51 protein-coding genes (2 of these 51 only partly in view) are annotated in these 56,383 nt (G+C 65.9%); 11 read left to right on the top strand and 40 right to left on the bottom strand.

The window, feature by feature from the left end; all coding sequences use genetic code 11:
- From J2W23_RS22195 to J2W23_RS22150, 10 genes are all read right to left on the bottom strand, one after another.
- Window positions 1–218 carry the beginning of an ABC transporter ATP-binding protein gene (locus J2W23_RS22195; protein WP_307650272.1) on the bottom strand. It extends 730 nt beyond the left edge of the window, so only the first 218 of its 948 coding nucleotides appear in the window; its start codon is at window positions 216–218; its stop codon lies beyond the left edge, outside the window.
- 33 nt (window positions 219–251) lie between these two features.
- A complete protein-coding gene (locus J2W23_RS22190) occupies window positions 252–527 on the bottom strand; it encodes an STAS domain-containing protein (RefSeq protein WP_013539706.1) in 276 nt (91 codons plus the stop codon).
- A 19-nt stretch (window positions 528–546) separates the two neighbouring features.
- Window positions 547–1,206 carry an MlaC/ttg2D family ABC transporter substrate-binding protein gene (locus J2W23_RS22185; RefSeq protein ID WP_176660391.1) on the bottom strand — a complete coding sequence of 220 codons (660 nt, stop codon included), beginning with the start codon at window positions 1,204–1,206 and terminating at the stop codon, window positions 547–549.
- 178 nt (window positions 1,207–1,384) lie between these two features.
- Window positions 1,385–2,128: an MlaA family lipoprotein gene (locus J2W23_RS22180; protein WP_176660390.1), complete on the bottom strand. Its 744-nt coding sequence runs from the start codon at window positions 2,126–2,128 to the stop codon at window positions 1,385–1,387.
- A 26-nt stretch (window positions 2,129–2,154) separates the two neighbouring features.
- Window positions 2,155–2,649 carry an outer membrane lipid asymmetry maintenance protein MlaD gene (mlaD, locus tag J2W23_RS22175; protein WP_307650271.1) on the bottom strand — a complete coding sequence of 165 codons (495 nt, stop codon included), beginning with the start codon at window positions 2,647–2,649 and terminating at the stop codon, window positions 2,155–2,157.
- 37 nt (window positions 2,650–2,686) lie between these two features.
- A complete protein-coding gene (mlaE, locus tag J2W23_RS22170) occupies window positions 2,687–3,469 on the bottom strand; it encodes a lipid asymmetry maintenance ABC transporter permease subunit MlaE (protein ID WP_307650270.1) in 783 nt (260 codons plus the stop codon).
- An 82-nt stretch (window positions 3,470–3,551) separates the two neighbouring features.
- On the bottom strand, window positions 3,552–4,412 hold the full coding sequence (locus J2W23_RS22165) for an ABC transporter ATP-binding protein (protein WP_307650269.1): 861 nt from the start codon (window positions 4,410–4,412) through the stop codon (window positions 3,552–3,554).
- A 65-nt stretch (window positions 4,413–4,477) separates the two neighbouring features.
- On the bottom strand, window positions 4,478–5,956 hold the full coding sequence (locus J2W23_RS22160) for a glutamate synthase subunit beta (protein ID WP_176660386.1): 1,479 nt from the start codon (window positions 5,954–5,956) through the stop codon (window positions 4,478–4,480).
- 34 nt (window positions 5,957–5,990) lie between these two features.
- Window positions 5,991–10,739, bottom strand: a complete 4,749-nt coding sequence (locus J2W23_RS22155) for a glutamate synthase-related protein (RefSeq protein WP_176660385.1) — start codon at window positions 10,737–10,739, stop codon at window positions 5,991–5,993.
- Window positions 10,740–10,923: 184 nt separating this feature from the next.
- Window positions 10,924–11,619, bottom strand: coding sequence for a transposase (locus J2W23_RS22150; RefSeq protein WP_176660384.1), 696 nt, complete (start codon window positions 11,617–11,619; stop codon window positions 10,924–10,926).
- A gap of 68 nt (window positions 11,620–11,687) precedes the next feature.
- On the opposite strand from J2W23_RS22150, the gene J2W23_RS22145 reads away from it, so the two are divergent.
- Window positions 11,688–12,407, top strand: a complete 720-nt coding sequence (locus tag J2W23_RS22145; RefSeq protein ID WP_307650268.1) for a DUF1266 domain-containing protein — start codon at window positions 11,688–11,690, stop codon at window positions 12,405–12,407.
- A gap of 21 nt (window positions 12,408–12,428) precedes the next feature.
- On the opposite strand, the gene J2W23_RS22140 is transcribed toward J2W23_RS22145, so the two are convergent.
- The 11 genes from J2W23_RS22140 to J2W23_RS22090 are packed head-to-tail and all read right to left on the bottom strand — an operon-like array spanning window position 12,429 to window position 23,133.
- Window positions 12,429–13,313, bottom strand: coding sequence for a class I SAM-dependent methyltransferase (locus J2W23_RS22140; RefSeq protein ID WP_307650267.1), 885 nt, complete (start codon window positions 13,311–13,313; stop codon window positions 12,429–12,431).
- Complete coding sequence (locus tag J2W23_RS22135; protein ID WP_307650266.1) at window positions 13,310–13,885, bottom strand: DUF1415 domain-containing protein; 576 nt, start codon at window positions 13,883–13,885, stop codon at window positions 13,310–13,312. Before J2W23_RS22135 ends, J2W23_RS22140 begins: the two co-directional genes overlap by 4 nt.
- Window positions 13,882–15,138 carry an MFS transporter gene (locus J2W23_RS22130; protein ID WP_307650265.1) on the bottom strand — a complete coding sequence of 419 codons (1,257 nt, stop codon included), beginning with the start codon at window positions 15,136–15,138 and terminating at the stop codon, window positions 13,882–13,884. Before J2W23_RS22130 ends, J2W23_RS22135 begins: the two co-directional genes overlap by 4 nt.
- Window positions 15,135–16,265, bottom strand: a complete 1,131-nt coding sequence (locus tag J2W23_RS22125; RefSeq protein WP_176660379.1) for a deoxyguanosinetriphosphate triphosphohydrolase — start codon at window positions 16,263–16,265, stop codon at window positions 15,135–15,137. The genes J2W23_RS22130 and J2W23_RS22125 overlap by 4 nt, the downstream gene beginning before the upstream one ends.
- A 55-nt stretch (window positions 16,266–16,320) precedes the next feature.
- Complete coding sequence (gene aroB / locus J2W23_RS22120; protein ID WP_307650264.1) at window positions 16,321–17,430, bottom strand: 3-dehydroquinate synthase; 1,110 nt, start codon at window positions 17,428–17,430, stop codon at window positions 16,321–16,323.
- 52 nt (window positions 17,431–17,482) lie between these two features.
- Window positions 17,483–18,031 carry a shikimate kinase gene (locus tag J2W23_RS22115; protein WP_307650263.1) on the bottom strand — a complete coding sequence of 183 codons (549 nt, stop codon included), beginning with the start codon at window positions 18,029–18,031 and terminating at the stop codon, window positions 17,483–17,485.
- Between the two features lie 23 nt (window positions 18,032–18,054).
- On the bottom strand, window positions 18,055–20,217 hold the full coding sequence (pilQ, locus tag J2W23_RS22110; RefSeq protein WP_307650262.1) for a type IV pilus secretin PilQ: 2,163 nt from the start codon (window positions 20,215–20,217) through the stop codon (window positions 18,055–18,057).
- Complete coding sequence (locus J2W23_RS22105; protein WP_176660375.1) at window positions 20,214–20,756, bottom strand: pilus assembly protein PilP; 543 nt, start codon at window positions 20,754–20,756, stop codon at window positions 20,214–20,216. Before J2W23_RS22105 ends, pilQ begins: the two co-directional genes overlap by 4 nt.
- Window positions 20,753–21,430, bottom strand: a complete 678-nt coding sequence (locus tag J2W23_RS22100) for a type 4a pilus biogenesis protein PilO (RefSeq protein ID WP_307650261.1) — start codon at window positions 21,428–21,430, stop codon at window positions 20,753–20,755. Before J2W23_RS22100 ends, J2W23_RS22105 begins: the two co-directional genes overlap by 4 nt.
- 6 nt (window positions 21,431–21,436) lie before the next feature.
- A complete protein-coding gene (locus J2W23_RS22095) occupies window positions 21,437–22,057 on the bottom strand; it encodes a PilN domain-containing protein (RefSeq protein ID WP_176660373.1) in 621 nt (206 codons plus the stop codon).
- On the bottom strand, window positions 22,054–23,133 hold the full coding sequence (locus tag J2W23_RS22090; protein WP_013539687.1) for a pilus assembly protein PilM: 1,080 nt from the start codon (window positions 23,131–23,133) through the stop codon (window positions 22,054–22,056). The genes J2W23_RS22095 and J2W23_RS22090 overlap by 4 nt, the downstream gene beginning before the upstream one ends.
- A gap of 238 nt (window positions 23,134–23,371) precedes the next feature.
- On the opposite strand from J2W23_RS22090, the gene J2W23_RS22085 reads away from it, so the two are divergent.
- On the top strand, window positions 23,372–25,786 hold the full coding sequence (locus tag J2W23_RS22085; RefSeq protein ID WP_176660372.1) for a penicillin-binding protein 1A: 2,415 nt from the start codon (window positions 23,372–23,374) through the stop codon (window positions 25,784–25,786).
- 13 nt (window positions 25,787–25,799) lie between these two features.
- Here the strand turns inward: J2W23_RS22085 and cyaY are convergent, their stop codons facing one another.
- Complete coding sequence (gene cyaY / locus J2W23_RS22080; protein ID WP_176660371.1) at window positions 25,800–26,132, bottom strand: iron donor protein CyaY; 333 nt, start codon at window positions 26,130–26,132, stop codon at window positions 25,800–25,802.
- Between the two features lie 63 nt (window positions 26,133–26,195).
- Between cyaY and lptM the strand changes: the two genes are divergently transcribed.
- Complete coding sequence (gene lptM, locus J2W23_RS22075; RefSeq protein ID WP_307650260.1) at window positions 26,196–26,414, top strand: LPS translocon maturation chaperone LptM; 219 nt, start codon at window positions 26,196–26,198, stop codon at window positions 26,412–26,414.
- Window positions 26,414–27,682, top strand: a complete 1,269-nt coding sequence (gene lysA / locus J2W23_RS22070) for a diaminopimelate decarboxylase (RefSeq protein WP_176660369.1) — start codon at window positions 26,414–26,416, stop codon at window positions 27,680–27,682. Before lptM ends, lysA begins: the two co-directional genes overlap by 1 nt.
- Here the strand turns inward: lysA and J2W23_RS22065 are convergent, their stop codons facing one another.
- From J2W23_RS22065 to J2W23_RS22045, 5 genes are all read right to left on the bottom strand, one after another.
- The gene (locus tag J2W23_RS22065) at window positions 27,683–28,345 is read right to left on the bottom strand and encodes a sulfite oxidase heme-binding subunit YedZ (RefSeq protein ID WP_307650259.1); all 663 of its coding nucleotides are present in this window, start codon (window positions 28,343–28,345) and stop codon (window positions 27,683–27,685) included.
- Between the two features lie 28 nt (window positions 28,346–28,373).
- A complete protein-coding gene (msrP, locus tag J2W23_RS22060) occupies window positions 28,374–29,387 on the bottom strand; it encodes a protein-methionine-sulfoxide reductase catalytic subunit MsrP (protein ID WP_307650258.1) in 1,014 nt (337 codons plus the stop codon).
- A gap of 116 nt (window positions 29,388–29,503) precedes the next feature.
- Window positions 29,504–30,820 (bottom strand): c-type cytochrome biogenesis protein CcsB, encoded by a 1,317-nt coding sequence (gene ccsB, locus J2W23_RS22055; RefSeq protein ID WP_176660366.1) that lies wholly within the window; start codon window positions 30,818–30,820, stop codon window positions 29,504–29,506.
- Entirely contained in the window at window positions 30,817–32,988 is a 2,172-nt protein-coding gene (locus tag J2W23_RS22050) for a cytochrome c biogenesis protein ResB (protein ID WP_307650257.1), read from the bottom strand. Before J2W23_RS22050 ends, ccsB begins: the two co-directional genes overlap by 4 nt.
- A 277-nt stretch (window positions 32,989–33,265) precedes the next feature.
- The gene (locus tag J2W23_RS22045) at window positions 33,266–33,937 is read right to left on the bottom strand and encodes a c-type cytochrome (protein WP_307650256.1); all 672 of its coding nucleotides are present in this window, start codon (window positions 33,935–33,937) and stop codon (window positions 33,266–33,268) included.
- A gap of 70 nt (window positions 33,938–34,007) precedes the next feature.
- Between J2W23_RS22045 and yihA the strand changes: the two genes are divergently transcribed.
- Entirely contained in the window at window positions 34,008–34,751 is a 744-nt protein-coding gene (gene yihA / locus J2W23_RS22040) for a ribosome biogenesis GTP-binding protein YihA/YsxC (RefSeq protein ID WP_307650255.1), read from the top strand.
- Between the two features lie 83 nt (window positions 34,752–34,834).
- Window positions 34,835–35,749: an alpha/beta fold hydrolase gene (locus J2W23_RS22035; protein ID WP_307650254.1), complete on the top strand. Its 915-nt coding sequence runs from the start codon at window positions 34,835–34,837 to the stop codon at window positions 35,747–35,749.
- On the opposite strand, the gene J2W23_RS22030 is transcribed toward J2W23_RS22035, so the two are convergent.
- Window positions 35,750–36,634, bottom strand: coding sequence for an LpxL/LpxP family acyltransferase (locus J2W23_RS22030; RefSeq protein WP_307650253.1), 885 nt, complete (start codon window positions 36,632–36,634; stop codon window positions 35,750–35,752). It abuts the gene before it with no gap.
- Window positions 36,631–37,527, bottom strand: a complete 897-nt coding sequence (locus tag J2W23_RS22025; protein WP_307650252.1) for a lysophospholipid acyltransferase family protein — start codon at window positions 37,525–37,527, stop codon at window positions 36,631–36,633. Before J2W23_RS22025 ends, J2W23_RS22030 begins: the two co-directional genes overlap by 4 nt.
- Window positions 37,528–37,744: 217 nt before the next feature.
- Between J2W23_RS22025 and metK the strand changes: the two genes are divergently transcribed.
- Window positions 37,745–38,929 (top strand): methionine adenosyltransferase, encoded by a 1,185-nt coding sequence (gene metK, locus J2W23_RS22020; RefSeq protein ID WP_176660359.1) that lies wholly within the window; start codon window positions 37,745–37,747, stop codon window positions 38,927–38,929.
- A gap of 24 nt (window positions 38,930–38,953) precedes the next feature.
- Here metK and J2W23_RS22015 read toward each other — a convergent pair whose 3' ends face one another.
- From J2W23_RS22015 to J2W23_RS22000, 4 genes are all read right to left on the bottom strand, one after another.
- Entirely contained in the window at window positions 38,954–41,086 is a 2,133-nt protein-coding gene (locus tag J2W23_RS22015) for a TonB-dependent receptor (protein ID WP_307650251.1), read from the bottom strand.
- Between the two features lie 71 nt (window positions 41,087–41,157).
- The gene (locus J2W23_RS22010) at window positions 41,158–41,364 is read right to left on the bottom strand and encodes a hypothetical protein (protein WP_176660357.1); all 207 of its coding nucleotides are present in this window, start codon (window positions 41,362–41,364) and stop codon (window positions 41,158–41,160) included.
- Window positions 41,361–42,560: a PepSY-associated TM helix domain-containing protein gene (locus tag J2W23_RS22005; protein ID WP_307650250.1), complete on the bottom strand. Its 1,200-nt coding sequence runs from the start codon at window positions 42,558–42,560 to the stop codon at window positions 41,361–41,363. The genes J2W23_RS22010 and J2W23_RS22005 overlap by 4 nt, the downstream gene beginning before the upstream one ends.
- A 32-nt stretch (window positions 42,561–42,592) precedes the next feature.
- Window positions 42,593–44,689 (bottom strand): TonB-dependent siderophore receptor, encoded by a 2,097-nt coding sequence (locus J2W23_RS22000; protein ID WP_373423973.1) that lies wholly within the window; start codon window positions 44,687–44,689, stop codon window positions 42,593–42,595.
- 174 nt (window positions 44,690–44,863) lie between these two features.
- On the opposite strand from J2W23_RS22000, the gene J2W23_RS21995 reads away from it, so the two are divergent.
- On the top strand, window positions 44,864–46,453 hold the full coding sequence (locus J2W23_RS21995) for a phospholipase D family protein (RefSeq protein WP_307650248.1): 1,590 nt from the start codon (window positions 44,864–44,866) through the stop codon (window positions 46,451–46,453).
- Window positions 46,454–46,486: 33 nt separating this feature from the next.
- Here J2W23_RS21995 and J2W23_RS21990 read toward each other — a convergent pair whose 3' ends face one another.
- Window positions 46,487–47,242, bottom strand: coding sequence for a sulfite exporter TauE/SafE family protein (locus J2W23_RS21990; RefSeq protein WP_307650247.1), 756 nt, complete (start codon window positions 47,240–47,242; stop codon window positions 46,487–46,489).
- A complete protein-coding gene (gene pyrB, locus J2W23_RS21985) occupies window positions 47,236–48,189 on the bottom strand; it encodes an aspartate carbamoyltransferase (RefSeq protein ID WP_307650246.1) in 954 nt (317 codons plus the stop codon). Before pyrB ends, J2W23_RS21990 begins: the two co-directional genes overlap by 7 nt.
- Window positions 48,190–48,363: 174 nt before the next feature.
- On the opposite strand from pyrB, the gene J2W23_RS21980 reads away from it, so the two are divergent.
- A complete protein-coding gene (locus J2W23_RS21980) occupies window positions 48,364–49,314 on the top strand; it encodes a LysR family transcriptional regulator (protein WP_307650245.1) in 951 nt (316 codons plus the stop codon).
- Here the strand turns inward: J2W23_RS21980 and J2W23_RS21975 are convergent.
- Window positions 49,292–50,542, bottom strand: coding sequence for a Zn-dependent hydrolase (locus J2W23_RS21975; protein ID WP_307650244.1), 1,251 nt, complete (start codon window positions 50,540–50,542; stop codon window positions 49,292–49,294). The two genes, J2W23_RS21980 and J2W23_RS21975, sit on opposite strands and share 23 nt — an antisense overlap.
- A gap of 263 nt (window positions 50,543–50,805) precedes the next feature.
- On the opposite strand from J2W23_RS21975, the gene J2W23_RS21970 reads away from it, so the two are divergent.
- Both J2W23_RS21970 and groL read left to right on the top strand, forming a co-directional pair.
- Window positions 50,806–51,096, top strand: a complete 291-nt coding sequence (locus J2W23_RS21970; RefSeq protein ID WP_176660349.1) for a co-chaperone GroES — start codon at window positions 50,806–50,808, stop codon at window positions 51,094–51,096.
- Window positions 51,097–51,125: 29 nt separating this feature from the next.
- A complete protein-coding gene (groL, locus tag J2W23_RS21965) occupies window positions 51,126–52,781 on the top strand; it encodes a chaperonin GroEL (protein WP_176660348.1) in 1,656 nt (551 codons plus the stop codon).
- 71 nt (window positions 52,782–52,852) lie between these two features.
- Here the strand turns inward: groL and xylB are convergent, their stop codons facing one another.
- The 4 genes in view from xylB to J2W23_RS21945 are tightly spaced (at most 24 nt apart) and all read right to left on the bottom strand, a layout consistent with a single transcriptional unit that may run on beyond the window.
- On the bottom strand, window positions 52,853–54,319 hold the full coding sequence (xylB, locus tag J2W23_RS21960) for a xylulokinase (RefSeq protein ID WP_307650243.1): 1,467 nt from the start codon (window positions 54,317–54,319) through the stop codon (window positions 52,853–52,855).
- Window positions 54,320–54,341: 22 nt separating this feature from the next.
- Window positions 54,342–55,301 (bottom strand): AraC family transcriptional regulator, encoded by a 960-nt coding sequence (locus J2W23_RS21955; RefSeq protein ID WP_307650242.1) that lies wholly within the window; start codon window positions 55,299–55,301, stop codon window positions 54,342–54,344.
- 24 nt (window positions 55,302–55,325) lie between these two features.
- On the bottom strand, window positions 55,326–56,279 hold the full coding sequence (locus J2W23_RS21950) for a carbohydrate kinase family protein (RefSeq protein ID WP_307650241.1): 954 nt from the start codon (window positions 56,277–56,279) through the stop codon (window positions 55,326–55,328).
- 19 nt (window positions 56,280–56,298) lie between these two features.
- Window positions 56,299–56,383: the 3' portion of a transaldolase family protein gene (locus J2W23_RS21945; protein WP_307650240.1), read on the bottom strand. The gene runs 587 nt beyond the window's last position; only the last 85 of its 672 coding nucleotides appear in the window; its start codon lies off the right edge, out of view — the gene reads right to left on this strand; the stop codon is at window positions 56,299–56,301.

Here is a 56,383-nt window from a genome sequence, read left to right as displayed (position 1 = left end):
ACGCTGATGGCGCCGGACGTGGGCCGCGAGAGGCCCGCGAGCATGCTGATGAGGGTGGTCTTGCCCGCGCCGTTGGGGCCGAGCAGGCCGAAGAACTCGCCCGGCTCGATCTGGAAGGAGACCTCGTCGACCGCGCGCAAGCCTTGTTTGCCTTGGGCTTTCTGCTGTCTGGAGGGGGGGTAGGTCTTGGAGACCGATTGGAATGAGATCGCGGGCATGGGAGCCCGCGATTTTAAGGTGCCGTTACTTTTTCAGGGCGCGGCCGGCAAAAGGCCCGCGATGCCGTACAGCGCGGCCAGTTCACGCAGGCGCGGCGAGAGGCCCTTGACCGAGAAGCCACGGCCCAGCGCGCTGGACTCGCGGCGGCACTCCAGCAGTACCGCCAGCGCCGACGAATCGAACTGGGCCAGCGCGGTGGCATCGACCACCGTGGACGACGAATCCGTCTGGCCCTTGAGCCCCTGCTGCAGCATGCGCATGCAGGCGGGGGCCTCGTCGTGGGTGAGCTTGGTGGGCAGAACCAGCATGTGTGTTGCCGTTGGCCGGTCAGCCCTTGGTGTTGCTCTTGTTGCGAGCGGCCAGCGCGGTGATCAGGCCGTCGATGCCGTTCTTGTTGATTTCCTGCGCGAACTGCGTGCGGTAGGTGTCGACCAGCCAGACGCCCAGCACATTGAGGTTGTAGACCTTCCAGCCCGCGCCTTGGCCCGGTGTCTTTTCCAGGCGGTAGTCGAGCTGCACGGGGTCGCCGCGACCCTGGATCTCGGTGCGGACCAGCACTTCCTTGTCGTCGGCCGAGCCGCGGAACGGGCGCACGGTGACGGTCTGGTCGACCACTTGGTCGAGCGCGCCCGCGTAGGTGCGGACCAAGAGGGCCTTGAATTCTTCCTGCAGGCGCTTTTGCTGCTCGGGGGTGGCCTGGCGCCAGGCCGGGCCGACCGCGGAGGCCGTCATGCGCTGGAAGTTGACGTTGGGCATGATCTTGCTGTCGACCAGCAACATGATCTTGTTGACGTCGCCGGCCTTGATCGACGAGTCGGCCTTGATCGTCTCGAGCACATCGGTCGACAGGCGCTTGACCAGCGCATCGGGCGCCTCATCGGCAGCGTAGGCCGGACGGACGAAGGCGGTGGCAGCGCCCAGCAGCAGGGCACCGGCCAGGACCAGTCGGCCCATATCGCGTCGTTGCAGCAAGATCTTGTTGTTCATGGAGAGTCCCTCAAAATTTGAAAAATCGACGAAGCACCGGGATCGCACAAGGCAACAGAGGTGCTGAGACAAGAACGGATTCGACAGACCCGAGGCCTACCGGGTTCCTGAAGCGCAGGTGAAGCCTTGCAACCGGATGCAAGCGGCTTCATCGCCCGCCCTCGCGCTTTTTGCTTACTTATTTCCCGGCGCCGTCGTCGGCCGGGCTGTTGCCGGCACCGTCGTCCGGCGGATTGCCGTCGTAGACCTGGCTGCGGCGGCGCTGCAGGAATGCATCGCGCGTGAACGAATACTTGTCGAGCGCCGCTTCGCCGAGCAGGCGGGTGGCACGCAGGTACTGCGAGCGCGTATCGACGACGTGCAGCACCGTGAGCGAATTGCGCCAGGCCACGTCGTTCATCTGCGAGACCGGGTCGCCCAGGCGGTCCACCGGCAGCGCCGCGGTATCGCGCAACGTCGACGGGCCGAGCACCGGCAGCACGATGTAGGGACCGGCGCCCACGCCCCAGTAGCCCAGCGTCTGCCCGAAGTCTTCTTCGTGGCGGGGAATGCCCGCCTCGGTGGCCACGTCGAGCAGGCCACCAAGCCCGAAGAACGTGTTGACGTTGAGCCGCATGAAGGTCTCGGCGCTGCCCTGCAGCTTGAGCTGTGCAACGTTGTTGGCAAGGTTCCAGAGATCGCCCACGTTGTCGAAGAAATTGGTCACGCCCGTGCGAACCATCGAGGGCAAAACGCGCTGGTAGGCGGTTGCCACCGGCACGAGGACGGCGTTGTCGACCGTGTCGTTGAAGCGCGTGACGCCGCGGTTGAATGGCTCGAACGGATCGACCGGATTGGCATTGGGCCCCGTGGCGCATCCGGCAACGATCGCCAGAGCGGCGGCAGTAACTGCCCAGCGGGCACTGTTAGCTATGCTTTTCATAGCATGCGATGCAAAGAATCGTGATGTCATTTTTTGTTGGCTGTTCCCGGCGCCGTATTCGAGCCCCCTTCGGCCGCCTTGCTGTAAAGGAACTGGCTGATCAGGTTCTCCAGCACCACGGCCGATTGGGTCGCGGTGATGGTGTCGCCGGCTTGCAAGTTCTTCTCCTCGGCGCCCGCTTCGATGCCGATGTACTGCTCGCCGAGCAGGCCACTGGTCAATATCTTGAGCGAGCTGTCCTTGGGAAAACTGTAACGGTTTTGAAGTGCCAGCGTCACGTCGGCCTGAAAGGCCTTGTCGTTGAACGCGATGGATTCCACGCGCCCGACAACTACACCAGCGCTCTTGACGGCAGTTTGTGGCTTCAAACCACCAATGTTGTCGAAGCGCGCGGTGACCGTGTAGGTTTTCTGGAAATTCAGGCTCAACAGATTGGCCGACTGCAGCGCGAGAAAAAGCAGTGCCGCCGCGCCGATGAGCACGAAAAGGCCGACCCAGATGTCGTTGTTGGAACGTTGCATGGTTTGCACTCTTTAGAACGATTGGAGCGGAGCCCCTTTAGATACTGAACATCATGGCGGTGAGCAGGAAGTCCAGCCCAAGGACTGCCAGCGATGCGGTGACCACCGTGCGCGTTGTCGCGCGCGACACGCCTTCGGGCGTGGGCTGGGCCTCGTAGCCCTGCAGCAGCGCAATGAAAGTCACGGTGAAGCCGAAGACGATGCTCTTGATCACGCCGTTGCCGACGTCGCGCCATACATCGACGCCGCCCTGCATCTGGCCCCAGAACGCGCCCGGATCGACCCCCAGCATCAGCACGCCCACCACGTAGCCGCCCATGATGCCGACCGCGCTGAACACGGCCGCCAGCAGCGGCATGGTGATGACGCCGGCCCAGAAGCGCGGCGCGAGGATGCGCTGCACCGGATCGACCGCCATCATCTCCATGGCGCTCAATTGCTCGTCGGCCTTCATGAGGCCGATCTCGGCGGTGAGCGATGTGCCCGCCCGCCCCGTGAAGAGCAGCGCCGCCACCACGGGGCCGAGTTCGCGCACAAGGCTCAGTGTGACCAGCAGGCCGAGCGCCTCGGACGAGCCATAGCGCTGCAGCGCGTAGTACATCTGCAGCCCCAGCACGAAGCCGACGAACAGCCCCGACACGCCAATGATCGCGAGCGAGTAGTTGCCCAGGAAATGGATCTGGTCGCGCACGAGGCCGAAGCGACGCATGATCTGCGCGCCGGGGCCGACGAGGCGCATGAAGAGCTTGGCGCCGTAGCCAAGATTCGCGAGATGGCTGCGCACGGAAAAACCGACATCGGCGGGCTTCCACCAGGTCATGTTTGCCCCCTTGCTCGGCACTTCGTGTCCACACTGCCCCCCAAGGGGGACTTCGCTTGCTCGGGGCGGCCCAGCGCGGCGCTCATGAACGCCCCCCTTCCACATTGCCGAAATCGTCTTCGATGCTGACGCCCGGGTAGTGAAAGCGCACCGGCCCATCGGGCAGCGCGTTCACGAACTGGTGCACCAGCGGATCGGTGCTCTCGCGCACCTCGGCCGGCGTGCCCTGCGCGGCGATGCTGCCGTTGGCCAGGATGATCACGTGATCGGCGATGCGGAAGGTTTCTTCCAGGTCGTGCGAGACGACGACGCTGGTCAACCCGAGCGTATCGTTGAGCTGGCGAATGAGACGCGCGGCGGTGCCGAGCGAAATCGGATCGAGGCCGGCAAAAGGTTCGTCGTACATCACGAGGTCGGGATCGAGCGCGATCGCGCGCGCCAGCGCCACCCGCCGCGCCATGCCGCCCGACACCTCGCTGGGCATCAGGTCGCGCGCGCCGCGCAGGCCCACCGCATCGAGCTTCATGAGCACCACATCGCGCACCAGCGCTTCGGACAATTGGGTGTGTTCGCGCAGCGGGAACGCCACGTTGTCGAACACGGTCATGTCGGTGAACAGGGCGCCGAACTGAAAGAGCATGCCCATGCGGCGCCGGGCCGCGTAGAGCGCCTGGTTGTCGAACTTGCCGACATCCTGGCCGTCGAAGTGCACTTCGCCGCGCTGTGCCCGCTGCTGTCCGCCGATCAGTCGCAGCACCGTGGTCTTGCCACCGCCGGAGGCGCCCATCAAGGCCGTGACCTTGCCACGGGGGACGGCGAACGAGACGCCGTCGAGGATCGCGCGCGCGCCGTAGCCGAACGTGACGTCGCGGAACTCTACAAATGGTTGTGGCGGTGTGGCTGGGTCCATCTCAATAAAAAAGCCGGGCGCCTTTTCAGGCATCCCGGCATGCGGTTTCCGCGAATGATAGCGGGGCCGCGAAGGGCCCCGCGAAATTGAAACAAAAATCAGCGCGGCAGATCGCTGAACCCCATCAGGAATTCATCCACCGAGCGCGCGGCCTGGCGGCCCTCGCGAATCGCCCACACCACCAGCGACTGGCCTCGGCGGATGTCGCCTGCGGCAAACACCTTCGGCACGTTGGTGGCATAGCCGCCGATGAAGTCGACGGTTGCACGCGCGTTGCCGCGTGCGTCCTTCTCCACGCCGAAAGCGTCGAGCACGGTGGCCACGGGGCTGATGAAGCCCATGGCCAGCAGCACGAGGTCGGCCTTGAGGATCTGCTCGCTGCCGGCGACTTCCTGCATCTTGCCGTCCTTCCACTCGACGCGAACGGTCTTCAGGCCCGTGACCTTGCCCTTTTCGCCGATGAACTCCTTGGTGGAGATCGCGAACTCGCGCTCGCAGCCCTCTTCGTGGCTGGAGCTGGTGCGCAGCTTGATCGGCCAGTAGGGCCAGGTCAGCGGGCGGTTTTCTTCCTCGGGCGGCTGGGGCATCAGCTCGAACTGCGTGACGCTCACGGCGCCGTGGCGGTTGCTGGTGCCCACGCAGTCGGAGCCGGTGTCGCCACCGCCGATGACGATGACGTGCTTGCCGTCGGCGCGCAGCTGGCCCTTGACCTTGTCGCCCGCATTGACGCGGTTCTGCTGCGGCAGGAACTCCATCGCGAAATGGATGCCGTCCAGGTCGCGGCCCGGCACCGGCAGGTCGCGCGATTGCTCGGCGCCGCCGGTGAGCACCACGGCATCGAAATCTTTCTGCAACTGCTCGGGCGTGATGGTTTCCTTGGCGAGGTTGGTCACCTTGGAGCCCTTGCCCAGCGGATCCTTCGCGGCACCGATCATCACGCCGGTACGGAAGACGACGCCCTCGGCCTTCATCTGCTCGACGCGGCGGTCGATGTGCGTCTTCTCCATCTTGAAGTCGGGGATGCCGTAGCGCAGCAGGCCGCCGATGCGGTCGTTCTTCTCGAACAGCGTCACGTCGTGGCCGGCGCGCGCCAACTGCTGCGCCGCCGCCATGCCGGCCGGGCCCGCGCCCACCACCGCCACCTTCTTGCCGGTCTTGTGCTTGGCCACGCGGGGCGCGACCCAGCCTTCGTCCCAGGCGCGGTCGATGATCGCGTGCTCGATCGACTTGATGCCGATCGCGTCGTCGTTCACGTTGAGCACGCAGGCCGCCTCACAAGGCGCGGGGCAGATGCGGCCGGTGAATTCGGGGAAGTTGTTGGTCGAGTCGAGCACCGCGAAGGCGTTTTGCCAGTCGTCGCGGTACACGAGGTCGTTGAAGTCCGGAATGATGTTGTTGACCGGGCAGCCGCTGTTGCAGAACGGCGTGCCGCAGTCCATGCAGCGCGCACCCTGCACCTTGGCCTGCTCTGGCGTCAGGCCGACGACGAATTCCTTGTAGTGCTTGACGCGCTCGGAGGCGGGGGCGTAGCCCTCCTCGATGCGCTCATGCTCCATGAAGCCGGTGATCTTTCCCATCGTGCTTTCCTCTGTTCTTCGTTTTCGTTGCCGCTCAGACCGCAGCCGTCGTGGTCGGTGCGACCAGTGCGTGCGGCTCCAGGCCCACGTGCGCGTTGTTGCCGCTGCTGGTCAGCTCGACCTTGCGGTCGTGCAGTTCGGCGAGGGCGCGCTTGTATTCGTTCGGGAACACCTTGACGAACTTGGTGCGCGACACGGCCCAGTTGTCCAGCAGTTCACGCGCGCGCTTGCTGCCGGTCCAGCGGTGGTGCTCTTCGAGCAGCTTCTTCAGTTGCGCTTCATCGGTCTCGCCGCCGTGCCAGATCTTGCGATGCACGCTGGCGGTCTGCTCGGCCGAAGTCAGTACCTTGTCGAGCGACACCATCGAGAGGTTGCAGCGCGTGGCGAACTGGCCGTCCTCGTCGTAGACGAAGGCCACGCCGCCGCTCATGCCGGCCGCGAAGTTGCGGCCCGTCTTGCCGAGCACCGCGACCGTGCCGCCGGTCATGTATTCGCAGCCGTGATCGCCGGTGCCTTCGATGACCGCCGTGGCACCCGAGAGGCGCACCGCGAAACGTTCGCCGGCCACGCCGCAAAGATACGCCTCGCCGGTCGTCGCGCCGTACAGCGCGGTGTTGCCGACGATGGTGTTGCGCACCGCTTCGCCGCGGAAGTCGAGGCTGGGTCGCACCACCACGCGGCCGCCCGAGAGGCCCTTGCCGGTGTAGTCGTTGGCGTCGCCGATCAGGTACAGCGTGATGCCGCGCGCGAGGAACGCGCCGAACGACTGGCCGCCCGTGCCTTCGAGCTGGATCCGGATCGAATCGTCGGGCAGGCCCTGCGGATGCACCTTGGTGAGCGCTCCCGAGAGCATGGCGCCCACCGAGCGATTGACGTTGCGCGCCACCTCGATGAACTGCACCTTCTCGCCCTTGTCGATGGCGGGACGCGACTTCTCGATGAGCCTCACGTCCAGCGCCTTGTCCAGGCCATGGTCCTGGTTCTCGACGTGGAAGCGTGGCACGTCGGCCGGCACATTCGGCAACGCGAACAGGCGGCTGAAGTCCAGGCCCGACGCCTTCCAGTGTTCGATGCCCTTGCGGGTGTCCAGCAGGTCGGCGCGGCCGATCAGGTCGTCGAACTTGCGGATGCCCAGCTGGGCCATGATCTGGCGCACTTCTTCGGCGACGAAGAAGAAGTAGTTGACGACGTGCTCGGGCTTGCCCGAGAACTTCTTGCGCAGGATCGGGTCTTGCGTGGCCACGCCCACCGGGCAGGTGTTCAGGTGGCACTTGCGCATCATGATGCAGCCCTCGACCACCAGCGGCGCGGTCGCAAAGCCGAATTCGTCCGCGCCCAGCAGCGCGCCGATGGCGACGTCGCGGCCGGTCTTCATCTGGCCGTCGGCCTGCACGCGGATGCGGCTGCGCAGGCGGTTGAGCACCAGCGTCTGCTGCGTCTCGGCCAGGCCGATTTCCCACGGGCTGCCCGCGTGCTTGATCGACGACCAGGGCGAAGCGCCCGTGCCGCCGTCATGGCCGGCGATCACGACGTGGTCGCTCTTGCACTTGGCCACGCCCGCCGCGATGGTGCCGACGCCGATCTCGCTCACCAGCTTCACGCTGATGCTCGCGTGCGGCGCGGTGTTCTTCAGGTCGTGGATGAGCTGCGCGAGGTCTTCGATCGAGTAGATGTCGTGGTGCGGCGGCGGCGAGATGAGGCCCACGCCCGGCACCGCATAGCGCTGCTTGCCGATGTACTCGGTGACCTTGCCGCCCGGGAGCTGGCCGCCCTCGCCCGGCTTGGCACCCTGCGCCATCTTGATCTGGATCTGGTCGGCCGAATGCAGGTACTCGGCGGTGACGCCGAAGCGGCCCGACGCGACCTGCTTGATGCGCGAACGCAGCGAATCGCCGTCGTTCAGCGGCAGGTCGACCTCGACGTTGGCCGCGCCGATCACGCTCTTGAGCGTATCGCCCTGCTTGATCGGGATGCCCTTGAGTTCGTTGCGATAACGCGCAGGGTCTTCGCCGCCTTCGCCCGTGTTGCTCTTGCCGCCGATGCGGTTCATGGCAATGGCGAGCGTGGCGTGCGCCTCGGTGCTGATCGAGCCGAGCGACATCGCGCCGGTGGCGAAGCGCTTGACGATTTCGGCGGCCGCTTCGACCTCGTCCACCGGAATGGCCTTGGCCGGATCGATCTTGAACTCGAACAGGCCGCGCAGCGTGAGGTGGCGACGGTTCTGGTCATTGATGAGCTGCGCGTATTCCTTGTACGTGTTCCAGTTGTTGGAGCGCGTGCTGTGCTGCAGCTTGGCGATGGCGTCGGGCGTCCACATGTGCTCTTCGCCTCGGGTGCGCCAAGCGTACTCGCCGCCGGCGTCCAGCATGTTGGCGAGCACCGGGTCGTCGCTGAACGCGGCCTTGTGCATGCGGATGGCTTCCTCGGCGATCTCGAAGACGCCGATGCCTTCCACACGGCTGGCCGTACCGGTGAAGTACTTGTTCACCGTCTCGGTGTTCAGGCCAATGGCTTCGAAGAGCTGCGCGCCGCAGTAGCTCATGTAGGTGCTGACACCCATCTTCGACATGATCTTCGACAGGCCCTTGCCGATGGCCTTGACGTAGTTGTAGACCGCCTTGTCGGCGCTCAGGTCGCCCGGCAGGTCGGCGTGCATGGCCGCCAGGGTTTCCATCGCGAGGTACGGGTGCACGGCTTCCGCGCCGTAGCCGGCGAGCACGCCGAAGTGATGCACTTCGCGCGCCGAGCCGGTTTCGACCACGAGGCCGGCGGTGGTGCGCAGTCCTTCACGGACCAGGTACTGATGGACAGCCGACAGTGCGAGCACCGCCGGAATCGCCACCTGCGTCGGGCTCACGCCGCGATCGCTCACGATCAGGATGTTGTGGCCGCCCTTGATGGCATCCACCGCTTCGGCGCACAGCGACGCGAGCTTGGCTTCGACGCCTTCGTCGCCCCAGGCGAGCGGGTAGGTGATGTCGAGCACGTAGCTCTTGAACTTGCCCTGCGTGTACTTGCCGATGTCGCGCAGCTTCGCCATGTCGGCGAAGTCCAGGATCGGCTGGCTCACTTCGAGCCGCATCGGCGGGTTGACCTGGTTGATGTCCAGCAGGTTGGGCTTGGGGCCGATGAAGGACACCAGCGACATCACGATCGCTTCACGGATCGGGTCGATCGGCGGGTTCGTCACCTGCGCGAACAGCTGCTTGAAGTAGTTGTAGAGCGGCTTGTTCTTGCTGGAGAGCACGGCCAGCGGGCTGTCGTTGCCCATGGAGCCGATGCCTTCTTCGCCGGCCTGCGCCATCGGGCTCATCAGGAACTTGATGTCTTCCTGGGTGTAGCCGAAGGCCTGCTGGCGGTCGAGCAGCGCGACCTGGCTCAGCGGCGCGGAGACCGGCTCGGCCTTGACGCTGTCCAGCTTGATGCGCAGGTTCTCGATCCACTGCTTGTAGGGCTTGCTGTTCGCGAGGGTGGCCTTGACCTCCTCGTCGTCGATCATGCGGCCCTGCTCCAGGTCAATGAGGAACATCTTGCCCGGCTGCAGGCGCCACTTGCGAACGATCTTCTGCTCGGGAACGGGCAGCACGCCCGATTCCGACGCCATGATGACCAGGTCGTCGTCGGTCACGCAGTAGCGCGAGGGACGCAGGCCGTTGCGGTCGAGCGTGGCGCCGATCTGGCGGCCGTCGGTGAACACGATGGAAGCGGGGCCGTCCCACGGCTCAAGCATTGCGGCGTGGTATTCATAGAACGCGCGGCGGCGCGGGTCCATGGTGGCGTGCTGCTCCCAGGGCTCGGGAATCATCATCATCACGGCCTGGCTGATGGGGTAGCCGGCCATCGTTAGCAACTCGAGGCAGTTGTCGAAGGTGGCGGTGTCGGACTGGCTGGCAAAGCTGATCGGGTAGAGCTTCTGCAGGTCGGCGCCGAGCACGGGCGACGACATGACGCCTTCGCGCGCCTTCATCCAGTTGTAGTTGCCCTTGACCGTGTTGATTTCGCCGTTGTGCGCGACATAGCGGTACGGGTGGGCCAGCGGCCACTCGGGGAAGGTGTTGGTCGAGAAGCGCTGGTGCACGAGGCCCAGGGCCGAGACGCAGCGCTTGTCCTGCAGGTCCAGGTAGTAGGTGCCGACCTGGTCGGCAAGCAGCAGGCCCTTGTAGACCACGGTGCGGCTGGACATGCTCGGAACGTAGTATTCCTTGCTGTGCTTGAGCTTCAGGCGCTGGATGTTGGCGCTGGCGGTCTTGCGGATCACGTAGAGCTTGCGCTCCAGCGCGTCCTGCACGATCACGTCGTTGCCGCGGCCGATGAAGACCTGGCGCAGCAGCGGTTCCTTTTCGCGCACGGTGGGCGACATGGGCATGTCGCGGTTGACCGGCACGTCGCGCCAGCCGAGCAGCACCTGGCCTTCGGCCTTGATGGCGCGTTCCATCTCCTGCTCGCAGGCTTCGCGGGAGGCATGTTCCTTCGGCAGAAAGATCATGCCGACGCCGTATTCGCCCGGCGGGGGCAGCGTGACGCCCTGCTTGGCCATCTCTTCGCGGTAGAGGTGATCGGGCAGTTGGATGAGGATGCCGGCGCCGTCGCCCATCAGCTTGTCAGCGCCCACTGCGCCGCGATGGTCGAGGTTTTCAAGAATCTTCAAGCCCTGCAGCACGATGGCGTGGCTCTTTTCGCCCTTGATGTGGGCCACGAAGCCGACGCCGCAGGCATCGTGCTCGTCGGCACCGGAATACAGACCGTGTTTTTGGAGATGTTCGATCTCGGCAGCCGTCGTCATGGCGCACTCCTTCAGTTTTCGCAGGGAAAGGGAGCATATTGCGATGCACAAAGAATGCCAAATACTTTAATAGGGGTCAGATTCTCATTAAAAGTCGAGTTTTCTGATCGGAATTAAATTAGGGACATATCAAAAAAGGTAGCAAAAAAGCCAGACGGCATGCCGGGCAGGCAGCGATATCGGCTCAGGAATTGGATGCGGATGGCGGCCGGCCGGCCTTCGCCTTGATCACTCGGCGCTCGGTCGATTTCTGCAAGGCGTCCAGAAATTCGCCATCACCCGCTGCCCAGCCGCGCAAGGTGGCCTCGGTCAGCGCGTCCTGGTCGGCCATCCGAACCCCGGCGCGCACCAACTCGACATACGCCGCCTCGCGCGCGAACGGCGTGTTGCCGAGTTCCCAGTACAGCGGATGCGGTGTCAGCAGCTTGTCGTGCCGCAGGCCTGCGTAGTGACCGTGGCTCGACCACGGATAGTCGCGGGCATCGGCCGCCATGCCGGCGCGCACGGGATTCAGGTCGATGTACGCCATGCAGGTCATGAGGTAGCGATCGGTCTGGATCAGCGTCGACCTGTAGCGCCCCTCCCACAAGGTGCCGCTGCGACCATGGCGATCGTTGAAGTAGCGCACATAGCTGCGTCCGACCGACTGCATGAACTGCGGCAGGCCCGTGGTGCTGTTGGGCGTGGCCAGCAAGTGGAAGTGGTTGTCCATCAGCACGTAGGCGTGCAGCGCGATGCCGAAGCGCGTGGCGTTGTCGGCCAAGAGGCCGAGCAGCTTTTCGTGGTCCGCACGATCGACAAAGATCGGCTGGCGGTTGTTGCCGCGCTGGATCACGTGGTGCGGCATGTCGGCCAGCGTGAGACGGGGGAGACGGGCCATGGAATGAAGTGACGCGCGAGGCTTGTATCCTAAGCGGCCCGTTTACCAACGCACCCGGGGAGGGATGAATGTTCAAGTTTTTCAAGGAACTGGTCGATTCGGTGAAAGAAGGCATGGCCGAAGGAAAGGCCGAGCTCGCGCAGGAAGCGGCTGATCGTGAGGCTGCGCAGCAGGAAAACAACGCCGCGCTGGCGGCACGGCTCGCGGCCTCCTCGCGCTTCGAAAACTTCGCCGTGGCGCTCGCGGCGGTGTACCGGCAGACCTTTGCTCCCGACCTGAAGGAAGCACACGAGGCGCAACGCAGCGCGGTGCACCTGCTGTGCATCGGCATTCCGCCCGACGAGGTCGAGGCCTGGAAGAAACTGCTGGCACGCGATTTTTCGGTGACGAATGGCGAAGAGGCGGAGACCGTGGTGACAGGGATCGTCGACGACCTCGCTTCGCAAGCCAGCAATGACGACCTTGCCCTGTGGGTCGGGCGCGCGGCCCATCTGGCGACCGGCGCGGCGGCGGTCGGCCATGCGACCGCAGAAGAAGCACTGGACTGGCTCGAGCCTGCGGCAGAACTCGCCATCGAACGCTTCAACGGCTGGGACCACTACGCGCAGAGCTTCCTCGCCGGCGAGCGCAACGCGCCGGGCAGCAACATCGTCGGGCGCAAGCTGCTGGCCTCGGTGGCGGAAAAACTTCTCGCCGACGAACTCAGCCCCTGGAAAACAGTGGCGTGGCCGGCGCGTGATTCGTTCGCCGACCTGGTGGCTTCGCGCGGAGCCGCCCGCCCAGCCTAGCGGTGCCCTGCCGCGGTTTCGTCAGGCCAGACGAAACCGCGTATCGCCCAGTGCGTCGAGCCCGAACTGCGACAGCAGCTCGCCCAGCCGCGTCGCCGCACTCGCCTTGCGCTGCCCGGTGTAGCGCGCCAGGATCAGCTCGTTCTTCATGCTGTGCTCCCAGCCGACCAGCTCGGTCACAGTGACGCTGTAGCCGTTGGCCTCGAGGTACAGGCAGCGCAGCACGTTGGTGAGCTGGCTGCCGATTTCGCGCGTGTGCAGCGGGTGGCGCCAGAGCTCCGCGAGCGGCGTGCGCGACAGGGCCAGCGCCTTGGTCTCGCGCAGGCACGCAGCGACTTCCGCCTGGCAGCACGGCACCAGCACCATGCAGCGCGCCTTCTTTGCCAAGCCGAAGGCGATGGCGTCGTCGGTCGCGGTGTCGCAGGCATGCAGCGCGGTGACCACGTCGATCTGGTCCGGCAGTTCGCTCGCCGTCGCCGATTCGGCCACCGTGAGGTTGAGGAACGACATGCGCCCGAAGCCCAGGTGCCCAGCCAGCTTGCGCGAACGCTCGACCAGTTCGGCGCGCGTCTCGATGCCGTAGACATGCCCGCCCTGGCGCGCCCGGAAGAACAGGTCGTAGATGATGAAACCGAGGTATGACTTGCCCGCGCCGTGGTCGGCCAGCGTGGCCTCGGCGCCCTCGCCCGGCAGTTCGCGCAGCAACTGCTCGATGAACTGGAACAGGTGATAGACCTGCTTGAGCTTGCGCCGCGAGTCCTGGTTGAGCCGGCCCTCGCGCGTGAGGATGTGCAGCTCCTTGAGCAGTTCGATGGACTGCCCGGGGCGCAAGACCTCCGTCAGTTCCGCATCGGCCTTGGTGGCCTTGTTCGTCTTCGTGGCCTTGTTGGCCGTGTGTGCATTCATGGTCGGGCGCTCCCTGGTCCCACGTCGAGTGCCGCCCAGCCTTCGGGACCCAGCGCCTCGAGCGTCTCGATGTTGCGTTCGAAGATGGCCTCGGCTTCCGGGAACGCCTCGACCGCGCGGTCCACGCTGTCTTCGCGCAGCAAATGCAGGGTGGGGTACGGCGCCCGGTTGGTCGCGTTCTCGATGTCGCCCGGCTCGGTGCCCGCGAACTGGAATTGCGGGTGAAAGCTCGCAAGCTGGAACACGCCGTCGAAGCCCGCCCGGGAGAGCTTGCGTTCGGCACGGCCCAGAAAATCGTTGAAGTCCAGAAAGTCCGCCAAGGTGTTGGGTGCGATCAGAAGGGTGGTGTCGCGCACGCCGGCGTCGACGGCTGCGAGTTCTTTGGCTTCCGCAAGAAGCGCTTCCATCAGGCCGGATTCGTCGGCGGGCAGGTGCACGGCGTAGTGGATCTGTGCCTTCACATGCACCGCCTTGGCGAACGGGCACAGGTTGAGGCCGATCACCGCACGCTCGAGCCAGCGCCGCGTATCGGCTTCGGCCTGAAAGGCGTCGATTGTCGCCGCGCCGCTCATGCCACCTCCGCGGAAGGGCGAATTCGCCCCAGGCGCCGGGCAATCGCCATGCCGGCCAGCGAGCAGGCCAGCGTGGCGGCCCAGGTCCAGTGCCAGCCGCCAACGCGGTGCGCCACCCATGCCACCGCCGGCGGCGCGAGGAACTGCCCGAGTGAGGAAGCTTGCTGCATCAGCCCCACCGTCGTGGAAACCGTGGTGGGACTGGGCGCCAGCCGGACGCCGAGCAGGAACAACGTGGCCGGCACCACGCCGCCGCCGAGCGAGAAGGCGCAGACAGCGACGTAGCGCAACACGGGCGGCAAGCCCAGCGCATCCGCGCCCTGCCCCACCTGCGCAAATGCGGCCACGCCGCCGAACGCCATCGCCAGGAAGCCCCATTGCAGCAATCGCTCGGGCGCCACGCCCCGCTGCAGCCAGCGGCCGCCCGCGACGTTGCCGACGATGTTCATGGCGGCAGCGACCGCGGTGAGCACCGCATTCCAGCCGGCCGGCACGCCCGCGCCGGCGTAGATGGCGGGCAGGAAGCCGATCACGGCCATCCATTGGGCGGAGTAGACAGCGAAGGTCAGCGCAGTCAGCCAGGGTGCGCGGGCGCCAACCGTGGCGCGCAGGCGCGATGCCCATCCACCGCTGGCACCGCCGGGCGCGGCCGCCCGCAGCCGGTCCGCTGGCACGGTGGACCACACCCAGAGCGCAGCGGCGGCGGAAACGATCGAAAGCGCCCACCACCAGTCGGCCCAGCCGCCCCAGGCGATCAACGCCGGTCCGAGCAGCAACGCCAGGGCCACGCCGAGCGGCATGTAGGCGCCCCAGAGACCGAGCGCAGCCTTGTCGGCGCCCGGCGGGGTCAGGGCGCGAATCAATCCTGGGCCCGGCATCACCGCCAGCAGGAAACCGATGCCTTCGACCGCACGCAGGGCCAGCAACCACTGGACAGCGTGCGCGCCGCTGGCGAGACCTGCACCGACCGCGCCACCGAGCAAGCTGGCCACCGTCAGCACCACAAGCCCCGTCAGCATGCTGCGGCGCAGGCCGATGCTGTCGGCCGCGAGTCCGGCCACGAGGCCCAGCGTCATGCTCGCTACCTGCACCAGCGACAGCAGGAACCCCGCCTCGACCAGCCCGATGCCGAGCGACGCCTGCAGCGCCGGAACGGCGGGCGGCAGCTTGCCCAGGTGCAAGGCGGCACTGACGCCGCCGAGCATGACGGCGAAGGCCGCAAGCGGGACGCGCGGCGCGGGGCTAGAACTCATGCGATGCCTCGCCGGCCGGTCAGCCGCTCGTGCTCGCGCATCGCAAAGCGATCGGTCATGCCGGCGATGTAGTCGGCCACGGCCCGGTGGCGGTCGCGGCGCTCGGCATAGGAGCCGGGCATCTCGGTGCCGCGCTCGAGGTAGGCATCGAACAGCTCGCGAACGACCTGCTGGGCCTGGTCGGTGGTCTGCGTCACCTGCGGGTGGCGATAGAGGTTGCGGAACAGGAAACGCTTGAGTTCGTCCGACTGGGACTGCATGGCTTCGCTGAAGGCGACGACAGGCGGCGCACGGCGCACGCCGTCCGCATCGGCGGGCGCCAGCGTCTGCAGCGCCGCGCGCGTGGCGTCGATCACGTCGTAGACCTGCGCGCTCAGCATGCGCCGGATGGTCTCGTAGAGCACGCGGCGGCCCTGCAGGTCGGGATACTCGGACAGCGCCTCGCGGCGATAGCGCTCGAAGAGCTCCACCTCCGCCAGTTGCTCGACGCCGATGAGGCCGGAGCGAACGCCGTCGTCGATGTCGTGGGCGTTGTAGGCGATGGCATCGGCCAGGTTGCACAGCTGCGCTTCGAGGCCAGGCTGCGTGCGGTCGAGGAAGCGGCGCGCCACGCCGTTCGGCTCGGCCAGTTCCAGGCGCTCGGCGTTCGCGCGCGAGCAGTGCTTGAGGATGCCCTCGCGGGTCTCGAAGCTGAGGTTCAGGCCGTCGTACTGCGGATAGCGGTGCTCCAGGGCGTCCACCACGCGCAGGCTCTGCAGGTTGTGCTCGAAGCCGCCGTGCTCGGCCATGCAGGCGTTGAGTGCGTCCTGGCCCGCATGGCCGAAGGGCGTGTGGCCCAGGTCGTGCGCGAGGGCAATCGCCTCGACCAGGTCTTCGTTCAGGCGCAGAGCGCGTGCGATCGAGCGGCCCAGCTGCGCGACTTCGAGCGAATGCGTGAGCCGCGTGCGGAACAGGTCGCCTTCGTGGTTCAGGAAGACCTGGGTCTTGTAGACCAGCCGGCGGAAGGCCGTGGAATGCACGATGCGGTCGCGGTCGCGCTGGAAGGCATCGCGCGTGGGCGCGGGCGGCTCGGCATGACGGCGACCGCGCGACTGCGCGGGGTGGCAGGCATAGGCCGCGAGGCTCATTGGCGCACCCTGGGCGCTGCGTTGCGCGATCGCGCGGAGCGGCCCGGCGCTGCGTTCATCCCGCGCAGCACTGCGCGAGCACTTCACGCACCAACGCATCGGGCGCGCTGGTGACCGCGGCGGAGCCGGGCTTGTCGATCACCACGAAACGGATCTCGCCGGCTTCGGATTTCTTGTCGACGCGCATCAGTTCCAGGTAGCGGTCGGCACCGAGCGCCGGACCGACGATCGGTAGGCCCGCACGCTCGATGAGGCGCGTGAGTCGCGCCACGAAAGCCGCATCGACGCCACCGAGCCGTTGCGACAGGTGCGCCGCCATGACCATGCCGCAGCCCACCGCTTCACCATGCAGCCATTCGCCATAGCCGAGGCCCGATTCGATCGCGTGGCCGAAGGTGTGGCCGAAATTGAGGATGGCCCGCAAGCCCGTCTCGCGCTCGTCCTGGCCGACCACCAACGCCTTGATTTCGCAACTGCGCTTGACGGCGTAGGCCAGCGCGGCCGGATCGCGCGCGACCAGCGCGTCGATGTTCGTCTCGATCCAGTCGAAGAAGGCCATGTCGTGGATCGGCCCGTACTTGATCACTTCGGCCAGACCCGCACTGAGTTCGCGCGGCGGCAGCGTCTGCAGCGTGCCGAGGTCGCAGACCACGAGCTGCGGCTGGTAGAACGCGCCGATCATGTTCTTGCCCAGCGGGTGATTGATGGCCGTCTTGCCGCCGACCGACGAATCGACCTGCGCCAGCAGCGTGGTCGGCACCTGGACGAAGGGCACGCCGCGCATGTAGCTGGCGGCGGCAAAGCCAGTCATGTCGCCCACCACGCCGCCGCCCAGGGCGAACAGCACGGTCTTGCGGTCGCTGCCATGGCCGAGCAGCGCATCGAAGATCAGGTTCAGGGTCTCGAGGTTCTTGTACACCTCGCCGTCGGGGAGCTCCAGCAGGTGCACGGTGCGAAAGCGGCTCGCCAGCGCCGCCCGAAGGGCCTTGGCGTAGAGCGGAGCGACCGTGGTGTTGCTGACGATCAGCGCGCTGGCCGCCGCGGGCGTGGCCGCGAAGCTCGCCGGATCGTCCAGCAGGCCGGCGCCGATCAGGATGGGGTAGCTGCGCTCGCCAAGCTGGATGTCGACGCGTTCTGGCGGTGCGGAAAGTACGGGCAATGGCATGGCAGCGAGTTTAGGCGCTGCGGCCGGGCCCGGCTCAGAGGCTATCAGCCTCTCAGGCGGAGGGTTCTTCCGGATGGGCACCCGGCGCGACGATGCCGGCCAGTTCGAGCTGCATCACGATGATGTTGACCAGCATCGCGATCGAGGGGCGGCCAGTGTCGACCACATCATGCGCCGTCTCGCGATAGAGCGGGTCGCGTGCATCGTGCAGTTCGCGAAGGCGGCCGAGCGGGTCCGCCACCTGCAGCAGGGGCCGCTTGACATCGTGGCGCAGTCGCCGGAACAGGTCTTCGGGGGAGGAGCGCAGGTAGATCACGTGGAAGTGATCGCGCAACTGGCTCCGATTGGCCTCACGCAGTACAGCACCGCCGCCGGTGGCCAGCACGCCCTGGGCGTTAGCGGCGAGATCCGCGATGACGGTCTGCTCGAGATCACGGAAGACAGTCTCGCCTTCGCGGTCGAAGAAATCACGGATCGAGCAGCCGATACGCTGCTCGATCACGTGATCGGTGTCGATGAATGGAGTGTTCAGCCGCGCCCCCAGGCGCCGGCCCACAGCGGATTTTCCGGCGCCGGGCAAGCCGACGAGTGCGACCGCCACGCGGTGGCTGCTACGCCCGCGCGTCAGCGCGCGGCGTTGCGGTCGGTAATCATCTTTGGAGTGATAAAGACGAGCATTTCGGTCTTGTTGGCAATGCGTTCACGCTTGCGGAACAATGCCCCCATGTAGGGGATTTCACCCAGCACCGGCACGCGCGACTCGTCATTGGTTTCGGTAAGTTCGAAGATACCACCGATGACAACCGTACCGCCGTTCTCGACCAACACCTCGGTCTGCACGTGCTTGGTGTTGATGGCTGGACCTGAAGGCGTGTTAACGCCGCGCGCATCCTTGCTTACGTCCAGGGTCAGGATGATGTTGCCTTCAGGCGTGATCTGAGGGGTGACCTCGAGCTTCAGCACCGCCTTGCGGAACGAGATGGAGGTTGCACCGCTGGACGTCGCCTGCTGGTAGGGGATTTCTTCGCCCTGCTCAATCAGCGCCTTGGTCTGGTCGGCGGTGATGACGCGGGGGCTCGAAACCAGCTTGCCCTTGCCGTCGGCTTCGAGCGCGGAGATTTCGAGGTTCAGCATGCGCGAGAAACTCGAATTGAAGAGCGAAATCGCGAAGGTACCAGCCGCGGTTCCTGCTTGGCCTGCATCACCTGCCGGGAGGTTGACGAAGTTGGAATTGGTCCAAGTCGTTGTGGGAGTGCCGCCGCTATTGCCACCCGAACCGCCCGTGCCCGAGACAGGCATCGCACCGATCGTTCCGAATGCACGATTGCCAGCCGACGAAGCGAAGCGCTCCCCTGCAATGCCACCGCCCAAGCGAACTCCGAGCGACTTGCCGAACGTGTCGGACGCTTCGACGATCCGGGCTTCGATCAGCACCTGACGGACGGGAATGTCCAACTTCTGAATCAGTTCCGTCACCTGCGCCAGGCGCGATGGAATGTCAGACACGAACAACTGATTGGTTCGAGACTCTGCGATGACGCTGCCGCGGGGGCTCAAGATGCGAGTAGTCGTACCACTGCTGCCGCCACCGCTGCCACCAGCCGAAGCTCCGGTACCTGTCAGTCCCTGTGCGATAGCGATCGCCTTCGTGTAGTTCAGCTGGAACGATTGCGTACGCAGCGGCTCCAGGTTCTCGATCGCAGCCTTCGCCTCGAATTCGAGCTTCTCCTTGGCATTGATTTCATCCTTCGGCGCAATCCACAGCACGCTGCCGTTCTTGCGCATGCCCAGGTTCTTCGCCTGCATGATGATGTCCAGCGCCTGGTCCCAAGGCACATCCTTCAGACGCAGCGTCAGCGCGCCAGTCACCGAATCCGAGGTCACGATGTTGAAGTTCGTGAAGTCGGCAATCACCTGCAGCAGCGAGCGGATTTCGATGTTCTGGAAATTCAGCGAGAGCTTCTCGCCGTTGTAGCCCACACCTTGCGTCAGCTTGGTCGGGTCGACCTTGCGGGCGCGGACTTCAACCACGAACTGGTTTTCGCTCTGATAGGCGCTGTGTTCCCAGTCGCCCTTGGCTTCGATCGTCATGCGGACGCGGTCGCCCGACTGTTGCGAGGTGATCAGCTGAACCGGCGTTCCGAAGTCGCCCACATCGAGACGACGGCGCAGGCCTTCGGGCAGCGTCGACTTGGTGAATTCCACAACGAGGTTCTTGCCTTGCTGCTTGACGTCGACGCCCACCTGGTTGTTTGGCAGGTCGACGATGACGCGCCCCGTGCTGTCGGCGCCAAGACGGAAGTCGACATCGCGCAGGGGCAGCGTGTCGCGATTGCGGTTCTCCGCGAAAACCGTGGCCGTGGATGCAGCCAATGCAGTGCCAGCCACAGGCTCAAGAACGACCAGCAGCGATTTGCCCTGGATTTCCGTCTTGTATGCGGTGGCTTGCCTCAGGTTCAACACCACGCGGCTGCGCTCGCCGGCCTGCACCACATTGACCGAACGCAGGTTGCCCTGGTTCACCTCGATGGCAGAGCGCCCGATCGCATTCGTCACGCCCGGGAAGTCGAGCGCGATCCGCGCCGGTGTCTGGACGGCAAACCCGGCCGGCACCGCCGTGAGCGGCTGGGCGAGATCGATCCGGATCACCTCGGCGCCGGATTGCGTCGAGCTGGTCACAGCCTCGATCGCGTTTTGCGCATGGGCGACGGCAACTGCACCGAAGGCCAGCAGACCCAGCCCGGCGGCGCGCAGCCACTGTGCCATCGTTGATTTTTTTTGGTTCATTTCGCACTCTCTTGCAGCTGCAATGTCGCCACGCGTTCGATCCATTCACCGGCGGCGTCTTGCACGATTTCACGCAAGGCGACTTCGGTTTCGTTGATACGGGTAATGCGCCCGTAGTTGAGCCCCAGGTATTCGCCGACGCGCACCTTGTAGAGCAGCTTGTCGACACGAACCAGCGCCACCGGCTGGCCGTTGCGATTCATGCTGCCGACCATGGCCATCGAATCGAGCGGAAAGGCTTCGAGCGATTCCTTGCGGCGCGCCAGCTCGGGCGCGATCAGCTCCGAGGTGCTCGGCTGGTTCGATTCGCGGCGCAACGCCTGCGTCAGCTTCAGGATGTTGAACGGCTCGAAGGACGAGCCCTCGGTATACGCCTGGGGCGTGAACTTCTTGGGCTCGGCAATCGGCGGCACCGAAGGCTTCACCTGCGCGCGCTGCTCGACCATCCAGCGTTGCAGGTCTTCCTGGCCGGAATCGCAGGCGCTCAGGCCCGCCGTGGCCAGCATCAGCCACAGGACTTTGCTTGTTGCCGTCCTCATTTCTTCGCCTTCGGCGCCGTGGCGCGTTTCTGGGCGGCCCGCTCGTCTTCATCGAGATAGCGGAAGGTGCGCGCAGTGGCGTCCATCGTCAGCACGTCCTTGTCCTTTTGCGGCGTGATCGTCACGTTGTTGAGTGTCACGATGCGCGAGAGGCTGGCGACGTCGGCAGCGAAAGCACCCATGTCGTGATAGCGCCCCGTGACACGCACGGCAATCGGAAGCTCGGCGTAGTAATCCTTCACCGACACCGAGCCTGGGCGGAACAGCTCGAACTGCAGGCTGCGTCCGAGGCCGGCCTGGTTGATGTCCGAGAGCAGCGCATCCATTTCGGCCTTGCTGGGCAACTGCTTCTCGAGCAGGGTCACGTATTGCTGCACCTGCTCGCGCTGCTTCTTCAGCAGGTCGAGATTGGCCGCCTGCGCGACCTTCTTCTGGTAGTCGGCCTTGAGCGTCACTTCCTTGGCGCGCTCGCTCTCGAGCTGGTCATTGGAGTTGGTGAGCCAGACGAACCACAGCGCCACGAGCACCAGAGCGGTCACGGCCAGGCACAGGGCGTAACGCGGCACCGCCGGCCACATCGAGGGGTCGTTCGGGTTGAGCCCGCGGAACTGGTCGCCGACGTTCCGCAGCACGGCGGCGACGTCTACTTTTTGGGAGGGGCGATTGCTTGCCATGATCGATTACCCCTTGGCCTGCGCCGCTGCCGCCAGCGCCTTGTCGGCTGCAGCCTTCTGCGCATCGGTCGGCCGCTTCAGGCCGATCTTCATCGTGAAATTCGCGACGCGGCGCTGATCTCGCTGGCTCAGATTGACCGTCGTCGAAGTGATTTCGACCAGCTCCGGCTTCACCAGCCAGGGGCTGTTGTTGCCCAGGTTGCGCAGCAGCTCGGACACGCGTTCGTTCGACTGCGCCATGCCTTGCAGCGTGACGGTCTGGTTGTCCTGCTTCATGTTGGTCAGGTAGACACCGTCGGGCAGTTGCCGGACCAGTTCGTTGAGCAGGTGCACGGGCAGGTTGCGGTCACCCTGCAGGTCTTCGACCGCCTGCTGGCGCGCGCGCAGGGCCGCGATTTCGTCCTGCAGCGTCGAGATTTCCTTGATCTCGACCTCGAGCTTCTTGATCTCGGCCTGCAGGAAACTGTTCTTCGATTGCTGGGTCGAGATCTGCGCCTCGAACCAGAGGTAGCCGAGGCCGGCGATCAAGCCGCCCAGCAGCGCAGCGCCGCCGAGGGTTCCATAGAAGGCCTCGCGACGCCGCTTGCGTGCGGCTTCGCGGTGCGGAAGCAGATTGATGAGGATCACTGCAGGAACCTCCGCATGGCAAGGCCGCACGAGGTCAGGTACGAGGGCGCTTCGCGCCGCACCTTCTTCTCGCGGATGCTCGGCCCGAAATCCATGCCGTCGAACGGATTGACGAGCGAGCAGGCAAAAGAGGTCTGGCGGGTGACGGCGCTGGTCAGGCCCGGCAGCGACGACGAACCGCCCGCCAGCAGCACATAGTCCACCCGGTTGTGCGGCGTGCTGGTGAAGAAGAACTGCAGCGCGCGCGCGATTTCCTGGGCGATGCTTTCCACGAAGGGCTTGAGCACGCCCGAGCCGTAGTCGTCGGGCAGGTCGCCGCTGCGCTTTTTGGCTTCGGCTTCTTCGGCGGAAAAGCCGTACTGGCGGACGATCAGCTGGGTCAGTTGGGCGCCACCGAAGGCCTGGTCGCGGTCATACAGCACCTCCTGGTTACGCAGCACCTGCATGCTGGTGGTAAAGGCGCCCACTTCGAACAGCGCGACGATCGAATCCACGCCCTTGCCGGGCAGTTGCTCGATCAGGCGTGCGGTGGCGAGGCGCGAGGCATAGGACTCGACGTCCAGAATCATCGCCTTCAGCCCGGCCGCTTCAGCCAGGCCTTCGCGGTCCTGGACCTTTTCCTTGCGGGAGGCCGCGATCAGCACTTCCACATCGCCGGCGGACGAGGTGCTGGGGCCTGTGACGCAGAAGTCGAGGCTCACCTCGTCCAGCGAGAAAGGGATGTACTGGTTGGCTTCGGACTCGACCTGGATCTCGAGTTCCTGCTCGCTCATGCCACCGGGAAGAATTATCTTCTTGGTGATCACCGCAGAAGGCGGCAGCGCCAACGCGACGTTGCGCGTCTTGGTGCCGCTCTTGCGCACGACGCGCCGGACGGCCTCGGCCACCTCGTCGAACTTCTCGACGTTGCCGTCGGTGATCCAGCCGCGTTCCAGGGGCTCGATGGCGCAGCGCTCCAGAACCAGCTTGCCGCTGGCCTCGCGGCCGAGCTCTACCAGCTTGACGCTGGACGAGCTGACATCCAGCCCAAGCAAGGGGGCGTTTTGACGACGAAACAATGATCCAAGAGCAGCCAAGTTAGGTCCCTCTCCCCCTGTATTTGTAACCAATGGAAAAATATGCGTTCGGTTGCACTCTAGCAGCAGGCGTGGCGCCAACCAAGCAACCCGAGGGGGCAAAACGGCCAACCGTTGTCAAAACCTGACGTCAAAGCCGCATTCTGTAACTTTTGATTTAGGACTGCGCGGGACAGCAAAGATCGGATCGCGCCCAAGGGGCGGCTTTTTATAATGTCCGGTGACTCTCCGGGCCCTCATGCAAGAAACTTCACGCCCCAAAGGGCCAGCCAAGACCCCTCCTCCTCCCACGCGCCCCGCCTGGCTCAAGTGGCTGCTGCGCTTTGTGTTCTGGGGACTCGGCATTGCCGCGGCCGGCGTGCTGTCGGTCCTCTGCGTGGTGGCAGTGGCCCTGGCCGTCGCCTATCCGAACCTGCCGGACATCTCGGAACTTTCCGACTACCGACCCAAGCTGCCGCTGCGGGTTTTTTCCGCCGAAGGCACGCTGATCGGCGAGTTTGGCGAAGAGCGCCGCAACCTCACACCGATCGCCGCCATCCCCAAGGTGGTGAAAGACGCGGTGCTCGCCGCCGAGGACGCACGCTTCTATGACCACGGCGGCGTCGACTACAAGGGCATGGTTCGCGCCGGTCTGGCCAACCTGAACCGCGTGAAGAGCCAGGGCGCCTCGACCATCACGATGCAGGTGGCGCGCAATGTCTACCTGAGCTCGGAGAAGACGTTGACCCGCAAGGTCTACGAGGTGCTGCTGACCTTCAAGCTGGAGCACCTGCTCAGCAAGGACCAGATTTTCGAGATCTACCTGAACCAGATCTACCTGGGCAACCGCGCCTACGGTTTCGCTGCCGCCTCGGAAGCGTATTTCGGCAAGCCGCTGCAGGAACTGACGATCGCAGAGGCCGCCATGCTGGCCGGCCTGCCGAAGGCGCCGGGCGCGAACAACCCGGTCAATAACCCGCAACGCGCGCGCGGCCGCCAGTTCTATGTGATCGACCGCATGCAGGAAGCCGGCTTCATCACCGCCGAGCAGGCGGCCGAAGCCAAGAAGGAAGAGTTGCATCTGCGCGACGCGGCCGATCCGAACCGCCTGCATGCCGAGTACGTCGCCGAAACCGTGCGCCAACTGATGTACGCCCAGTACGGCGACAGCACCTACACGCGCGGCCTCAAGGTCTACACCTCGCTGGTCGCTGCCGATCAGGCGGCTGCCTACAAGGCGCTGCGCAAGGGGATCATGGATTACGAGCGCCGCCAGATCTACCGCGGCCCCGAGAAGTTCGTCGACCTTCCCAACGACCCCAAGGACCTGGACGAAGCCGTCGATGACGCGCTGACCGACCATCCCGACAACGGCGATGTCATGGCCGCCGTGGTGCTCAAGGCCAACGCCAAGGAAATCACCGCGGTGCGTGGCAACGGCGACCCGGTGCAGATCACCGGGGAAGGCCTCAAGCCCGCGCAGTCCGGGCTCTCCGACAAGGCCCCACCCAATATCAAGATTCGCCGCGGCGCGGTGATCCGCGTGGTGAAGACGCCCAAGAACACCTGGGAAATCACGCAACTGCCTGAAGTGGAAGGTGCCTTCATCGCCATGGATCCGCGCGACGGGGCGATCAAGGCGCTGGTGGGCGGCTTCGATTTCGGCAAGAACAAGTTCAACCACGTCACGCAGGCCTGGCGCCAGCCGGGTTCGAGCTTCAAGCCGTTCATCTACTCGGCCGCGCTCGAGAAGGGGTTCACCCCCGCGACCGTCATCAACGACGGCCCGCTCTTCTTCGATGCCGGCACCACCGGCGGCCAGCCGTGGGAGCCCAAGAACTACGGCGGCGGCTACGACGGCCCGATGTCGATGCGCACGGCGCTCATGAAGTCGAAGAACCTGGTGTCGATCCGCATCCTGCAATCCATCGGCACCCGCTACGCGCAGGAATGGATCACCAACTTCGGTTTCGACAAGGACAAACACCCCGCCTACCTGCCGATGGCGTTGGGCGCCGGCGCCGTCACGCCGATGCAGATGGCGGTGGGCTATTCGGTGTTTGCCAATGGCGGATACCGCGTCAATCCGTACCTCGTGACCCGCATCACCGACCACAAGGACAAGGTCTTGGTCGACAAGCAGCCCTCGCTGCTCAATGAGGCGAACCGCGCCATTCCCCAGCGCAACGCCTTCATCATGGACACGCTGCTGCAGTCCGTGGCGCGCGCCGGTACCGCGGCCAAGGCGCAGGCGATGCTCAAGCGGCCCGACCTGTACGGCAAGACCGGCACCACCAACGATTCGCTCGATGCCTGGTTCGCGGGCTTCCAGCCGACGATGACGGCCATCTCGTGGATCGGCTACGACACCCCGCGCAATCTGGGCGACCGCGAAACCGGCGGCGGCCTTAGCCTGCCGATCTGGATCAACTACATGGAGACCGCCATCAAGGGCGTGCCCGTGACAGACCTGTCGACCACGCCGCCTTCGGGCATCGTGAGCGTGGGCGGCGAGTGGTATTACGACGACTACGCGCCAGGCCGCGGGGTAGCGACCCTGGGCGTGGAAGCCGCCGCGCCCGTGGCACCGGTCGAAGCCCTGACCGGCGCGCCGGTGAGCCCGCCGGCGCCGCCGGAAGAGCGCAACCGCATCCTCGATCTCTTCCGGAACTGACGAACGACCCGAATCAGCCGGCCGCGAACACCAGCGGCTGGCCTGCCTGCAGCGTGGCTTCGCGCGAGAGGTTGCCGAAGAACTCCTCGCCCGTCTTGGTGTCGACCCAGGCCTGGCCGTCATGTCGGTAGTGATAGCCACCGGACCGAGCGGCCAGCCAGATCTCCTGCAACGGCTTCTGCAGGTTCACGATCAGCTGGCTCCCGTTCTGGAAGGAAATCGTGATCATCCCGCCCACCCGCTGGTTGTCGAGGTCGGCGTCGGTCGCGTCGTTGATGCGGTCGCAGGCTCGCTCGATCGCAGCAAGCGCGGCTTCGGCGCGGTCCATGTACTCGGTGTCGGTCATTACAATTTCGCTATGTTGAATGTTCGCCAAATTCTAGTGACCGCCCGCGGCCGCACTGTGCTCATGGTTTGCATCGCCGCTGCGGCAGCCGGGCTCGCCGCCTGCGGCCAGCGCGGTGCGTTGTACCTGCCGAACGACCCTGCAGCCGTCCAGCGAGCCACCCTGCCGCAACTGCTCACCCCGGGCAGCTCGGGCGCTTCTTCCAATGAAGCCGCACCCAAGCCTGCCGCCGCCAGCAGCGCGCCGGCCGCAGCCACCACCGGCAGCGGAGCGCCCAAGTAATGAACGCCTTCCTCCCCGGCCATCCCCATATTGCCCACCGCGACGGCGCCCTTCATGTCGAAGGGCTGGCCCTCGATGCGCTGGCACGCGAACACGGCACGCCGCTGTTCGTCTATTCGAAGCAGTGGATGCTGGACGCACTGGCCGCCTACCAGCGCGGCTTCGAAGGCCGCGATGCCTTGATCTGCTACGCGATGAAGGCCAATTCGTCGCTCGGCGTGCTGCGCGTGTTCGCCGAGGCGGGCTGCGGGTTCGACATCGTCTCGGGCGGCGAACTCGCCCGTGTGCTGGCCGTCGGCGCCGATCCGAAGAAGATCATCTTCTCGGGCGTCGGCAAGACCCGCGCGGAAATGCGCCAGGCCCTCGCGGCCGGGATCGCCTGCTTCAACGTCGAGAGCGAAGCCGAGCTCGATGTGCTGAACGAAGTGGCACTGGCCGAAAGCCGCCGCGCGCCGATCAGCATCCGCATCAATCCGAACGTCGATCCGAAGACGCATCCCTACATTTCCACCGGCCTCAAGGGCAACAAGTTCGGGATTGCCCATGACCGCGCGGTCCAGGCGTACCAGCACGCCGCGAAGCTGCCGGGTCTCGAAGTGGTCGGCATCGATTGCCACATCGGCTCGCAGATCACCGAAGCCTCCCCGTATCTGGACGCCTGCGATCGCGTGCTCGACCTGGTCGAAGCCATCGAGGCGGCCGGCGTGCCGATCCATCACCTGGACTTCGGCGGCGGCCTGGGCATCGACTACAACGGCGAGGTGCCGCCCAAGGCCGACGACCTCTGGCAGCAGTTGCTCGCCAAGCTCGACGCGCGCGGCTTCGGGCAGCGCAAGCTCGTCATCGAGCCCGGCCGTTCGCTTGTCGGCAACGCGGGCGTGTGCGTGACCGAGGTGCTCTACACCAAGCCGGGCGAAGACAAGAATTTCTGCATCGTCGATGCGGCAATGAACGACCTGCCGCGTCCCGCGATGTACCAGGCCTTCCAGAAAATCGTGCCGCTGCGCCTCCGCGCCGGCGATGCGCCGACCTACGACGTGGTCGGCCCCGTCTGCGAGAGCGGCGACTGGATCGGCCGCGACCGCGCGCTCAACGTGCTGGCCGGCGACCTCCTGGCCGTGTTGTCGGCGGGCGCGTACTGCATGAGCATGGCCAGCAACTACAACACGCGTCCGCGTGCGGCCGAAGTGCTGGTGAGCGGCCAGGGTGCCACGCTGATCCGTCGCCGCGAGACGATGGAAGACCAGCTGCGCAACGAACTGGCCTGACTAGGTGGTGCTGCGCAGCGGCTTCTCGCCGCCGCTACGCGCACCTGCGGGTGCGCTCTTCGCCTTCCGCTTGCTCGCGTAGTTCCACACGCGCCATCCGAGCAGCACCACGATGATCGCGACGTAGACGAACACTTCCGCGAAGTTGTTCTTGCCCGCACGCATCCAGAAGAAGTGCAGCAGGCCCAATCCGGCGATCAGATACACCAGCTTGTGCAGCATCTGCCAGCGCTTCGCGCCCAGCGCCTTGATCGCGCGATTGAACGAGGTCGCCGCCAGCGGCGTCAGCAGCACGAAGGCCGAGAAGCCCACCAGGATGAACGGCCGCTTGGCGATGTCCTTGGCGATCTCACCCCACTCGAAGCCCATGTCGAACCAGCTGTAGCACAAGAGGTGCAGCACCACGTAGAAATACGCGAACAGTCCCAGCATGCGGCGAAAGCGCGCGAGCGCATTCCATTTGCTGATGACGCGCAGCGGCGTCACCGCCAGCACGATGCAGATGAAGCGCAGCGTCCAGTCGCCGGTCGCGCGGATCAGGTATTCCTGGGGATTGGGTCCCAATTGTTGGACGATCACGCCGTAGGCCAGCCACGCGAACGGCAACAGGCACAACAGGAAGATGACCGGCTTGGTCGCCGGGTGCATGAGCAGCTTGTTCATGGGGCGGGAGCGGAGTGGCGAAGCGCGCTCAGTAGTTCTTCTTCAGGTCCATCCCTGCATAGAGCTGGCCGACCTGCGCTTCGTAGCCGTTGAACATCAGCGTCTTGTTGCGCTTGGCGAACAGCCCGCCGCCATCGCCGATGCGGCGCTCGGTCGCCTGGCTCCAGCGCGGATGGTCGACGTTGGGGTTCACGTTCGAATAGAAGCCGTACTCCTGCGCCGCCGCCTTGTTCCAGGCCGTGCTCGGCTCCTTCTCGACGAAGCGGATCTTGACGATCGACTTGGCCGACTTGAAGCCGTACTTCCATGGCACCACCAGCCGCACCGGCGCGCCGTTCTGGTTGGGCAGCACCTCGCCGTACATACCGAAGGCCAGCAGCGTGAGCGGATGCATCGCCTCGTCCATGCGCAGGCCCTCGGTGTAGGGCCAGTCGAGCACGCGCGAACCGACGAAGGGCATGGTCTTCGGGTCGGCCAGCGTCACGAACTCGATGAACTTGGCGTTGCCCTGCGGCTCGACCTTCTTGATGAGCTCGGCGAGCGAATAGCCGATCCACGGGATGACCATCGACCAGCCCTCGACACAGCGCAGGCGGTAGATGCGCTCTTCCTGCGCGCTCAGCTTGAGCAGGTCCTCGATGCCGTACTTGCCCGGCTTCTTGACCAGGCCCTCGACCTCGACGGTCCACGGACGCGTCTTCAGCGTGCCGGCGTTCTTGACCGGGTCGCCCTTGTCGGTGCCGAACTCGTAGAAGTTGTTGTAGCTCGACGCGTCCTTGTAGTCGGTGAGCTTTTCCATCGTCTGTGCGCCCGGCACCGTCGACTTGACGGCGGGCAGCAGTGCCAGCTTGTGCGGGCCCGTCGCCTGCGCGAAGGCCTCGCGCCCGGCAAAGCTGGCCAGTGCCGCGCCTGCCGCGCCGGTGGCCATCAGCTTGAGCAGGTCGCGCCGGCCTTCGTAGACGGCGCGTGGCGTGATTTCGCTCGGCAACGGATGAATGAAGCCGCTGGTATCGCGGCGGTGCGAGCGGGAATGGGACGACATGGCAGGCCTTTCGCGTGAATCGTTGGTCTCAGGGTAGTTCGTGGCATCCCCTGGTTTGGTTACGCGCCATGGCGGCGCGTGGTTTCAATTCTTCGCAAAAGGCGGCGGACGCGCGCCTACAGCGTGCCGTAGCTGTGCAGCCCGCTCAGGAACATGTTGACGCCGAGGAACGCAAAGGTCGTGACCGCCAGCCCGCCCAGCGCCCACCACGCAGCCACCGTGCCGCGCAGGCCCTTCACGAGCCGCATGTGCAGCCAGGCTGCGTAGTTGAGCCAGACGATCAGCGCCCAGGTTTCCTTCGGATCCCAGCTCCAGTAGCCGCCCCAGGCGTCGGCGGCCCACAGGGCGCCGAGCACGGTGGCGATGGTGAAGAAGGCGAAGCCGACGGTGATCGACTTGTACATGACGTCGTCGAGCACCTCGTTGGCCGGCAGGCGCGCCGCGATGCGCTTGCGCCCGAGCAGGATGCCCGCGGCAATCAGCGCCGAGATGCCCGCGTAGATCACCCAGTAGCTGCCGCCGGCTTCCTGCACGCGCTGGCGGAATGCCACCGGCACGAAGCACAGCGCCACGCCCAGGAGCCAGATCGGCGTGAGCTTGTACCAGCGGGTCTCGGTGGCCTGTTCCTTGATGAGGTAGGCGAACGCGACCATCGCCGCGAGCGCGAAGGTGCCGTAGCCGATGAAGTTGGCGGGCACGTGCAACTTCATCCACCAGCTCTGCAGGGCCGGCACCAAGGGCTGGATTTCATGCGCCTCGCGCACGATCGTGTACCAGAGCAGAAAGCCGACTGCGGCGCTCACCACCAGCATCACGAAGGCGCCGAGTGCGCGGGTGTTGTAGCGCTCTTCGAAATAGAGGTAGAACGCGGCCGTCAGCCAGCAGAACAGCACGAACACTTCGTACAGGTTGCTCACCGGGATATGGCCGATGTCCGGGCCGAGTTGGTGGCTCTCGTACCAGCGCACCATGGTGCCGATCAGCGCCATCGTTACCGCGGCCCAAGCGAGGCGCGAGCCGATCGCATCCAGGGTGTCGGCCTGCTTGCCGCCGAAGAAGCCGAGCCAGTAGAACACCGTGCTCATGAAGAACAGCACGCTCATCCAGAGGATGGCCGACTGGCTCGAGAGGAAGTACTTGAGCCAGAACACCGAATCGGCGCGCGCCAGGTCGCCCTGGTAGGAGGTGATCGCCAGCAGCGAGGCCGCGGCCACCACGATGGCCAGCACCCTGAGCGGTCGCCAGAACCAGCCGATGGCGATCATCGAGATCACTGCCGCGGCGAGGATCGGCTTCTCGTAATAGTCCATCGACCCCGCATAGCGGGTGAAAGCGAACAGGCCGCCCGCCAGCACCAGCGCCGCGAACACCCAGTCGAACAGGTTCCGGCGCGAGAGCCAGCTTTCATTGAGCGTGAGGGTCGTGGTGTTCATTTTGTCGCCGTTGGTTCTTTGTCCAGTACGAGCAGCTTGTGCTTGAGATGCTCGAATTCGCGGTCACTGTCGATCGTCTTGCGGTTGACCGAAAAGGCCATCGTGGCGGCCGTTGCGTTGTCCCCGGAAGCGGTGCCATCGGGCGTGAGCCACACCCACAGCCGCCGCTCGCGCACGTACAGCATGGCAAAAATCCCGACGATCAGCAACAGGCAGCCCAGATAGACGACGTTCTTGCCGGGCGCACGCGCCACCTGGAACACGCTGGCCTGCACCTGGGTGAAGTCGGTCATCATCATCGCGACAGGCGCCGGATAGAAATGCGCATCGCTGATGGCCAGCACCGCCTGGGTGAGATAGGCCTGCGATTTGTCGTCGCTCGGCAGCGCAGTGAGGCCGGCGCCTTCGCGGCTCAGGTTGAGCACTTCGAACAGCACGTCGTTGAGGATGCGCACCAGCACCGCGCCGGCGCGTTCGCGTTCGGCCTCGGGCACGTTGGCTTCCATGAATTCGGCAATCGCCTGCCAGCCGCCAGCCGTGGTGGCATCGGCCTTTGCGCGCTCGCTGCCCGAGAACAGCGCAAGAGCCCGGGTGGCGGACACGCGCAGCTGCTCCGCCATTTCGGGCCGCTTCGGATCGGTTGCCTTGGCGATGTAGCGCTCGATGGCGCGCGCGCGGGTATCGGGGTCGGCCAGCGCGGTGCGCATGCGCACGAAGCCGTCCATGGAGCCCTGCTCGTCGGCCGGCACGCGCAGGTAGCGGAACGGGTCTTCGGGCTTCTCGCGCATGCCCAGCAGGAACACCGGCTGGCCGTCACCGGTGTCGACCGGCACCATGTAGTTCTGGTACTCCCTCGCCTGCCCGGCCGCATCGCGCAGCTTGTAGCCGATGCTCGGGCCGATGTTGCGCAGCACCTTGGGCTTGTTGGTCTTGTTGGCGGCGCCCAGGCGCGATTCGAGGCTGTGGCGAAGGTCGACCTTGCGCACGTCGGCGCCGCTGCCCATCGCGCCGCCTTCGGCGAAGTTCTCGACGTTGATCACGCGCAGCGCGGCGTATTCGAGCGTGAGCTTGTCCTTGCCGTTGGTGATCTCGGTGCTGGGGCCACCGATGATGCCCTCGACCTCGAAGGGCTTGGCCGCGGCCGCCATCGGCACGGCCTTGAGCTTCACCCTGGAGCCGCCGTCGTCGAAGCTCGACTGGTAGATCTCCACGCCCTTGTAGCTGGCCGGATGATTCACCTCGATGCGCGCCGGCACCTGCGCGCCGGTCTCGCGGTCGTGCAGCACCACCTCGCTCGCAAAGAGCTTGGGCATGCCGGTCGAGTAGTAGTCGACGATGAATTTCTTGAGTTCGATGGAGAACGGCAGCTCCTGCAGCAGCACGCCGTCGGCCTGGTTCAGGATGGCCACGCTGCCCTGCCCGCCCTCGGGCACAAGGATGTTGCCGCGGAAGGTCGGGTTGTTGACCGAGAGCCGGTGCTCGGGCGCCACGTCGGCGATCATGCCCCCGCCCGTGAAGACGCTCTTGCCGTTGAACCAGGTTTGCGCGCGCACCACGAGGTCGCCGTCGAGCAGGCCGCCGATGCACACCAGCACGATGGCGCTGTGCGCCGCGATGTACCCCAGCTTGTGCGCGCCGCCGGCACGCGCGGCGACCATCCAGCCCGGCGCGGCCTTGCCGTCGCCGGAGCCCTCGCGCTGCTGCAGCTTGACCTTCCAGCCGCCGCTCACCAGCAGCTGGCCGATGCGGTTGGCGGCGGCGTCCGGCGTTTCCGCGAGCTTGTTTTCGGCGCGCTGGCCGAAGGCCTTCAGGCTCTGCGCGCGGATGTCTTCCTTGAAGGTCTTCAGGTCGACCAGGATGCGCGGCGTGTTGCGCGCGATGCACAGCGTGGTGCTGATCACCAGGAACAGCAGGATCAGCAGGAACCACCAGGCGCTGTAGATCGAATCGAGCCGCGCCGCGCGGAAGAGCTCTGCCCAGAACGGCCCGAACTGGTTGATGTAGTTGTTGATCGGCTCGTGCTGCTTGATGACCGTGCCGATGATCGAGGCGATGCAGATGACGGTGAGCAGCGCGATCGCGAAGCGCATCGACGAGAACAGCTCCACCGCCGCGCGAAGCACTTGCGGGCCGCGATGAACGCGAAGGCCATGGGTGGAGACTGACATCGGGTGGGGCGCTGGAAAAGGAGGAAAAAACAAAAGGGCGGGCCATCCTCCTGGATCGGCCCGCCCTTTGTTTGGGATTGTTGTCGGCGGTTAGTTCACGCTGGAAAGCGCGGGATCAGAGGCTGGGAGGCAATTCGGCGTGACCGAGCAGCCCCCGCACATGGCCCCAATCAAGGCGCAAAGCGCAGCCATAGCTCGGGCTATGGCGAGCATTTGCAACGCAGAGTGGGGCCATGTGCGGGGGATGAGCGGTCATGTCGGATTGCCTCTCAGCCTCTCAGCGCAGGCCGGCGATGTAGTCGGCCACGGCCTTGATTTCGCGGTCGTTGAGCTTGGCGGCAACGCCAGTCATCGGCAGGCTGTTGGTGCGCACGTTGTCGCGGAAGGCCGTCAGCTGTGCAACGGTGTACTCGGCGTTCTGGCCGCCCAGGCGCGGGTACTGGGCGGGGATGCCGGCGCCGTTCGGGCTGTGGCAGCCTGCGCAGGCCGGGATCTGGCGATCGCCGATGCCGCCGCGGTAGATCTTTTCGCCCAGGGCGATGGTGTCCTTGTCTTTCGAGAAGCCTGTCTTGACCTTCTTCGAACCGACGAACCAGGCGATGTTGCGCATGTCTTCTTCGGACAGCGCCGAAGCCAGCGGCTTCATGATCGCGCTCTTGCGGGCGCCGGACTTGAAGTCCTGCAGCTGCTTGAGGATGTATTCGGGATGTTGTTGCGCCAGCTTCGGGTTGGCCGCGATGGCCGAGTTGCCGTCGGCGTTGTGGCATGAAGCACAGCTCTGGCTGTTGGCCGGCGTTGCGTTGAACACCGTGTCGCCCTTGGCGGGATCGGGCTTGGCCGGCTTGGCTGCTGCCGCTGCGGGGGCGGCTGCATGTTCATCGGCTGCAAAACTCGCGCTGGCTGTGACGCCCATGAGGGCTGCAAGCAGAATATTGGCAAACAACTTCATATCGGGGGCTTAGATTTATGGCGCAAAACCCCGCGATTCTACAATGGCGCCCCGTTCCGAAAGCCCATTGATGACCTCCCCGCGCGCCAAGTCCGCCGCTTATCCTCCCCGCGCGGCCCCCGCCGCGGACCCGCAGGTCGCCGAACGCGAGCGCGTGGCCCTCGGCTGGCTGCACACCGCCCACTTCCTCACCAGCGCTCCGCAGCTGGAACACCTGCCCCCGGTCGACCTTCCGGAGATCGCTTTCGTCGGCCGATCGAACGCGGGCAAGTCGACCGCCATCAACACCCTCACCCAGCAGACGCGCCTGGCTTTTGCCTCGAAGACACCGGGCCGCACGCAGCACATCAACCTGTTCGGCATCGGCAAGCAGAAGGTCGACGACGCGGTGCTGGCCGACCTCCCCGGCTACGGCTACGCGGCCGTGCCGAAGGAGGCCAAGCTGCGCTGGCAGCGCGTGATGGGCAACTACCTCATGACGCGCGAAAGCTTGCGAGGGGTTGTCCTGATGTGCGATCCGCGCCACGGTCTGACCGAGCTCGACGAGATCCTGCTCGATGTGATCCGCCCGCGCGTGCAACAAGGCCTCAAGTTCCTGGTGTTGCTCACCAAGTCCGACAAGCTCACCCGCAGCGAGGGCGCCAAGGTGCTGTCGATTACGCGACTGAACGCGGGCGGCGGCGAGGTCAAACTCTTCTCGGCGCTGAAGAAGCAGGGCGTCGGTGAGGCGGCGGAGCTGCTGTGGCGCTGGGTGCATCCGGAGGAAGGCACCGCGCCGGCGGCAGCACCAGAGCCACCGCCCGACGAAACCTGAGGCCGAACGGCTGCATTGACCGTCCCGCCTGCTCAGTTCACTATCAAAACAATAGCGACAGTCAACCCAAGGAGACACGAAGCATGATCGAGACCTTCCAACGCAGCCTGCCCAACGGCACCACACTGAGTTGCCGCGCGAGCGGCAAGCCGGGCCAGCCGCTGATGGTGTTCCTGCACGGTTTTCCCGAGGCCGCGTTCATCTGGGACGAACTGCTCGACTACTTCGCGGACCCGGCCCACGGCGGCTACCGCTGCGTGGCGCCCAACCTGCGCGGCTTCGAGAAATCCAGTTCGCCGACCGAGGTGGCCGAGTACAAGGCGCACCTGCTGATCCAGGACATCCAGCAGCTCGTTGCCACCGAAAGCGCCGACGGGACGATGGCCGCGCTGGTCGCGCACGACTGGGGCGGCGCCTTCGCCTGGGGTTACGCCAATGCGTTTCCGGCGCAGGTCGGCAAGCTGGTCATCATCAATTCGCCGCACCCGGGCACCTTCACCCGCGAGTTGCGCAACAGCCCGGCGCAGCAGCAGGCGAGCGCGTATATGAATTTCCTGGCCCGTCCCGATGCCGAAGCGCTGCTCGCGGCGGACGACTTCAAGCGCATGTGGCCGTTCTTCACGCTGATGAAGGCCGGCCCCGACGGCTTCGGCTGGCTCACCGAGGAAGTGAAGCAGCAGTACCGCGAAGTCTGGAGCGCGGGCCTCACTGGCGCCTGCAACCTCTACCGCGTGACGCCGATGAAGCCGCCGCTGCCGGGCCAGAGCATCGACGGCATCCCGGTGCTGCCGCGCGAGCGGCTCACGGTGAACGTGCCCACCTTCGTGTTCTGGGCGCTGGACGACGCGGCGCTGCTGCCGGGCCTGCTCGAAGGGCTGGAGGAATATGTGCCGAAGCTCGAGCTCAAGAAGGTGCCCAACGCGACCCACTGGATCGTGCACGAGCAGCCGCAACTGGTCGCGCGCGAGATCGAGTCCTTCCTGCAGCGCAACGCGTAATCAGTAGATATTGGGCTCGCCTTCAGGGCGGGTCTTGAAGCGGCGATGCACCCAGTAGTACTGGGACGGCATCGTGTCGATGTAGCCCTGCAGTCGCTCGTTCATGAGCGCGGTGTCGGCCTCGACATCGTCAGTGGGGAAGTTCTGCCACGTTGGCTTCACCTCGATCTCGTAGCCGCCAGGCGTGAGCTTCGCCACCACCGGCACCACCTTGGCCTTGCCCAGCCGCGCGAAACGCGACAGCGAAGGCACGGTCGCGGCCTGCACGCCGTAGAACGGCACGAAGATCGTCTGGTCGCGGCCGAAGTCCATGTCGGGCAAGAGGTACAGCAGGCCGCCCTTGCGCAGGCCCGAGAGCACCGGCTTGATGCCGTCCACCCGGTTGAGCGCCGCCACGTCGCCGAAGCGCGTGCGGCCTTCGCGGATCCAGGCGTCGACCATCGGGTCGCGCTGTGTCGTGTAGATCGTGGCCGAGGGGCGCGCGGTGTGCATGGTGAGCGCGGTGGCCGCGGCGTCGAGGCCATAGAAGTGCGGCGCGAACAGGATCATCGGCGCGTCGCCTTCGGCGATTTCGCGGATCTCGGACTCGGAGCCCACGATCTTCAAGCGGCTCGCCACCACCTTTTCCGGCGCATGCCAGAGCCAGCTGCGGTCCAGCCACGACTGCGCGACGAAGACGAAGGTCTCGCGCGCAATGGCGCGGCGCTCGGCCTCCGATTTCTGGGGGAAGCAAATGGCGAGGTTCCTGTCGACCACGCGCCGCCGCGGCACGGCGATCGTGTGCAGCAAGCGGCCGAGAATCTTGCTGAAGCCGCGCACGAGCGGCAGCGGCAGCGGTGCCAGCACCCGCATGAAGCCGATGCCCAGGCGCGAGCTGAGGCTCATGGCGTCTGCTCCCCGGTAATGGCCGCGACAGCCCGGTCGGCGCGCGGCTCCTTGTAGCGCGCGTAGTCCCAGACGTATTGGCCGGGCAGGCTGCGGATCAGGCGGCCGATGCCGTCGTTCATCGCCGCGGCCGCGTCTTCGACAGAAGCGTTCGGGTCGGTCAGCGCCGTGCCCACGATGGGTTCGAAGCGGATCACGTAGCCCGCGCCGCGCGGCAGTCGCTCGCACACGCTGAGAAAACACGCGGCACCGGTCTGCTGCGCGAGGCGCGGGAGCAAGGTCATGGTGTAGGCCGGCCGGCCGAGGAATGGCACCCACACGCCCTGCCCCATCGGCGGCACCTGGTCGGGCAGGATGCCGGTGTAGCCGCCGCTGCGCAGCGTACGGATGAGGCCGCGCACGCCGGTGTTGTTGGTCGGCAGCGTCTGCAGGCCCGGCCGGTCGCGCGAGCCGGCGGCGATCAGGTCGGCCATCCACTTCTTGCGCGCGGGGCGGAACAGCGCGGTGATCGGCCCGAAGGCCTCGAAGAAGCGCTCGCCGATCGCCTGCCCGCACATCTCCCAGCTGCCCAGGTGCGGCGCGACCAGGATCACGCCCTTCTTCGCCCGCATGGCGGCCTCGAAGGCCTCGACGCCTTCCCAGCGCACCACGCGCGGCAGCACGCTCTCCCCCTGCGGCCGCAACCACAGCCAGGGCAGCTCGGACGCCATGTGGCCGGCGGCGGCGATGGCGGGGCGGTATTGGTCGGGGGCGAAACCCGCGCTTTCGGCATTGGCCTTGAATCGGCGGCGATAGTCCGGCGCGCAGAACCAGACCAGCCAGCCCAGCATGGCACCCAGGCGATGCATCAACGGCATCGGCACGCGGGCGAGCAGGCGAAACAGGGTGATCATTGAACGGGGAAGGGAGTCAAAAAACGGACGCGCGCGCATGGTATTGCGCGGCTCTAATAGAATGCAAATTGTCGCCGAGTTACGGAACAACTTGCAGGGCGACAACCACAAGCGCAAAGCGATTGTGTTCCGCCGATTCCTCGGCATCTGCTAAAGCGTTCGCCAGGGCTCCGCAGAGTTGGCAACGCGCCAAACCACTTCAAGGAGCTTTGAACAAATGGCGAACGACTTCCTCTTCACTTCCGAATCCGTTTCCGAAGGCCACCCCGACAAGGTCGCCGACCAGATCTCCGACGCCATCCTGGACGCGATCTTCGAGCAGGACCCCCGCAGCCGCGTGGCCGCCGAGACGCTGACCAATACCGGCCTCGTGGTGCTCGCCGGCGAAATCACGACCAACGCGCACGTCGACTACATCCAGGTCGCGCGCGACACCATCAAGCGCATCGGCTACGACAACACCGAGTACGGCATCGACTACAAGGGCTGCGCGGTGATGGTCTGCTACGACAAGCAGTCCAACGACATCGCCCAGGGCGTGGACCACGCCTCCGACGACCACCTGAACACCGGCGCCGGCGACCAGGGCCTGATGTTCGGCTACGCCTGCGACGAAACGCCCGAGCTGATGCCCGCGCCGATCTACTACGCGCACCGCCTGGTCGAGCGCCAGGCCCAGTTGCGCAAGGACGGCCGCCTGCCCTTCCTGCGCCCCGACGCCAAGAGCCAGGTCACGATGCGCTACGTGGACGGCAAGCCCCACAGCATCGACACCGTGGTGCTCTCCACGCAGCACAGCCCCGACCAGAGCGAGACCTCGACCAAGATGAAGGCCTCGTTCAACGAAGCCATCATCGAAGAGATCATCAAGCCCGTGCTGCCCAAGGAATGGCTCAAGGACACGCGCTACCTGATCAATCCGACCGGTCGCTTCGTCATCGGCGGCCCGCAGGGCGACTGCGGCCTCACCGGCCGCAAGATCATCGTCGACACCTACGGCGGCGCCTGCCCGCACGGCGGCGGCGCGTTCTCGGGCAAGGACCCGTCCAAGGTCGACCGCTCGGCTGCCTACGCCGCGCGCTACGTGGCCAAGAACATCGTGGCCGCGGGCCTGGCGCGCCAGTGCCAGATCCAGGTCGCGTACGCGATCGGCGTGGCCCAGCCGATGAACATCACGGTCTACACCGAAGGCACGGGCGTGATCTCGGACGAGAAGATCGCCGAACTCGTGCGCGAACACTTCGACCTGCGTCCGAAGGGCATCATCCAGATGCTCGACCTGCTGCGCCCGATCTACCAGAAGACCGCCGCCTACGGCCACTTCGGCCGCGAAGAGCCCGAGTTCACCTGGGAAGCGACGACGCAAGCGGCTGCCCTGCGCGCAGCAGCCGGCCTCAAGTAAGCAGATCGAAAAGACGGTGGGTCGTCAGAAGCGGTACGCACCGCCGAGACCCACCGTCCAGTTACGGCCTGGCGCAGGCTCGTAATAGCGCGCATTGCCTTCGTTGACGATGACCGAGCCCACGTAGCGCCGGTCGAACAGGTTGTCGACACGCGCGAAAGCGTTGAACTCCCAGCGCTCCCATTTCTTCAGATAGCCCGCATACAGCGCCGCGACGGCATAGCCCGGCGCGCTCGCCGTGTTGACGTCGTTCGCCTGGATGCGCCCGAGCGCGCGCAACTCGACACCGGCGCGCCAGCCCTCGGGCGGCACCCAGCCCAGCGACGCGAAGAGCGACTGCCGCGCGATGCCCGGAATGCGGTTGCCGCCGGCCACGGTGTTGGCCGCCGCGCAGGGCGACGGCGAGCAGAAGGCATCGCGGTACGTCGCATCGAGCCATGTGTAGGCGAGCTGCGTGCGCCAGTGGTTCGACGTCTCGTGCTGCCAGCCGAGTTCGAAACCGTTGCGCCGCGTGCGCCCCGCGTTCTGGAAGGTGGCCCGGCCGCCAACGTTGGTGTCGGTCACGATCTCGTCGCGCGTGCGGGTCTGGAACAGCGCAGCCGTCAGCAGCCCGCCGGCGAGCCGCGCCTTCGCGCCCAACTCGATGCTGTCGTTCACCGATGGCCGCAGCGCGAAGTTGAGCCCGCTCGCGCCACCCGCGCGGTACGACAGTTCGTTGAGCGTCGGCGTCTCGAATCCGCGGCCGATGGAGCCGTAGAGCGCCAGGTCCGGCGTCGCTTGGTAGCGCAGCGACGCAACCGGCAGCGTCTTGCTGTAGCGCGCGGTGCCGCTGTCGTCGCGGTTCGGGCCCACGATGTAGCGGTCGTTCGATGCGAAGTGCACGCTGCTGCGGCGCACGCCGGCCTCGAGTGTCCAGCGGTCGGTGAAGCGCCAGGTGGCCTGCGCGTAGGGGTCGAGGTTCCACACCTCGTTGCGCTCGCTGCGGCGCAGGCGCCCCTGCACGCCCAGCACCGGGTTCGCGACACTGCCGAGGTAGTTCTCGTAGCCGCGGCGGCGCTCGCGCAGGCTGTCGTAGCCGAGGCCCGCCACCACGTCCAGCGGTCGGTCGGCCAACTGCAGCGCGGCGGTCCAGCGCACATCGACGCCGCCGTACTGCCGCGAGAGATCGATCACCCCGCCCGCGTGCAGCGGGTTCTGCTCGGCCGAGGGCGGGATCGATTGGTACTGCGTGGTCTTGCGCTCGCCGCCATAGACCATGAAGCGCAGCCCCTGGGTCGCGTCGATGCGCCGCTCGTAGAGCATGCCGAGTTGCGTCTGCTCGACCGTCTTGCGCGTGTCGTACTGCATCGCGAGCGGCGCGTTGCGGGGCGCTCGCGCGTACTGGTCGGCGGTCAGGCCCAGTGGGTCCTGTGCGTCGATGCGCACGCTGTTGAGCACGAGCGTGAGCTTGTCGCCGTTGTCCAGCGCAATGCCCAGCTTGCCGTTGGCGATATCGCGCCGCGCGGCGCTGTGCTCGCGCCAGCCGTCGGTGTGGAAACGGCTCGCGCCCAGCAGGTAGTCGACGGCGCCTTGCGATCCGCTGACCTGCATCGACTGCCGCCAGGTGCCGAAGCTGCCGCCGGCTGCGGAATACGAAAGACGCGGTGCGCCCTCCCCCGATGCGGTGAAGGCCTGCATCACGCCGCCCGATGAATTGCCGTAGAGCGCCGAAAACGGCCCGCGCAAGACCTCGACGCGATCGACCGAACCGATGTCGATGTTCGACGTCTGCCCCTGCCCGTCGGGCAGCGTGGCCGGGATGCCATCGACATAGAGCCGCACCCCGCGAACGCCGAAGGTCGAGCGCGCACCGAAGCCGCGGATCGACAGCTGCAGGTCCTGCGCGTAATTCAGCCGGTTCTGCACCTGCAGCCCCGGCACCGCGCCGAGGCTTTCGGAGAGGTTCACCTGCAGGCGGCCCTCGCGCATCTCCTCGCCATCGATCCGGTCGACCGAACCGGGCACGTTGAACGGTGCGACCTGGCCGCGCGGCGTGGAGACGGTGACCTCGGGCAGTTGGTCCGTCGTCGCTCTGGCCGTTGGCGCTGGCTGGGCATGTGCCGCGAATGGAATGCCCAGCAAGAGCAGTCGAACGGCGTTGGCGAGTGCAACATTCATTGCACCGATTCTGCGTTGGTGCGCCGGAGCCCTCGCCTAGCGAGAACCCGACGAGAACGAACGACGTGCGGCTAGCGCTTGGGCGACCGGCGCCAGCCGTACCAGGCGCACACGACGACCGGAATGCCGAGCGCGAACCAGGCCAGCATGTCGCCGAACCCACCGTCGCTGAAGAGCGCGGAGATCAGTCCGATGGTCGTCAGCACGCCGAGCACGATCGGCCAGCCCCACATGCGCCAGAAGGACTGGTGCGGCGTCTTGTGGTGATGAGTCGTCATGCCTGCACCTTCATGGCCGGTGCCGGATCGGGCTGTGCGCCCGATGCCGTGGGCGGCGCGCGCCCCGAGGCGGGCGAAGCCCCAGGTGTCTTCGCCGGCACGGTGTTGCCGCGCTTGAGCCACAGGTAGAGCCCGCTGCCCAGCACGATGATGGTCGCGATATCGAGCAAGGCCCAGAGGATCTGCATCGGCATGCCGCCGTAGTCGCCGAAATGCAGCGGCTGCGACACCAGCAGGGCCGTGAGGTACCACGGCATCTTCGGCGCCGCCGTCACCTCCGCGGTCTTGGCATCGACCAGCACCGGCTGCAGCAGCTTCGAGGTGAAGGGCTCGTTGCCGCGCATGAAGAAGGTGTTGTGGTGCGGGCTCGAGAACGCGGTGCCGGGGAACGCGATGAACGTCAGCTTCATGCCGGGCGTGCGCTTCAATGCCTCGTCCATCGAGCGCTGCACCGAGCCGCGTTCGGCCACGGCCACGACCGGTTCGTCCTTGTAGGGCGCGAGCAGCGCGCTGAGCTGGTCGTACTGCCAGTACTTGATGACCAGGTCGGCCCACGTGTTGATCATGCCGGTGGAGCCCACCACGAACAGCCATACCAGCGTGACGATGCCCAGGAGGTTGTGCAGGTCGAGCCACTTCAGGCGCGGGCGCTTCTCGCGCCGCACGGTGCCGAAGTCGAGCTTGCGCATGAAGGGCGAATAGAGCACCACGCCCGAGACGATCGCCACCAGCAGCAGGAAGCCCATGAAGCCGAGGAACAGCTTGCCGGGAAGCCCGGCGAAGAGGTCGACGTGCAGCTTGAACATCACGTACATGAAGCCTTCGTCGAACTTGGGCTGGGCCAGCACGACGCCCGTGCGCGCATCGACCGCGACCGACTTGAAGTCGTCCGTGGGCGCCGGCGTGGGCGTGAGCGTGACGAACCACAGGCCGTCGTCGTCCTCGGGCTGCGAGACGAACTGCACCACGCGGTCGGGGTGCTTGGACCTGGCGATCTCCAGCACCTTGTCCAGGCTGACGCGCGGCGTGTTGGCCGGCATCTTCGGCGCCTCGACCTCGGTGCCCAGCAGGTGCCCGATCTCGTGATGGAAGATCAGCGGCAGCCCGGTGATGCACAGGAGCAGCATGAACACCGTGCACACGAGGCTGCTCCACTTGTGCACCCAGGCCCAGGTCTTGATCTTTCGGCTGTTCATGTCGTTGCGGCTCTGTGGGTTGAAGGTTGCGGCTAGAAGCGGTAGGTTGCGCTCGCGACGATGTTGCGGCGCGAACCGTACCAGCAGTCTCCACGCGACAGGCAGGTAGAGAAGTACTTCTTGTCCGTCACGTTGTTGATGTTGAGCGCATAGCGCCAACTCGCGGTGTCGTAGGCGAACACCAGGTCGGCCAGGACGACGCCCGGGATGCGGGGGCCAATGCCGAACTGGAGGTCGCGGAACGAGCTCATCGCCCGCACGCCGGCGCCGGCCGAGAAGCCGCTCGCGCCGCCGATGGAGAACCTGTACTTCGCCCAGACGCTGGCCTGGTGCTTGGGCAGGCCTTCGATCTGCGCATCGGCATCGATGTAGTTGTAGTGGGCGATCAGGTCGAGGTTGGAACCGATCGAGCCCTTGGCTTCGAGTTCCACGCCCTTGGTCTTGGTGAGGCCGCGCTGCGAGAACACGTTCGGCTGTTCCTCGACGACCTGGTTCTTCTCGCGCAGGTCGTACACCGCGGCGCTGAAGGCCAGGGCGCGATCCTTGGGTTCGTATTTCACGCCCACTTCCCACTGTTCGCCGCGCAGCGGCGTGAAGATGCGGCCCTGGCGCGGCGACTGCGGCGTGAACGACTCGCTGTAGCTCACATACGGCGACCAGCCCGAAGGCGACGCGTACATCACGCCCAGACGCTTGGTGGTGGCGCTGCTCTTTTGTTCCTCGCTGCCGACGGCGCTGGAGGAGGCCCGGTCGTGGCGCAGGCCCGCCACGAAGATCCAGTTGTCGAGCTTGATCTGGTCCTGCAGGTAGATGCCCGTCTGGCGCTGGCGCGTGCGCGGCAGCGCGGTGGCGTCAGGCACGTCGCGGTGACCATAGACCGGCGCGTAGATGTCGATGCTGTCGACATTGGTGCCGCTCCAGACGTTCTCGCGCTGGCGCGCGAAATCCGCGCCCACCAGCAGCGTGTGCTTGAAGGCACCGGTCTGGAAATGGCCCTCGACGTGGTTGTCCAGCGTCTGGGTGCGGTTGAGGGTCAGCTGGTTGTCGAAGTAGCGGCCCAGCACGCGCTTGAAGATCGGATCGCTGGACCAGCTGTCGAACCCGCTGAACGCGGCGCCATAGTGGTATTGGTTGGCGTTTTCGTTCTGCGCATAGCGGAAGTTCTGCCGCACGGTCCAGTTGTCGTTGAACTTGTGTTCGAACTGCCAGCCGAAGGTCTTGCGCTCGCTGTTGTAGAAGTCGCCCGGCTCACCGATGTAGCGGCTGCCCGGCAGGCGCCCGTTGGGGTTCGGCACCAGGGTGCCCTCCCACGGCAGGAACTGCGAGCTGCTGCCACTCTTGTCCTTTTGCCACAGGCCTTGCAGCGTGAGCGAGGTCGCCGCGCTGGGCCGCCAGGTGAGCGAGGGGGCGATCAGGCTGCGGTCGTCGGGCACGTAGTCGACCTGCGTATCCGACTTGCGCTGCACGGCAATCAACCGGTACGACAGGGAGCCGTCGGCATTGAGCGGCCCGGTCAGGTCGGCCTGGATCTGCTTGCGGCCGAAACTGCCGAACTGCACGCCCACTTCGCGCTGGGCCTCCTGCAGCGGCCGCTTGCTGACCATGTTGACCACGCCCGCGGCCGTGCCCGCGCCGAACAGCATGCCCGAGGGGCCGCGCAGCACTTCGAGCCGCTCCAGCGTATAGGGGTCGGTGCGGGTGGTGCTGGTGTAGTAGCCGTAGGCCTGGCGCAGGCCGTCGAGGTAGACGTCGGGGGTGGCGCCGCGCACCCGCACCGAATCGGTCCGCGAGTCGAGGCCGTAGGCGTCGGAGCGCACGCCGGCGGCGTAGTTGAGCGCGTCCTGCAGGTTGGTCGCGCCCTGGTCGACGATCTGGTCGCGCGTCACGACAGTCACGGATTGCGGCGTTTCGGACAGCGGCGTGTCGGTCTTGGTGGCGGTGACGGCATTCTTCGCGCGGTAGCCGATGACGGGGCTGGTCGCGGTTTCGGCTTCGGCGTTCGCATCGACCCGCACTTCCGGCAGCGAACCCTGGGCAGCCGTCTGGGCCAACGCCTGATGCTGCGCGTAAACAGCCATGCATCCCACCAGAACCGAAGCGGCCCTCTGCCGCACCAACTTCCTCGTCATCTCTGCTCCACTCCAAGTATCAATTAAGAATAGTTCTCATTTTAGTAGGTAAAAAATCTCAATTTATCCAATCCCCGGGCGCAGCACAGGGGGTTGCGTTGCGCATTTGCATCCTCGGCGCAGAGCAGAGCGGCTACGATGCCGCGGGCACATTTCTCCGTGCCGGCAGGTCTCATGCACAAGCTCATAGCCCTTCTGATTCCTGCGTTGCGCGCACCGGCACTGCTGCTGATCGCCCTTGCATTGACGGGTTGCGCCGGGCTCCCGCCGCGCACGCCCGAACCGCCGACCGAGGCGATCGCAGCCTCCCCCGCCACCGCGCTCGGCCGCGCCGCCATCAGCCTGAACACGCCGCCCGACGGACTCTCCAGCCTCCGGCCGCTGATCGAGGCTTCCTATGCACTCGATGCGCGGCTGGAGCTGATGCGGCGCGCCCAGTCCTCGCTCGACGTGCAGACCTACCAGCTGGGCAACGACAAGACCGGCCGGCTCCTGCTGCGGGAGTTGCGCGACGCCGCGCGCCGCGGCGTGCGCGTGCGCCTGCTGCTCGACGATTTCTACACCGCGGGCATGGACCGCCTGCTGCTGGGCCTGGCCGCGGAGCCCAACGCCGAAGTGCGGCTCTTCAACCCGTTCGTGAACATGCGCGATCACTCGTCCGGGCGGTGGCTGGAGTTCTTCGGCGATTTCCGGCGACTCAACCACCGCATGCACAACAAGCTGTTCGTGGCCGACGGCGCCATGGCCATTGCCGGTGGCCGCAACCTGGCCGACGAGTATTTCCTGCGCAGCGAGAGCGCGAACTTCATCGACTTCGAAGTGCTCATGGCCGGCCCGGTGGTTCGGGAGTCGGCAGCCATCTTCGACACCTACTGGAACAGCGACGTGGTCTACCCGCTGCAGCGGGTTGCCGGCACGAGCCGCACGCCGGACGAGCTGAAGTCCGCGTTCGAAACCGACACCTCCCCCCGCTACGCCCCGCCGCCCGACCCGCTGGCGGCTACCGACCTGCTGGGCGACCCACCGCTGGCAGCGCAACTGGCGAACATCGACGAGGCGAAGTGGATGCGCGCCGAAGCGCATGCCACCGCCGACAGCCCCAACAAGGCGCTGGGCGTCATGGCGCACCCCACCGAATCGCTGGCGCAGCGCTTCCATGAAATGCTGGCCACCGCGCAGTCGAACGTGGTGGTGATCTCGCCCTACTTCATACCGGGCGACGAGGGCATGGCGCGCATCCGCATGGGACGCGAGCACGGGATCAACATCACCGTCATCACCAACTCCCTTGCCGACAGCGACGAGCCGCTGGTCAACATCAACTACAACCGCTACCGCGTCGACATGCTCAAGCTGGGCGTGAACCTGTATGAGGTCAGCACGCAGCAACTGCGCCGCAGCGGCCAGTTCCGCGACCTGCTCAAGAAAGCGCGCGGCCGCCTGCACGCCAAGCTGGCGCTGGTCGACCGCCAATGGGTGCTGCTGGGCTCCATGAACCTGGATCCGCGCTCTGCCCTGCTGAACACGGAGTTCGGCGTGCGGGTGCGCAGCTTCGACCTGACGCAGGCCCTGCTTTTCGCCTACCAGCTGGACGATATCGAGGGCGTCTACCGCGTGGTGCTGAAACCGGACGGCCAGAACGTGCAGTGGATCGGCACCGGCGACGTCACCAACGAAGTGCTCGACAGCGAGCCGGATTCGAGCATGCTGACCCGGCTGCAACTGCTGCTTTTCTCGTGGTTCGTGCCGACGGACCAGCTGTAGCGGCTCGGCGACCACGGGCTGCGCACGCCGCCCCTAACCCGCCACCCACGCTTCCCACAACAGCTTGGCACCCAGCAACAGTGTGAAAGCCTGAAAGGCGGCCTTCATGCGCTTCGGGTTCGCCACGCGGGCCACCCACGCACCGAGCCATCCCCCCACCGCACACCCGATGAACAAGGGAATGCCCAGGCGGAAGTCGACGGCGCCGCTGGAGACGAACGTGGTCACCGATGCCCCGACCACCAGCAGGTTGATGCGTGTCATGACTGCCGCACTTTCGCTGAACGTGAAGCCGTAGCAGTGCATCAGCGCAAAGATCAGGAAGGTGCCGAAGCCCGCGCCGAAGAAGCCCGAATACACGCACAGCCCGAAGATCACTGCCACGCCCACTGATGCGGACGGCAGGCGCGCATGCGCATCACGCGGACGTTGCGAGAAATCGGTCCGGTGCGTGATCAGGAGGATGACGACCATCAGCAGCGCCACCACGATCTTGAGCACCCGGTCGGCAATGCCGACCACCAGCAGCGAGCCCGATACCGACCCGACGACCGCCAGCGGCCAGACCATCCAGGGCATCGCCTTGCGCTCGGCGGCGTCGCCGCGGCGCGCCAGCGAGCCGGTGACAAAGGAGCCGAGCAGCGCGAACTTGACCGTGGCGATGCTCTGCGCTGCCGAATGTCCCAGGAGCAACAGCAGCGGCACGCCCGCCGTCGCACCACCGCCGATAGTGACCGCCACCACGCCGATGAAAAGCCCCAGCGCCAGGACCACAAGGCCGATCACCATGACCGGCTCCGGCCACGCGCTCCGACGCCCGGTTCGACCGCAAGGCACCGCAGCAGAACGGCGCTTCGCACGGCCACGCCGTGGCGCGCCTGCTGAAAATATTTGTTCTGCGGGGTGTCGTCGATATCCGCGTCGAGTTCGTCGGTGCGCGGCAGGCAATGCATGACGACCAAGCCCGGCAATGCGCGGGGCAGCAGCGCGCGATGCAGGCGGCACTTCTGCAATTGACACCGGTAGGCGGCCGGGTCGGTGAATTTTTCTTGCTGTACGCGAACCACGTACACGACGTCGACATGCCCGATCATTTCCTTCATGGACGAATATTCGAGCGCCGGCACACCGTTCAATTCCCCCAGCTCCCTGGGAAATTCCGTGCCCTCGTCCGCCTCGTGCACCGCATCGACCACATGGAGGCGGATATTGGTGAACTTGCGCAACCCCGCAATCAGCGATTTCGCCGCCCGCGAATAACGAATACCGCCTGCAATGCCCACATGCAGGTTGTCGATGTCGCCGAAATGCTCTTTCAGCGTATAGAGATCGATCAGCGTCTGGCTCGGATGTTCGAGCTGTCCTTCGCCGGCATTGATGAGCGGCACGCGCACCGCTTCCTTGATGCGGCGCATGACGCCGTCCTCCATGTGCCGCGCGACCACGGCGTCGCAATAGAAGCCGACCATGCGTGTGGTGTCCAGAAGACTTTCGCCGAGTTCCAGCCGCGTATTGCGCACGTCGGACACGCTCAGCACGCGCGCGCCCAGGCGGTGCGCCGCTGCCTCGAAGCCCAGCCGCGTTCGCGTGCTTGGCTCGAAAAAGAGCGTGCACACGACACGCCCGGCGAGCGCGTGCCTGAAGGCATCAGGCGTGCGCCATAAATGATCGACAGTCGAAAACAGGTTTTCGATATCGCCCCTGGAAAGATCCTCGATGGAAATAAGGTCCTGCATGCCATTCCCCCTTGAGCAGTTTTTTTAAATACCTCCACGGGGTCCTTGGCATATAACCTTCTGTCCGGATCTTGCCGCCCTGGCATCCAATTCGTTCAGTCGATGTTCTTGCTCTTTGCCCCTCCCCAAGTCATTCTTGTATTCACGCATGCTTAAAAGAAGCCGTGCATCGTTATGCGCCTCATGAAAAATAATTTGGCTTCGTCTATTAATTTCGAGCAATTGCGCACTTTTTCACTGGTGCTCGAATTAGGTAGTTTTTCAGCCGCGGCCGAACGACTCGGCCTGACGCAGCCGGCGGTCAGCGTGCAAGTCAAGCAACTCGAAAGACGCCTGGGCGTGCGCCTCATCGAACGGGTCGGCCGGCGCGTCGGCCCCACGCCCGCAGGCACCGACCTGATGGCGGAGCTTCCGCAGGTGGCCGCAGCACTTTCCAACGCAATCAACGCCGCCACCTTCCACTCGGCGGGCGTGGCGGGTCGCGTTCGGCTGGGCACCGGCGGCACCAGTTGCCTCTACCTGCTGCCTCCGGCGCTGCGAGACCTGCGCGCACGCTTTCCGCTGCTCAACATCATCGTGAGCACGGGCAACACCGAGGACTGCGTGCGACGCGTGGAGGACAACACGGTCGACGCCGCGGTGGTCACGCTGCCGGCCGCATCGCGCGCGCTGTCGGTCACGCCGATCCTGAGCGACGACTTCGTGGCCATCTGCCAGCGCGGCAGCATCGATTGGCCCGCCGAGGTGACAGTGGCCGCGTTGCAGTCGCTGCCGCTCGTGAAGTTCGTGTCCGAAGCCAGCGCGCGGGGCATCGTCGACGATTGGCTGCGGCGCGGCGGGCATGCTTCGCCGCCGGTCATGGAGTTCGACAGCGTCGAAGCCATCAAGGCGATGGTCGCGGCCGGGCTGGGCGTGGCGATCCTGCCGAAGATGGCGGTCACGGGCCAGGGACATCACCCCGAACTCGACCTGCGCCCGCTCCACCCGCCGCTGCGCCGCACCCTCGCGCTGATTGCCCGCAACGACAAGCCAGTGAGCAAGGGTTTGCGGCAGGTCATCGACGCCGTCGTGGCGGCGGGGCAGGCCTTCGAAGCGGCGGCAACTAGCGTGCGTCCAGCACCCTGAGCGCTTCCGCAAGCACCCGGGCGCCGGCGGCCACCTGTTCCTTGCTTGCCCACTCTTCCTGGCAGTGACTGCGCCCGTCGAGGCAGGGGATGAAGATCATCCCCATCGGGCCTGTGGCCGCGACGTGCATGGCGTCGTGGCCGGCGCCGCTGGGCAACGCCCGGTGCGGCAGTGCCAGGCGGTCCGCGGCCTGGGCGATGGCCCGCATCACGATGCCGTCGCACTGCGTGGGCGGCGTCTGCGTCAGGGGCATGGCGCTGCAGCCGACCCGCAGCCGCCGGAAGTCGTCGTGGCACAGCGCCATCACGCGCTCGGGAAAGTCGTCGAGCACCGCCTGCGCGTTGCTGCGCACCTCCAGCACCATGTCGACCCGGCCGGGCACGGCGTTGGGCACGTTGGGGCTCATCGAGATCCGCCCGACCGTCGCCACCACATAGTGCGGGTGGCCGTCCATGGCGCTGGCCTCGCGATGCACCGCGTCGATCAGCCGCGCTGCGCCGACGAGGGCATCGCGGCGGATGTCCATCGGAGTGGTGCCGGCGTGATCCGGTTGCCCGGTCACCGCGAACGCGATGCGGCGGATGCCCACGATGTCGGTGACCACCCCGATGGGCAACCCTTCTCGCTCCAGCACCGGGCCTTGCTCGATGTGCAGTTCCACGAAAGCGGCGATGCCGCCGGGCCCGCGGGCCGCTGCGGCCAGGCCGTCGGGTCGGGCGCCGATGCGCCGCATCGCCTCTGCGAGACTTTCGCCCGCCTCGTTGCGGCAGGCGAGCATGGCCGCGTCCAGCGTGCCGGCGAACGCGCGGCTTCCCACGCAGGAAATACCGTAGTCGCTGGGTTCTTCGGACAGGAAATCGATCACTTCCAGCGGATGGCGCAACAAGACGCCGCCCTCGTGGAGCGATTGCGCCGCCTCGAGCCCCGCGAGCACGCCCAGGATGCCGTCGAAACGGCCACCGCCCATCACGGTGTCGCAGTGCGAGCCGGTGACCAGCGGCGCCAGTCCGGGCTGGGTGCCCTCGCGGCGCCCGATCAGATTGCCGGCGGCGTCAGTCCCCACGGTGAGCCCGGCTTCCTCGAACCGGCTGCGCAGCCAATCCCTTGCGCGGCCGAATTCCGGCGAAAAGGCCCGGCGAGTCCAGGGAACGTCGGGGCGGGTGAACGAGGCGAGGGTCTCCAGCCGTTGCCAGAGGCGATCGGCCTGGATTGTGAGTGTTGAAGGCATCCCTGCATCGTGGCCGGCACGACGCTTTTCATGAAGCGCGAACGGTTAATGCAAGCCATAAAGCGTACTTTCGCCTGCCATCAAACAGCGTGCTTCGCGCCGCCGCGGCAATCCCCTGCCCTTGAAACGTCATCGATTGCCCTTATGATTAGCACTCGCTGATGATGAGTGCTAACAGCCCTCGCTCCCAGTCGATGGGTCGCCAACCTCCGGGTCCGGCGCCCGACCACCAACCCGTTTCTTATCCATATCCAGGAGATGCAATGAAACTTCGTCCTTTGGCCGATCGCGTGATCGTCAAGCGTATCGACAGCGAAACCAAGACCGCCTCCGGCATCGTCATCCCCGACGCAGCCGCCGAAAAGCCCGATCAGGGTGAAGTCCTGGCCGTCGGCCCGGGCAAGCGCAACGACAAGGGCGACCTGGCCGCACTGACCGTCAAGGTCGGCGACCGCGTCCTGTTCGGCAAGTACAGCGGCCAGACCGTCAAGGTCGATGGCGACGAACTGCTGGTCATGAAGGAAGACGACCTGTTCGCTGTCGTCGAGAAGTAATCCATTTCATCCATTCGGAGTAAATAAACATGGCAGCAAAAGACGTAGTCTTCGGCGGTGAAGCCCGCGCACGCATGGTCGAGGGTGTCAACATCCTGGCCAACGCAGTCAAGGTGACCCTGGGCCCCAAGGGCCGCAACGTGGTGCTCGAACGCTCGTTCGGCGCCCCCACCGTGACCAAGGACGGTGTGTCCGTCGCCAAGGAAATCGAACTCAAGGACAAGCTCCAGAACATGGGCGCCCAGCTCGTGAAGGAAGTGGCCTCCAAGACTTCGGACAACGCCGGTGACGGCACCACCACCGCGACCGTGCTGGCCCAGGCCATCGTTCGCGAAGGTTTCAAGCTGGTGGCTGCCGGCATGAACCCGATGGACCTGAAGCGCGGCATCGACAAGGCCGTGACGGCCCTGGTCGCCGAGCTGAAGAAGGCTTCCAAGCCCACCACCACCTCCAAGGAAATCGCGCAAGTCGGCTCCATCTCGGCCAACAGCGACGAAACCATCGGCAAGCTCATCGCTGACGCGATGGACAAGGTCGGCAAGGAAGGCGTGATCACCGTCGAAGACGGCAAGTCGCTGGACAGCGAACTGGACGTCGTCGAAGGCATGCAATTCGACCGCGGCTACCTGTCGCCCTACTTCATCAACAACCCCGAAAAGCAATCGGCGCTGCTCGACAACCCGTTCGTGCTGCTGTTCGACAAGAAGATCAGCAACATCCGCGACCTGCTCCCCACGCTGGAACAAGTCGCCAAGGCTGGCCGTCCGCTGCTGATCATTGCCGAAGAAGTCGAAGGCGAAGCCCTGGCTACGCTGGTCGTGAACACGATCCGCGGCATCCTGAAGGTCGTGGCCGTCAAGGCACCTGGTTTCGGCGACCGCCGCAAGGCCATGCTGGAAGACATCGCCATCCTGACGGGCGGCAAGGTCATCGCTGAAGAAGTGGGCCTGACGCTCGAGAAGGTGACGCTGGCCGACCTCGGCCAAGCCAAGCGCATCGAAGTGGGCAAGGAAAACACAATCATCATCGACGGCGCCGGCGCCGCTGCCGACATCGAAGCCCGCGTGAAGCAAGTCCGCGTGCAGATCGAAGAAGCGACCAGCGACTACGACCGTGAAAAGCTGCAAGAGCGCGTGGCCAAGCTGGCCGGCGGCGTGGCAGTGATCAAGGTTGGCGCTGCCACCGAAGTCGAAATGAAGGAAAAGAAGGCTCGCGTCGAAGACGCCCTGCACGCCACCCGCGCTGCAGTGGAAGAAGGCGTGGTTGCTGGCGGCGGCGTGGCTCTGCTGCGTGCCAAGCAAGCCGTGGGCGACTCGGTCAAGGGCGACAACGCCGACCAGGAAGCCGGCATCAAGCTGGTGCTCAAGGCCATCGAAGCGCCCCTGCGCGAGATCGTGAACAACGCCGGCGGCGAAGCCTCGGTGGTGGTGAACGCTGTGTTGGCCGGCAAGGGCAACTACGGCTTCAACGCTGCGAACGACACGTACGGCGACATGCTCGAGCTGGGCATCCTGGACCCGACGAAGGTCACCCGCACCGCACTGCAGAACGCCGCTTCGGTGTCCTCGCTGCTGCTGACGACCGAAGCCATGGTTGCTGACGCACCCAAGGACGAGTCGGGCGCCGGCGGTGGCGGCATGCCCGACATGGGCGGCATGGGCGGAATGGGCGGCATGGGCATGTAATGCCCGGCTGAGCTCTGCTCACCAAAGTAAAAAGGGCCGCGTAAGCGGCCCTTTTTCATTGCGCATTCGATTCAACGAAACTGATCGCGCAACGCCATGTACAGCACCTGAAAACGCGCATGCCGCGTCTTGTGCCCATCGGCCCCTTCCGACGAAGGCACGAGCTTCTGCTTGACCGGCGGCAGCGTGCACACCTCCGCCACCGCACCGCCATCGGCCAGCCACGCAAGCCGCGCCGCACCGAGCGCCCCGCCCGTCTCGCTGCCTGCATAGAGCGTCAGCGGCACCTGGAAGATGTCGGCCAGCAACTGGCCCCACCAGATGCTGCGCGCCCCACCGCCCACCAGCGCGACTTCGCGCAGCGGCATATCGGCCGGCAAACGCAGCGTGTCGAAGCCATCGCGCAGGCCGAAGCTCACACCCTCGACCACCGCATAGGCGATCTCCGCGGCGCCATGCGCATGCGTGAGGCCGAACAGCGCGCCTTGCGCATTCGGGTTGTTGTGCGGCGAGCGTTCGCCCGACAGGTACGGCAGGAACAGCGGGCAGCGCGCCCGGTCCTCCAGCGCAACCGATGCCGCCGCCGCGAGCAGCGCGGATTCATCGGCGAACTTGAACGCCTTGGCGGCCCAGCTCACCGCGCTCGCGGCCGAGAGCATCACCGACATCTGGTGCCAGCGCTTGGGCAGTGCATGGCAGAAGGCATGCATCGCCTGCGCGGGATTCGGCAAGAAACGGTCGGTCGAGACGAACACCACACCCGAGGTACCGAGCGACACGAACCCCTGCCCCGGCTCCACCAGCCCCATGCCGACCGCGCTCGCCGCGTTGTCGCCGGCACCGCCCGCGATCTTCACTCCCTCGCGCAATCCCCAGCGCGCTGCAAGTTCGGGCTTGAGCAGCGCGGAGACTTCGCTGCCCTCGACCAGCCGCGGCATGTGATCGCGCGTGAGCCCCGTGGCGGCGAGCAGTTCGTCGGACCAGTCGCGCGCGCCCACGTCGAGCCACAGCGTGCCCGCCGCATCCGACATCTCGCTGACCGCCTCGCCGCTGAGCATGAAGCGCAGCCAGTCCTTGGGAAGCAGCACCCGTGCCGTGCGCTTGAAGATCTCTGGCTCGTGCTCGCGCACCCACAACAGCTTGGGCGCGGTGAACCCGGGCATCGCGAGGTTGCCCGCGATCTCGCCCAGGCGCGGCACGGCGCGCGCAAGTTCATCGCACTGCGCGCCGCTGCGCCCGTCGTTCCAGAGGATGGCCGGACGCAGCACCTCGCCCGCCGCGTCGAGCAGCGTGGCACCGTGCATCTGCCCCGACAGGCCGATGGCCCGCACCGCCGACAGCGCTTCGGCATGCGCTCCACGAAGCTCGGCCATGACCTCCTCCAGCGCTTGCCACCATTGGCTCGGTGCCTGCTCCGACCAGAGCGGTTGCGGCCGTTTGACCGTGAGTGCCGCGCGCGCCACGCCGACGATGCGGTGATCGTCCGCGAGCAACAGCGCCTTGAGCTCGGACGTGCCGAGGTCGAGTCCCAGATACAAGATGAACTCCCTGCTTTTTTGACTATGAAGAAGAAATACCCGAGCCGAAACGGGTGTCGGCCTGGCGCCGGAACTCGCTGGGCGTCATGCCCTTGATTTCGAGAAAGCGCCGGTTGAAATTCGCCACGTTGTTGAAGCCGACCTGATAGCAGATGTCCGTCACGTAGTGGTCGGTCTGCATCAGCAGGTGGCAGGCGCTGTTGATGCGCACACGGTTGACGAAATCGGTGAAGCTGTTGCCGGTCGAGCGCCGGAAGAAGCGGCTGAAGCGGCTCTCGCTCATGCCCAACTCGGCCGCCACATCCGACATCGAGATCGGCTCGGCCATGTTGTTGGTGATGCGGTTGACGACCTCGTTGATCTGGTCCACCTGCGCATCGCCGTCGCTGCCCTGCGCGCCCTGCATCTGCACGCTCGAGAGCAGCCTGTAGTCGGTGCATTGCGCCAGATCGGCCATGAACTCGAGGAACAGGCCGAGCCGGCGCACGCCGCGCGCGGCCTTGATGTTGTCCCAGTGCGTCTGCGCCTGCTGCGACATGCCGAAGAACTCGATGCCGTGGCGTGCGCGCTCCAGCAGTTGCATCACTTCGCGCAGTTCCGGAATCTCGGCGGCCGCCAGTTCGATCGGCTCATGGCGAAACTGGATCACCCGGTCGCGCCCTGCGGCGCCGCCTTCGGGCACATCGAGCGAGATCCAGTTGTGCGGCAAGCGCGGCCCGCAGAGCACGAGGTGCCCGGGCTGGAACGGCCCGATCCAGTCGCCGATGAAGGCCTTGCCCGAGGTCTCGGTGATCAGGTGCAGCTCGTAGTCTTCATGGAAGTGCCATCGCACCAGCGGGCTCGGGAAACCGTGCGCGAGGCAGCGCACCAGGCCGGTTTCTTCAGGGGCCTCGTAGCCCAGCGAGGGCGAGCGCGCAAAGTCGCGCTCCAGCTCGGGTTGGCGCTGACGGGGGACCGAACGTTTGCGTGTGGACGTCGTCATGGCAGCAGAAGGCGAAGCCTGGAATCAGCCTCGATTGTCTGCCTGGGCCAGCGCGTTGTGAACGGCTTCCAGGGTGGGTGGATCTGCCCCTTCGCGGGTGCAGTTCAGGGCGGCGGCGGTGGCGGCGAAGCGCATCACCTCGGTCCAGGCCTCGTCGCTCAGCTCGCCGAGTTGCGCCGGATGCTCGACGCCGTGCGCGAGCAGCGACACCGAGAGCCCCGCCGTGAAGGTGTCGCCCGCGCCGATGGTGTCGACCACGGTGACGCGCGGCGCGGCCACGGTGAGCGGCGCGTGCCCCGTACGCCAGAGCGTGGCGCCCGCACCGCCGCGCGTGACGATCACCGCACGCGCACCGGCCTTCAGGCAATCGGCGGCCAGCGCATCGACCGGCTGGCCGGGTGCGAGCAGCTCGGCATCTTCGTCGCTGAGCTTGACCAGGTCGGCCATCGCCAGCCAGTTCGTCACGCGGCTGCGAAAGGCGGCCATGTCGGGGATGAGGCTCGGCCGCACGTTCGGGTCGAACACGATCACGCAGCGCCCGGCGTTCGCGGTGATGAGGTCGGCAATGCGCGTCGACGCCGGCTCCTGCAGCAGCGAGATCGAGCCGAAGTGCAGGAAGCGGCAATCCGCCGGCAGCTGCGGCAGCGGCTCGGGCGACCAGGTCGCATCGGCGCTGCCTTGCGTGTAGAACGCGTAGCGGTTGGTCTGCGGCGTGCGCTCGACGAAGGCCAGCGTCGAGGGCGCATTGCTGCGCAGGATGAAGCTGGTGTCCACGCCGTTGCCTGCCAGAAAGCTCATCAGCCGCTCGCCGAACAGGTCGGTCGACAGCTGCGTGAGAAACCCGGTGTGCACCCCGAGGCGCGCGCAGGCCACGGCCGTGTTGAGCGGCGAGCCGCCCTCGTGCCCGAGGAACGCCAGGGTGCCTGCCTCGCTGGCGGTGAAATCGATCAGGGCTTCGCCCGTGAGTGCAATTCGCATGATTCTTGAATCTTGTGGATCAGGTCAGATCACCGGCATCGGCAAGGAAGCCGCGCTCGGCGGCCAGCGTGGCCGGATGGTCCAGCAGTTCGGCAAAAAGGCGC

It is taken from the genome of Variovorax boronicumulans (genome assembly GCF_030812215.1).
Taxonomy (GTDB): domain Bacteria; phylum Pseudomonadota; class Gammaproteobacteria; order Burkholderiales; family Burkholderiaceae_C; genus Variovorax; species Variovorax boronicumulans_C.
This window is presented reverse-complemented; position numbering and strand designations above follow the sequence as displayed.

Bases quoted from the DNA above. Each gene is read 5' to 3' on its own strand.
- lptM (WP_307650260.1), top strand. From the start codon at position 26,196: ATGGTTTGCATCGCCGCTGCGGCAGCCGGGCTCGCCGCCTGCGGCCAG.
- mlaD (WP_307650271.1), bottom strand. From the start codon at position 2,649: ATGCAACGTTCCAACAACGACATCTGGGTCGGCCTTTTCGTGCTCATC.
- J2W23_RS21955 (WP_307650242.1), bottom strand. From the start codon at position 55,301: ATGACGACGTCCACACGCAAACGTTCGGTCCCCCGTCAGCGCCAACCC.
- J2W23_RS21970 (WP_176660349.1), top strand. From the start codon at position 50,806: ATGAAACTTCGTCCTTTGGCCGATCGCGTGATCGTCAAGCGTATCGAC.
- J2W23_RS22030 (WP_307650253.1), bottom strand. From the start codon at position 36,634: ATGAGCCTCAGCTCGCGCCTGGGCATCGGCTTCATGCGGGTGCTGGCA.
- ccsB (WP_176660366.1), bottom strand. From the start codon at position 30,820: ATGAACACCACGACCCTCACGCTCAATGAAAGCTGGCTCTCGCGCCGG.
- J2W23_RS22035 (WP_307650254.1), top strand. From the start codon at position 34,835: ATGATCGAGACCTTCCAACGCAGCCTGCCCAACGGCACCACACTGAGT.
- J2W23_RS22025 (WP_307650252.1), bottom strand. From the start codon at position 37,527: ATGATCACCCTGTTTCGCCTGCTCGCCCGCGTGCCGATGCCGTTGATG.
- J2W23_RS22100 (WP_307650261.1), bottom strand. From the start codon at position 21,430: ATGGCAAGCAATCGCCCCTCCCAAAAAGTAGACGTCGCCGCCGTGCTG.
- J2W23_RS21995 (WP_307650248.1), top strand. From the start codon at position 44,864: ATGCACAAGCTCATAGCCCTTCTGATTCCTGCGTTGCGCGCACCGGCA.
- J2W23_RS21950 (WP_307650241.1), bottom strand. From the start codon at position 56,279: ATGCGAATTGCACTCACGGGCGAAGCCCTGATCGATTTCACCGCCAGC.
- J2W23_RS22050 (WP_307650257.1), bottom strand. From the start codon at position 32,988: ATGTCAGTCTCCACCCATGGCCTTCGCGTTCATCGCGGCCCGCAAGTG.
- J2W23_RS22010 (WP_176660357.1), bottom strand. From the start codon at position 41,364: ATGACGACTCATCACCACAAGACGCCGCACCAGTCCTTCTGGCGCATG.
- msrP (WP_307650258.1), bottom strand. From the start codon at position 29,387: ATGTCGTCCCATTCCCGCTCGCACCGCCGCGATACCAGCGGCTTCATT.
- pilQ (WP_307650262.1), bottom strand. From the start codon at position 20,217: ATGAACCAAAAAAAATCAACGATGGCACAGTGGCTGCGCGCCGCCGGG.
- yihA (WP_307650255.1), top strand. From the start codon at position 34,008: ATGACCTCCCCGCGCGCCAAGTCCGCCGCTTATCCTCCCCGCGCGGCC.
- cyaY (WP_176660371.1), bottom strand. From the start codon at position 26,132: ATGACCGACACCGAGTACATGGACCGCGCCGAAGCCGCGCTTGCTGCG.
- J2W23_RS22105 (WP_176660375.1), bottom strand. From the start codon at position 20,756: ATGAGGACGGCAACAAGCAAAGTCCTGTGGCTGATGCTGGCCACGGCG.
- J2W23_RS22180 (WP_176660390.1), bottom strand. From the start codon at position 2,128: ATGAAAAGCATAGCTAACAGTGCCCGCTGGGCAGTTACTGCCGCCGCT.
- pyrB (WP_307650246.1), bottom strand. From the start codon at position 48,189: ATGCAGGACCTTATTTCCATCGAGGATCTTTCCAGGGGCGATATCGAA.
- J2W23_RS22185 (WP_176660391.1), bottom strand. From the start codon at position 1,206: ATGAACAACAAGATCTTGCTGCAACGACGCGATATGGGCCGACTGGTC.
- J2W23_RS22015 (WP_307650251.1), bottom strand. From the start codon at position 41,086: ATGAATGTTGCACTCGCCAACGCCGTTCGACTGCTCTTGCTGGGCATT.
- J2W23_RS21980 (WP_307650245.1), top strand. From the start codon at position 48,364: ATGCGCCTCATGAAAAATAATTTGGCTTCGTCTATTAATTTCGAGCAA.
- mlaE (WP_307650270.1), bottom strand. From the start codon at position 3,469: ATGACCTGGTGGAAGCCCGCCGATGTCGGTTTTTCCGTGCGCAGCCAT.
- J2W23_RS22140 (WP_307650267.1), bottom strand. From the start codon at position 13,313: ATGAATGCACACACGGCCAACAAGGCCACGAAGACGAACAAGGCCACC.
- J2W23_RS22005 (WP_307650250.1), bottom strand. From the start codon at position 42,560: ATGAACAGCCGAAAGATCAAGACCTGGGCCTGGGTGCACAAGTGGAGC.
- J2W23_RS22130 (WP_307650265.1), bottom strand. From the start codon at position 15,138: ATGAGTTCTAGCCCCGCGCCGCGCGTCCCGCTTGCGGCCTTCGCCGTC.
- J2W23_RS22045 (WP_307650256.1), bottom strand. From the start codon at position 33,937: ATGAAGTTGTTTGCCAATATTCTGCTTGCAGCCCTCATGGGCGTCACA.
- J2W23_RS22190 (WP_013539706.1), bottom strand. From the start codon at position 527: ATGCTGGTTCTGCCCACCAAGCTCACCCACGACGAGGCCCCCGCCTGC.
- J2W23_RS22155 (WP_176660385.1), bottom strand. From the start codon at position 10,739: ATGACGACGGCTGCCGAGATCGAACATCTCCAAAAACACGGTCTGTAT.
- J2W23_RS21990 (WP_307650247.1), bottom strand. From the start codon at position 47,242: ATGGTGATCGGCCTTGTGGTCCTGGCGCTGGGGCTTTTCATCGGCGTG.
- metK (WP_176660359.1), top strand. From the start codon at position 37,745: ATGGCGAACGACTTCCTCTTCACTTCCGAATCCGTTTCCGAAGGCCAC.
- groL (WP_176660348.1), top strand. From the start codon at position 51,126: ATGGCAGCAAAAGACGTAGTCTTCGGCGGTGAAGCCCGCGCACGCATG.
- J2W23_RS22065 (WP_307650259.1), bottom strand. From the start codon at position 28,345: ATGAACAAGCTGCTCATGCACCCGGCGACCAAGCCGGTCATCTTCCTG.
- lysA (WP_176660369.1), top strand. From the start codon at position 26,414: ATGAACGCCTTCCTCCCCGGCCATCCCCATATTGCCCACCGCGACGGC.
- J2W23_RS22160 (WP_176660386.1), bottom strand. From the start codon at position 5,956: ATGGGAAAGATCACCGGCTTCATGGAGCATGAGCGCATCGAGGAGGGC.
- J2W23_RS22000 (WP_373423973.1), bottom strand. From the start codon at position 44,689: ATGACGAGGAAGTTGGTGCGGCAGAGGGCCGCTTCGGTTCTGGTGGGA.
- J2W23_RS22085 (WP_176660372.1), top strand. From the start codon at position 23,372: ATGCAAGAAACTTCACGCCCCAAAGGGCCAGCCAAGACCCCTCCTCCT.
- J2W23_RS22135 (WP_307650266.1), bottom strand. From the start codon at position 13,885: ATGAGCGGCGCGGCGACAATCGACGCCTTTCAGGCCGAAGCCGATACG.
- aroB (WP_307650264.1), bottom strand. From the start codon at position 17,430: ATGCCATTGCCCGTACTTTCCGCACCGCCAGAACGCGTCGACATCCAG.
- J2W23_RS22145 (WP_307650268.1), top strand. From the start codon at position 11,688: ATGTTCAAGTTTTTCAAGGAACTGGTCGATTCGGTGAAAGAAGGCATG.
- J2W23_RS22165 (WP_307650269.1), bottom strand. From the start codon at position 4,412: ATGCCTGAAAAGGCGCCCGGCTTTTTTATTGAGATGGACCCAGCCACA.
- J2W23_RS22150 (WP_176660384.1), bottom strand. From the start codon at position 11,619: ATGGCCCGTCTCCCCCGTCTCACGCTGGCCGACATGCCGCACCACGTG.
- J2W23_RS22125 (WP_176660379.1), bottom strand. From the start codon at position 16,265: ATGAGCCTCGCGGCCTATGCCTGCCACCCCGCGCAGTCGCGCGGTCGC.
- J2W23_RS21975 (WP_307650244.1), bottom strand. From the start codon at position 50,542: ATGCCTTCAACACTCACAATCCAGGCCGATCGCCTCTGGCAACGGCTG.